The 51,764-nt window shown below is 70.4% G+C and carries 48 protein-coding genes and 3 pseudogenes; 23 read left to right on the forward strand and 28 right to left on the reverse strand.

The features are described 5' to 3' along the window. Positions 1-103: 103 nt before the first annotated feature. The 3 genes from BLR99_RS19135 to BLR99_RS19145 form a co-directional block, all read right to left on the reverse strand. The gene (locus tag BLR99_RS19135) at positions 104-1,660 is read right to left on the reverse strand and encodes a PepSY-associated TM helix domain-containing protein (RefSeq protein WP_011797457.1); all 1,557 of its coding nucleotides are present in this window, start codon (positions 1,658-1,660) and stop codon (positions 104-106) included. Between the two features lie 2 nt (positions 1,661-1,662). Beyond that, entirely contained in the window at positions 1,663-3,699 is a 2,037-nt protein-coding gene (locus tag BLR99_RS19140; RefSeq protein ID WP_011797458.1) for a TonB-dependent receptor, read from the reverse strand. A 378-nt stretch (positions 3,700-4,077) separates the two neighbouring features. After that, positions 4,078-4,455 carry a DUF2946 family protein gene (locus BLR99_RS19145; protein ID WP_011797459.1) on the reverse strand — a complete coding sequence of 126 codons (378 nt, stop codon included), beginning with the start codon at positions 4,453-4,455 and terminating at the stop codon, positions 4,078-4,080. A gap of 182 nt (positions 4,456-4,637) precedes the next feature. Here BLR99_RS19145 and BLR99_RS19150 point away from each other — a divergent pair, with 182 nt between their 5' ends. From BLR99_RS19150 to BLR99_RS19160, 3 genes are all read left to right on the forward strand, one after another. Beyond that, positions 4,638-5,897: a putative Na+/H+ antiporter gene (locus tag BLR99_RS19150; protein WP_011797460.1), complete on the forward strand. Its 1,260-nt coding sequence runs from the start codon at positions 4,638-4,640 to the stop codon at positions 5,895-5,897. Between the two features lie 79 nt (positions 5,898-5,976). Next, positions 5,977-6,423 carry a tripartite tricarboxylate transporter TctB family protein gene (locus tag BLR99_RS19155; RefSeq protein ID WP_011797461.1) on the forward strand — a complete coding sequence of 149 codons (447 nt, stop codon included), beginning with the start codon at positions 5,977-5,979 and terminating at the stop codon, positions 6,421-6,423. A gap of 10 nt (positions 6,424-6,433) precedes the next feature. Further along, positions 6,434-7,957 (forward strand): tripartite tricarboxylate transporter permease, encoded by a 1,524-nt coding sequence (locus BLR99_RS19160; RefSeq protein ID WP_046059481.1) that lies wholly within the window; start codon positions 6,434-6,436, stop codon positions 7,955-7,957. A 19-nt stretch (positions 7,958-7,976) separates the two neighbouring features. Here BLR99_RS19160 and BLR99_RS19165 read toward each other — a convergent pair whose 3' ends face one another. Beyond that, positions 7,977-8,885, reverse strand: a complete 909-nt coding sequence (locus tag BLR99_RS19165; RefSeq protein WP_011797463.1) for a LysR family transcriptional regulator — start codon at positions 8,883-8,885, stop codon at positions 7,977-7,979. Between the two features lie 139 nt (positions 8,886-9,024). Between BLR99_RS19165 and BLR99_RS19170 the strand changes: the two genes are divergently transcribed. The 3 genes from BLR99_RS19170 (at position 9,025) to BLR99_RS19180 (ending at position 13,330) form a co-directional block, all read left to right on the forward strand. Then, on the forward strand, positions 9,025-10,077 hold the full coding sequence (locus tag BLR99_RS19170) for a zinc-binding alcohol dehydrogenase family protein (protein WP_011797464.1): 1,053 nt from the start codon (positions 9,025-9,027) through the stop codon (positions 10,075-10,077). 153 nt (positions 10,078-10,230) lie between these two features. Continuing rightward, the gene (locus BLR99_RS19175) at positions 10,231-10,998 is read left to right on the forward strand and encodes an alanyl-tRNA editing protein (RefSeq protein WP_011797465.1); all 768 of its coding nucleotides are present in this window, start codon (positions 10,231-10,233) and stop codon (positions 10,996-10,998) included. A 64-nt stretch (positions 10,999-11,062) separates the two neighbouring features. Next, positions 11,063-13,330, forward strand: coding sequence for a protein-disulfide reductase DsbD family protein (locus tag BLR99_RS19180; RefSeq protein WP_170838066.1), 2,268 nt, complete (start codon positions 11,063-11,065; stop codon positions 13,328-13,330). A gap of 57 nt (positions 13,331-13,387) precedes the next feature. Here the strand turns inward: BLR99_RS19180 and BLR99_RS19185 are convergent, their stop codons facing one another. Further along, positions 13,388-14,017, reverse strand: coding sequence for a TetR/AcrR family transcriptional regulator (locus BLR99_RS19185; RefSeq protein ID WP_011797467.1), 630 nt, complete (start codon positions 14,015-14,017; stop codon positions 13,388-13,390). A 102-nt stretch (positions 14,018-14,119) separates the two neighbouring features. Between BLR99_RS19185 and BLR99_RS19190 the strand changes: the two genes are divergently transcribed. Continuing rightward, a complete protein-coding gene (locus BLR99_RS19190) occupies positions 14,120-15,328 on the forward strand; it encodes an MFS transporter (RefSeq protein ID WP_011797468.1) in 1,209 nt (402 codons plus the stop codon). On the opposite strand, the gene BLR99_RS19195 is transcribed toward BLR99_RS19190, so the two are convergent. The 5 genes from BLR99_RS19195 to BLR99_RS23705 form a co-directional block, all read right to left on the reverse strand. Then, positions 15,309-16,481 carry a formylglycine-generating enzyme family protein gene (locus tag BLR99_RS19195; RefSeq protein ID WP_011797469.1) on the reverse strand — a complete coding sequence of 391 codons (1,173 nt, stop codon included), beginning with the start codon at positions 16,479-16,481 and terminating at the stop codon, positions 15,309-15,311. The genes BLR99_RS19190 and BLR99_RS19195 overlap by 20 nt on opposite strands. Before the next feature lie 84 nt (positions 16,482-16,565). Continuing rightward, a complete protein-coding gene (locus tag BLR99_RS19200) occupies positions 16,566-17,144 on the reverse strand; it encodes a DUF2062 domain-containing protein (RefSeq protein ID WP_011797470.1) in 579 nt (192 codons plus the stop codon). Continuing rightward, entirely contained in the window at positions 17,141-17,305 is a 165-nt protein-coding gene (locus BLR99_RS23210; protein WP_158533562.1) for a hypothetical protein, read from the reverse strand. Before BLR99_RS23210 ends, BLR99_RS19200 begins: the two co-directional genes overlap by 4 nt. A gap of 32 nt (positions 17,306-17,337) precedes the next feature. Then, the gene (locus BLR99_RS19205; RefSeq protein WP_011797471.1) at positions 17,338-18,342 is read right to left on the reverse strand and encodes a TerC family protein; all 1,005 of its coding nucleotides are present in this window, start codon (positions 18,340-18,342) and stop codon (positions 17,338-17,340) included. Between the two features lie 4 nt (positions 18,343-18,346). Continuing rightward, a complete protein-coding gene (locus BLR99_RS23705) occupies positions 18,347-18,481 on the reverse strand; it encodes a hypothetical protein (RefSeq protein WP_258868849.1) in 135 nt (44 codons plus the stop codon). Between the two features lie 164 nt (positions 18,482-18,645). On the opposite strand from BLR99_RS23705, the gene BLR99_RS19210 reads away from it, so the two are divergent. Next, positions 18,646-19,536, forward strand: a complete 891-nt coding sequence (locus tag BLR99_RS19210) for a LysR family transcriptional regulator (protein ID WP_074687440.1) — start codon at positions 18,646-18,648, stop codon at positions 19,534-19,536. On the opposite strand, the gene BLR99_RS23795 is transcribed toward BLR99_RS19210, so the two are convergent. From BLR99_RS23795 to BLR99_RS19235, 6 genes and pseudogenes are all read right to left on the reverse strand, one after another. Further along, complete coding sequence (locus BLR99_RS23795; RefSeq protein WP_083369995.1) at positions 19,472-19,870, reverse strand: nucleotidyltransferase family protein; 399 nt, start codon at positions 19,868-19,870, stop codon at positions 19,472-19,474. The genes BLR99_RS19210 and BLR99_RS23795 overlap by 65 nt on opposite strands. A 6-nt stretch (positions 19,871-19,876) precedes the next feature. Further along, positions 19,877-20,027, reverse strand: a pseudogene (locus tag BLR99_RS23550) (twin-arginine translocation pathway signal protein); the annotation flags it as partial. An 8-nt stretch (positions 20,028-20,035) separates the two neighbouring features. Continuing rightward, positions 20,036-20,425: a type II toxin-antitoxin system RelE/ParE family toxin gene (locus BLR99_RS19220; protein WP_011797473.1), complete on the reverse strand. Its 390-nt coding sequence runs from the start codon at positions 20,423-20,425 to the stop codon at positions 20,036-20,038. Then, positions 20,418-20,741: a type II toxin-antitoxin system Phd/YefM family antitoxin gene (locus BLR99_RS19225; RefSeq protein WP_011797474.1), complete on the reverse strand. Its 324-nt coding sequence runs from the start codon at positions 20,739-20,741 to the stop codon at positions 20,418-20,420. Before BLR99_RS19225 ends, BLR99_RS19220 begins: the two co-directional genes overlap by 8 nt. Before the next feature lie 68 nt (positions 20,742-20,809). Beyond that, complete coding sequence (locus BLR99_RS19230) at positions 20,810-22,171, reverse strand: sulfatase family protein (protein ID WP_011797475.1); 1,362 nt, start codon at positions 22,169-22,171, stop codon at positions 20,810-20,812. An 11-nt stretch (positions 22,172-22,182) separates the two neighbouring features. Next, a complete protein-coding gene (locus BLR99_RS19235) occupies positions 22,183-23,169 on the reverse strand; it encodes a Bug family tripartite tricarboxylate transporter substrate binding protein (RefSeq protein ID WP_011797476.1) in 987 nt (328 codons plus the stop codon). A gap of 88 nt (positions 23,170-23,257) precedes the next feature. Here BLR99_RS19235 and BLR99_RS19240 point away from each other — a divergent pair, with 88 nt between their 5' ends. The 4 genes from BLR99_RS19240 to priA all read left to right on the forward strand — a co-directional run bounded on the left by BLR99_RS19240 (position 23,258) and on the right by priA (position 27,930). Further along, the gene (locus BLR99_RS19240) at positions 23,258-23,878 is read left to right on the forward strand and encodes a MarR family winged helix-turn-helix transcriptional regulator (protein WP_011797477.1); all 621 of its coding nucleotides are present in this window, start codon (positions 23,258-23,260) and stop codon (positions 23,876-23,878) included. A gap of 64 nt (positions 23,879-23,942) precedes the next feature. Then, positions 23,943-25,073: a uroporphyrinogen decarboxylase gene (gene hemE, locus BLR99_RS19245; RefSeq protein WP_041827623.1), complete on the forward strand. Its 1,131-nt coding sequence runs from the start codon at positions 23,943-23,945 to the stop codon at positions 25,071-25,073. A 65-nt stretch (positions 25,074-25,138) separates the two neighbouring features. Next, complete coding sequence (locus BLR99_RS22795; protein WP_011797479.1) at positions 25,139-25,396, forward strand: hypothetical protein; 258 nt, start codon at positions 25,139-25,141, stop codon at positions 25,394-25,396. Positions 25,397-25,638: 242 nt separating this feature from the next. After that, positions 25,639-27,930, forward strand: coding sequence for a replication restart helicase PriA (priA, locus tag BLR99_RS19250; protein ID WP_011797480.1), 2,292 nt, complete (start codon positions 25,639-25,641; stop codon positions 27,928-27,930). Positions 27,931-27,956: 26 nt separating this feature from the next. On the opposite strand, the gene xopF2 is transcribed toward priA, so the two are convergent. The 3 genes from xopF2 to BLR99_RS19265 form a co-directional block, all read right to left on the reverse strand. After that, positions 27,957-30,218 carry a type III secretion system effector XopF2 gene (gene xopF2 / locus BLR99_RS19255; protein WP_011797481.1) on the reverse strand — a complete coding sequence of 754 codons (2,262 nt, stop codon included), beginning with the start codon at positions 30,216-30,218 and terminating at the stop codon, positions 27,957-27,959. Beyond that, entirely contained in the window at positions 30,215-30,733 is a 519-nt protein-coding gene (locus BLR99_RS19260) for a hypothetical protein (protein WP_011797482.1), read from the reverse strand. Before BLR99_RS19260 ends, xopF2 begins: the two co-directional genes overlap by 4 nt. Positions 30,734-30,852: 119 nt before the next feature. Beyond that, positions 30,853-31,818: an AEC family transporter gene (locus BLR99_RS19265; protein ID WP_011797483.1), complete on the reverse strand. Its 966-nt coding sequence runs from the start codon at positions 31,816-31,818 to the stop codon at positions 30,853-30,855. Between the two features lie 222 nt (positions 31,819-32,040). On the opposite strand from BLR99_RS19265, the gene BLR99_RS19270 reads away from it, so the two are divergent. The 3 genes from BLR99_RS19270 to BLR99_RS19280 all read left to right on the forward strand — a co-directional run bounded on the left by BLR99_RS19270 (position 32,041) and on the right by BLR99_RS19280 (position 36,130). After that, positions 32,041-34,110: an ATP-dependent helicase gene (locus tag BLR99_RS19270; protein WP_011797484.1), complete on the forward strand. Its 2,070-nt coding sequence runs from the start codon at positions 32,041-32,043 to the stop codon at positions 34,108-34,110. A gap of 140 nt (positions 34,111-34,250) precedes the next feature. Next, positions 34,251-35,483, forward strand: coding sequence for a phospholipase A (locus BLR99_RS19275; protein WP_011797485.1), 1,233 nt, complete (start codon positions 34,251-34,253; stop codon positions 35,481-35,483). Between the two features lie 248 nt (positions 35,484-35,731). Further along, entirely contained in the window at positions 35,732-36,130 is a 399-nt protein-coding gene (locus BLR99_RS19280; protein WP_011797486.1) for a hypothetical protein, read from the forward strand. 261 nt (positions 36,131-36,391) lie between these two features. On the opposite strand, the gene BLR99_RS19285 is transcribed toward BLR99_RS19280, so the two are convergent. Continuing rightward, positions 36,392-36,886, reverse strand: coding sequence for a universal stress protein (locus tag BLR99_RS19285; RefSeq protein ID WP_011797487.1), 495 nt, complete (start codon positions 36,884-36,886; stop codon positions 36,392-36,394). Positions 36,887-36,999: 113 nt separating this feature from the next. Between BLR99_RS19285 and tgt the strand changes: the two genes are divergently transcribed. The 3 genes from tgt (at position 37,000) to BLR99_RS19300 (ending at position 39,469) form a co-directional block, all read left to right on the forward strand. After that, complete coding sequence (gene tgt / locus BLR99_RS19290; RefSeq protein WP_011797488.1) at positions 37,000-38,172, forward strand: tRNA guanosine(34) transglycosylase Tgt; 1,173 nt, start codon at positions 37,000-37,002, stop codon at positions 38,170-38,172. A gap of 83 nt (positions 38,173-38,255) precedes the next feature. After that, complete coding sequence (locus tag BLR99_RS19295) at positions 38,256-38,945, forward strand: glutathione S-transferase family protein (RefSeq protein WP_011797489.1); 690 nt, start codon at positions 38,256-38,258, stop codon at positions 38,943-38,945. Positions 38,946-39,106: 161 nt separating this feature from the next. Beyond that, positions 39,107-39,469: a Bug family tripartite tricarboxylate transporter substrate binding protein gene (locus BLR99_RS19300; RefSeq protein ID WP_017438947.1), complete on the forward strand. Its 363-nt coding sequence runs from the start codon at positions 39,107-39,109 to the stop codon at positions 39,467-39,469. 78 nt (positions 39,470-39,547) lie between these two features. Here the strand turns inward: BLR99_RS19300 and BLR99_RS23555 are convergent. After that, positions 39,548-39,902: pseudogene (locus BLR99_RS23555) on the reverse strand (transposase); the annotation flags it as partial. A gap of 65 nt (positions 39,903-39,967) precedes the next feature. Between BLR99_RS23555 and BLR99_RS22805 the strand changes: the two are divergent. Together BLR99_RS22805 and BLR99_RS23800 are read left to right on the forward strand one after the other, a co-directional pair. Then, positions 39,968-40,651, forward strand: a complete 684-nt coding sequence (locus tag BLR99_RS22805) for a hypothetical protein (RefSeq protein ID WP_138919920.1) — start codon at positions 39,968-39,970, stop codon at positions 40,649-40,651. A 53-nt stretch (positions 40,652-40,704) separates the two neighbouring features. Continuing rightward, complete coding sequence (locus BLR99_RS23800) at positions 40,705-41,031, forward strand: chymotrypsin family serine protease (protein WP_353611313.1); 327 nt, start codon at positions 40,705-40,707, stop codon at positions 41,029-41,031. Between the two features lie 221 nt (positions 41,032-41,252). Here the strand turns inward: BLR99_RS23800 and BLR99_RS23910 are convergent, their stop codons facing one another. The 7 genes from BLR99_RS23910 to BLR99_RS19345 form a co-directional block, all read right to left on the reverse strand. Continuing rightward, positions 41,253-41,567: a helix-turn-helix domain-containing protein gene (locus tag BLR99_RS23910; RefSeq protein WP_377793144.1), complete on the reverse strand. Its 315-nt coding sequence runs from the start codon at positions 41,565-41,567 to the stop codon at positions 41,253-41,255. Positions 41,568-41,734: 167 nt separating this feature from the next. Next, complete coding sequence (locus BLR99_RS19315; RefSeq protein WP_017439475.1) at positions 41,735-42,613, reverse strand: SDR family oxidoreductase; 879 nt, start codon at positions 42,611-42,613, stop codon at positions 41,735-41,737. Between the two features lie 117 nt (positions 42,614-42,730). Further along, entirely contained in the window at positions 42,731-43,837 is a 1,107-nt protein-coding gene (locus BLR99_RS19320; protein ID WP_041828289.1) for a zinc ribbon domain-containing protein, read from the reverse strand. 54 nt (positions 43,838-43,891) lie between these two features. Beyond that, positions 43,892-44,734 carry a DUF2145 domain-containing protein gene (locus BLR99_RS19325; RefSeq protein ID WP_046059485.1) on the reverse strand — a complete coding sequence of 281 codons (843 nt, stop codon included), beginning with the start codon at positions 44,732-44,734 and terminating at the stop codon, positions 43,892-43,894. An 11-nt stretch (positions 44,735-44,745) separates the two neighbouring features. Then, complete coding sequence (locus BLR99_RS19330; RefSeq protein WP_046059477.1) at positions 44,746-45,177, reverse strand: hypothetical protein; 432 nt, start codon at positions 45,175-45,177, stop codon at positions 44,746-44,748. A gap of 92 nt (positions 45,178-45,269) precedes the next feature. Continuing rightward, positions 45,270-45,824 carry a YiaA/YiaB family inner membrane protein gene (locus BLR99_RS19335; protein ID WP_046059484.1) on the reverse strand — a complete coding sequence of 185 codons (555 nt, stop codon included), beginning with the start codon at positions 45,822-45,824 and terminating at the stop codon, positions 45,270-45,272. A gap of 2,131 nt (positions 45,825-47,955) precedes the next feature. Beyond that, on the reverse strand, positions 47,956-48,492 hold the full coding sequence (locus BLR99_RS19345; RefSeq protein ID WP_017438529.1) for an Lrp/AsnC family transcriptional regulator: 537 nt from the start codon (positions 48,490-48,492) through the stop codon (positions 47,956-47,958). 199 nt (positions 48,493-48,691) lie between these two features. Here BLR99_RS19345 and BLR99_RS19350 point away from each other — a divergent pair, with 199 nt between their 5' ends. The 3 genes and pseudogenes from BLR99_RS19350 to BLR99_RS19360 all read left to right on the forward strand — a co-directional run. Beyond that, a complete protein-coding gene (locus tag BLR99_RS19350; RefSeq protein WP_017438527.1) occupies positions 48,692-49,708 on the forward strand; it encodes a 1-aminocyclopropane-1-carboxylate deaminase in 1,017 nt (338 codons plus the stop codon). Positions 49,709-49,763: 55 nt separating this feature from the next. Then, positions 49,764-50,756: pseudogene (locus BLR99_RS19355) on the forward strand (Bug family tripartite tricarboxylate transporter substrate binding protein). Between the two features lie 184 nt (positions 50,757-50,940). Then, a partial coding sequence (locus BLR99_RS19360; RefSeq protein ID WP_170838067.1) for an MCP four helix bundle domain-containing protein occupies positions 50,941-51,764 on the forward strand: 824 nt, incomplete at its 3' end.

Genomic DNA, 51,764 nt, shown 5'->3' on the forward strand with positions numbered 1-51,764 from the left:
CACCCGCCCGGCACTCGCTCCTGCCCAGCAGCCGGCCGCTCCCGCCCCCGCCAGGGCCGCCGGGTCCGGCAACGACGACTGGGAAACCTTCTGACCCCGGGAGTCACTCCCGCCGGGTCGCGGTCCGCTGCCGCATCTGCCATGCGGCATCCACCGCCAGCATGCACAGCAGCGAGAGACCCAGCAGGGGCAGCAGCACGCCGGCCACGGCCAGCATCCCGCCCACTACCCAGAGCGCGCGCGGCTGCGCCGGCAGCGGCGGCACGCCCAGCCCCCCTGCCGGGCGACGCTTCCACCACGTGACCGCGCCCGCGGCGCACAGCAGCACGATGCCGGCACAGGCCACGGCCAGCACGATCTGGTTGGCCACGCCGTACTGCTGGCCCAGGTGGACGTTGATGCCCCACTCCAGTCCCCGCGCCACCGGCCCGTAGTCGGCATAGCCCATGTCGAGCAGCGGACGGCCACTGTACTGGTCCAGGTGCACCACGCGCTGCCCGCCGAGGTCGGCCGGATACGCCGACGCGGTATAGACGCCGCCCGCGCCCTGCGGCGCGGCAACGCTGAAGCCCGGCGCCAGGCCCAGGCGCGTGAACACTGCCATCGCGGCGTCCAGGCCGATCGGCGGCACGGCCGGCACGGACCGCGCCCCGGCGGCGGACGCTGCGACCGCCCCGCCGTGGCCTTCGTGTTCCCCGCCCCCGCCATGGCCCTCGTGCCCCCCATGGCCTGTGTGCCCGTCGTGCCCGGCATGGTCACCGCGCCCGGCGGCCATCGCCGCGCCCGGCACGGCCGAGGCCACGGGCACGCGCGCCTGCTGCAGGCTCCACGGCACGGCCAGCGTGTCCGCCACCGGCACGGCAGACATCGGCACCTGCACGCGCACGCCGGCCGGATAGCCCCAGTGGCTGCCGTTCGCCCAGGTGTTCACCTGCGCCCCCCAGAACACCGACCAGGGCATCCCCGTCAGCGCCAGGAACGCGAGGATGCCGCCCACGCCCAGGCCCAGCACCGCGTGCAGGTCGCGCCAGAACACGCGCTCTGCCGGGCAGCCGCGCACCGTCACCACGCCGCCGCGGCGGCCGCGCGGCCACCACAGGTAGAGCCCCGTCGCCACCAGCACCACCGCCCAGCCCGCCGCCATCTCGATCACGCCGCGCGCCAGCGGGCCGATCACCTTCAGGCTGTGCAGCCGCCGGATCTGCCACGACAGCGTGCCGCGCTCCGGCAATTGCCCCAGCACCCGCGCAGAGCCCGGATCCACGTACACCGCCACGCGCCGCCCGTCCGCGGTGGCGATGCCCACGTTCGCGCTGTCGCCCGGCCCCGCGGCCGGCGTGTAGCGGAACCACTGCCCCGGCTGCGCCGCCAGCGCAGCGGCCACCAGCGCGCCGGGCGGCCGCGCCGCGCCGGGCGGTACCGGCTGCACCACGCGCAACAGGTCGCGGTGGACCCAGCCGTCGATCTCGCGCTGGAACAGGTAGGCCCCGCCGGTCACCGCCAGCCAGGCGAGGAACGGCAGCACCAGCAGCCCGGCGTAGAAATGCCAGCGCCACACCGCGCGGTAGAAGCTCGCGGCGCGCAGGGGCGGGGAAGCGCCGCCGCCGGTGTCCGCCGCGGGGGTTGCCGCCGTGGTGGCGGTGGTCGTCGTCGATGCCATGTTCAGAACCTCCAGCCCAGGCTGACGGCGACGCTGCGGCCGTCGCCCGGCGAATAGCCCGAGGAGCCGCTGTCATACCACGCATAGACGTAACGGCGATTCGTCGCGTTGCGCACCTGCACGCTCACATCCGCCACGGGCGAGAGCTGCCAGGTCGCGCCCAGATCCAGCAGCGCGTAGCGCCCCGCGCGGCCCTGGGTGTTGGTGCGGTCCAGGTAATAGTCGCCCTGCGCCGTCACCGTGGCCGACAGGCGCAGCACCTCCGTGGCGCGCACCTGCACGCCCGCGCTCGCCAGGTAGCGCGGCACGTTCTCCACCTCCCGCCCGGCGGTGTCCGGCGCCGACGGATCGGGCACGGTGATGCGCGCCACCTGGTGCGAATAGGCGACCCAGCCCGTCCAGCGCGCGCCCAGGCGGGCGTTGAGCTGCGCGTCCCAGCCCTTGCGCCGCGTGCGTCCCACGTTGCCCAGCCCGCCGGGATCGGGCAGCCCGTCCACGCCCAGCACGCGCGCGACCTCGCCCGACGCGCGCTGCTGCCATGTGGCCACGCGCGCCTCCCAGCCCGGCGCGGGCTGCCAGCGCACGCCCGTCTCCCATCCGTCGTTGATCGACGGGCCCAGGTCGCGCGCCTGCGTGCGGTAGGCGTCGATGCCCGTGCCCACCTGGAAGGTGCGGCCCGCATTCGCATACAGCGTCACGCCCTCGCGGGCCGTCCAGGCCACGCCCAGCTTGGGCTGGCGGATGGTGCCGTAATCGTGCATGCCGTAGCGCTGCCCCGTCAGCCGGTCCGAGAAATCTCCGCCCAGCCGGTCCACGCGCAGCGCCGGCACGATGCGCAGCGACGCCACCGGCTGCACCACCGCCTGCACGTACGCCCCCTGCGTATGCACGTCGAAATCCCAGTCCCGGAACTGCGAAGTGTGCACGTGCCCGGCCGTGCGCCAGCGCTGCGCGGCGTTGTCCTGCCACTGCGCGTCCACCCCGCCTTCCAGCGTGAACGCGTGCGCCCAGGCCACCGCGGGCCGCCACGTCAGCACGCCCGACAGCCCGCGCTGGTCCTCGTCGTTGTCGCGCTCCTGCTGCACGCCCGCCTGCGAGAACCGCACCCAGCGCTGGTTCTCGTAATGGTTGGCGTACGCGCGCGCCGTCCAAGACAGCCGCTCGGCCAGCTCGGCCTCCCAGTGCAGCCCCAGTTGCCCGGTCTCGCGCGTGCTGCGGTCCGAGGCCGACCACGGCGGCGACCAGCGCGGCTGCGCCGCCGCCTGCTCGCGCGTCAGGTAGCCGGACTCATCCGCCGCATTGCGGAAATAGCGCGCTGTGAGGCCTGCGCGCCAGCCGCCGCCCGGATCGGTGTAAAACCACTTGCCCGACAGCGCACGCTGCGTGCCTTCCGCATGGTCGCGCCAGCCGTCGCCCGTGCGCCAGAACACGCCGTAGTTCTGGCTCCACGGCCCCGACTCGATGCCTTTGACCACCTGCAGGTCGCGCGTGCCGAAGCTGCCCGCCGTCAGCGTCGCGCGGCCCTCGTTGCCGCCCGTGCGCGTGATCACGTTCACGTTGCCCGCGATGTTGTGGAGCCCGTAGCGCGGGTCGTTCGTGCCGCGCACCACCTCCAACGCCTCGATATCGAGCGGGAACACCGCATCCAGGAACGGCATACCGCCCGCGTTGTCGTTCGACGGGATCCCGTCGATCAGCAGCTTGACGGCATTCACCCGGCCCTCGCCATTGAAGCCGCGGAAGGAGAACCGCCCCGCGTCCGTCCCCTGTCGGAACGGCGTGACCTGCACCCCGGGCGCGCGGCCCAGCAGTTCCCAGGAATGGTCCACGCGGGCATCCTGCAGCACCTCGCCGCCCACGATGTCCACCGATGTGGACACGCTGCGCGCCGGCAGCGCGCCGCCGGGGCCCTCGCGCACCTCCACCGTTCCCAGCGTGAGCGCGGGGCCGGCCTGCACGGGAGCGTGGAGCGCCGCAGCGCCATCGCCGCGGGCGGCACCGGGCACGTCCTGCGCCCAGGCCGCCAGCGCAGGAAGCATCGCCAGCGCCGGCGGCACCGTGCGGCGCGCGGCCCGGCCGAACGCAGCGGCCGATGGCGGAAAGAAGGAAAAAGAACAGACAAGAAGATGACGACGACGAAGCCGGTCCATATCCACCTCGTGCAAGAAGAAGCTGGCCGGGCCGCGCGCGGCCTCGGGCGGTGTGTGTTCAGCACCGACACCGACCCCGGCGAAGGCAACCGCGCCGGCGCCGGGCGCAGGCGTCCGGCGCGGCACCACACGGCGCGGCGAACCAGCCAACCTCTTGCGAAAAAAATCGACGGAAAAAAAGCGGGAAGAGAGAAAGAAAAGACCTCTGCCGCGATGCAGCCCGCCAGGGGAACGGAAAAAGCGGCAGCCCTGCCGGCGGCAGGCCGGTCAGGCGCGTGCCGGCGGCCCGCGCGCCGGCAGCGGCGCGCCCGCCAGCGCCGCGATGCGCGCGGCCTCCACCGGCCGCAGCGCATGCGCCAGCGGCTGCGCCATCGGCACCGCCAGCGCCACCACCGCGGGCGGCGGCGCCCCCGCTGCCAGGCACAGCGCGCAATCCAGACCGTGCTGGCCCAGCTCGCGCATCCCGCTGCCGTCGTCCTGCACGACCACCAGCTTGGCACTGCCCGCCGCATTGCAGACCACCTGCAGGCTCTGCGGGTGCAGCAGCGGCGAAGCGGCGGCCATGCCGAAGGCGAGCATCCACCACGCCAGGACCAGCGGGGCCAGGCGGCGAAGGCGGGGCAGGAAGGTGGTCACCTGAAGCAACGGGAGGGAAGAAGGGAAGCGCCGGCGGCCTGCGGATTATGCGGCGGCATGCCGGATACGCGGTATCGCGTACGCGGAAACCGGAGCACGCCGGTAGAATCCGTGCCAGGGTGCCGTCACATGGGGTGCGGCAGGTGTAGCGAAGGTCGGGCCGCCTCGCGGATCACTGCCGGCCACCCACCATGCACCTGTCCATGGAGTCCATCGCGGCTCTCCTTTTCGGCATCGCATTGCTGCACACGTTCACCGCGAAGCAGTTCGAGCGCCTGTCCCACCGCTTTCCCAGACACTCCGGCATCTTCCATTTCCTGGGCGAAGTCGAGGTCGTCTTCGGTTTCTGGGCGATCGTCCTCGTGGCCGTGATGGCCCTCGTGGCGGGCGGCTCCGAAGCCGTGGAATACGCGGAATCGCGCAACTACACCGAGCCGCTTTTCGTGTTCGTCGTCATGGTGATGGCGGCGTCCCGGCCCATCCTGCAGACGATCAACGACCTGCTGGGGCGCGTGGCCCGCGCGCTGCCGGTGGACACGCCGCTGGCGACCGCATGGCTCGGGCTGGCCGTGGTCCCGCTGCTGGGCTCCCTCGTCACCGAACCGGCGGCGATGACCATCGCTGCCCTCATGCTTTCGGGCCAGCTGTTCCGCAAGGACGTGCCGGAAGGCGCGAAGTACTTCGCCCTGGGCGTGCTGTTCGTGAACGTCTCGATCGGGGGCACGCTCACCTCCTACGCCGCCCCGCCGGTCCTGATGGTCGCGGCCACCTGGGGCTGGGACTCGTGGTTCATGCTGGCGCACTTCGGCTGGAAGTCCGCCCTGGCGGTGGCCGCCAATGCCACGCTCGCGGCCTTCGTGCTGCGCAGGCACCTCATCCGCTCCCCGGGAACGGAACACGGCGAGACGTCCGCAACGCCCGTTCCCTGGCCGCTCGTGGCGGTGCACGTGGCGCTGCTGGCCGCGGTGATCGCCGCCGCGCACCATCCGGTCATCTTCCTGGGCCTGTTCCTGCTGTTCCTCGGCATCGCGCAGGCATACCCGCGGCACCAGAACCGCCTGATCCTGAAGGAGGCGCTGCTCGTCGGCTTCTTCCTCGCGGGCCTCGTGGTGCTGGGCGGCATGCAGCAATGGTGGCTGCGACCCATCGTGGAAGGGCTCGAACCGGTGGTGCTGTTCTTCGGCGCGCTGGGCCTGACGGCCATCACCGACAACGCCGCCCTGACCTACCTCGGCTCCCTCATCGATGGCATCACGGACCCCGCCAAGTACATGCTGGTGGCCGGCGCCGTGGCCGGCGGGGGGCTCACCGTGATCGCCAACGCACCCAACCCCGCCGGGGTCTCCCTGCTCAAGGGCGGCTTCCGGGATGAAACCGTCAGCGTGGGGGCGCTGCTGCTCGGCGCCCTCGTCCCCACCGCGATCGCCGCTTCGGCTCTGCTCTTCCTCTAGCCCCATCCGCTTTTTTCAACCGCATGCCGGCAACGGCAGGGCGCAGCCTTGCCATTTTCAACATGAAAGGAGACAACGAGTGAAATTGAGAGACATCCACGACGTGATCGGCGGCGCCGCCATGTGCGTCATCGGCGCGGGCTTCGCGGTCTATGGCCATGTCCACTACGCCATGGGCACCTCGGCCCGCATGGGGCCGGGGTACTTTCCGATCGTCCTCGGATGGCTGCTGGCCGTGCTGGGCCTGCTGGTGGCCCTGCCGGCGCTCTGGCGCCAGGGCACGCCCATCGTCGTGCAATGGAAGAACCTCGCCTTTTCCATAGCCAGCCTGCTCGTCTTCGCGGCCCTGCTGCGCACGGGAGGCATCGTCCTGGCCGCGTTCACCGCCTCGCTGGTCGCCCTCGTGCCCGCGCGGATGCGCCTGCGCACGCGGTTCACCGTCTCGGCGGTGGTCGCGCTCATCACCGTGCTGATTTTCGTCGTCGGGCTGCAGATGGTCCTGCCGGCCTGGCCCTGGAGCATCTAGGAGGCACCCCATGGAATTGCTCGACAACCTCTGGCTGGGACTGCAGGTCGCCTCGCAGCCCAGCACCCTCGCGTACTGCTTCTTCGGGGTGTTCCTCGGCACCCTGGTGGGCGTGCTGCCCGGCATCGGGGCGCTCGCGGCCATCTCGCTGCTGCTGCCCATCACCTACCACATCCCTCCCACGGCGGCGATCATCATGCTGGCCGGCGTCTACTACGGCGCCCAGTACGGCGGCTCCACCGCGGCGATCCTGCTGAACCTGCCCGGCACGCCGTCCTCCGCGGTGACCTGCCTGGACGGCTACCCCATGGCCAGGAAGGGGCGCTCCGGCCTGGCGCTGTTCGTCACCACCATCGCCTCGCTGGTCGGCGCGATGTCCGGGCTCGCCCTGCTCGTGCTGTTCTCGCCGATGATCGCGGAGGTCGGCCTGAAATTCGGGCCGGCCGAGTTCTTCTCCATGATGGTCCTGGGCCTGGTGGCCGCCTCGTCGATGAGCGGAGGCTCCGCCGCCAAGGGCCTGGCCATGGTGGTGTTCGGCATCCTGCTGGGCATGGTGGGCACCGACGTCAACACGGGCGTGGCGCGCTACAGCTTCGACATCCCCGAGCTGATGGACGGCATCAACCTGGTCGCGCTGGCCATGGGCCTGTTCGGCGTGGCGGAAGTCGTGCGCTGCATCAACTCCACCGACACCGAGAAGCAGCCGGAGAACATCACCATGCGCTCCATGGTGCCCAGCCGGCAGGAGCTGAAGGAAACCGTCAAGCCCATGATGCGCGGCTCCGCCCTCGGCGGGGCACTGGGGGCGCTGCCCGGCGTGGGGCCGTCCATCGCGGCCTTCATGTCCTACGCCGTCGAGAAGCGGGTGGCCAGGGACCCCAGCCGCTTCGGCCAGGGCGCCATCGAGGGCATCTCGGCGCCGGAATCGGCGAACAACGCGGCGGCGCAGACCGCCTTCGTGCCCTCGCTCTCGCTGGGCATTCCGGGCGACGCGGTGATGGCCGTGATGCTGGGCGCGCTCATCATCCACGGCATCAACCCGGGGCCGATGCTGATGACGGAGCAGCCGGAGCTCTTCTGGGGCCTGATCGTCAGTTTCGCCATCGGCAACATCATGCTGGTGCTGCTCAACATCCCCACCATCGGGTTGTGGGTGGCCCTGCTGCGCATCCCGTTCTCGTGGATGTATCCGGCCATCCTGGTGTTCGTCGCGCTGGGCGTTTACAGCGTGAACAACAACACCTTCGACATCTACATGGTCGCCCTGCTGGGCATCCTCGGCTATGCGCTGATGGTGCTGCGCTTCGAGCCCGCGCCGCTGCTGCTCGGCTACATCCTGGGCCCCATGGTCGAGGAGCACCTGCGCCGCGCCATGCTGCTGTCCCGCGGCGACCCGTCCACCTTCTTCACCCGGCCGATCAGCGCCACCCTGCTGGCCCTGGCCGCGGCACTGCTGGCATGGGCCATCTGGGGCACCGTGAAGAAAACGCTGAAGGCGCGGGAAGCCCTCCGGCTCGCCGAAGCCCGGGCGTGACCCGGCGGGCGCGCCGGCATCATCCGGGGCGCCATTCCTCCGCCAGGAACTCCACCAGCGCCCGCACCCGCGCGGGCACGAACCGCTGGCTCGGCAGCACCGCGTACACCGTGTATGCCTGCCCCAGCCACCCGGGCAGCAGTTCCACCAGTTGCCCGCTGTCCAGATGCGCCTGCACGTCCAGCCGCGACTTGTAGACGATGCCCCCGCCGGCCAGGGCCCAGGCGTGGGCCAGGGCGCCGTCGTCCACACTGCGGTCGGCGCGCAGGGTGATGCCCACGGTCTCGGGCGGATGGCCCGGCGCGCGCTCGAAGGTCCAGCGCACCTCGCGGCGGCCCGCGATGGCCATGGCGATGCAGCGGTGCGTCGCCAGCTCCGAAGGGTGCCGCGGGGTGCCGTGGCGCGCGAGGTATTCCGGTGCCGCGCAGGCGATGCGGCGGGTGTGGTGCAGCGCGCGGGCCACGAGTTGCGAATCCGGCAGTTCCGCGCTGTAGCGCAGGGCGAGGTCCACCGCATCGCGGCGCACGTCGTGCAGGCGGTCGCTGGCCGACAGCGCCAGTTGCACGCCCGGGTGCCGCTCCATGAACCGGTCTAGGCGCGGCAGCAGCACGCGCGAGAGATCGGTGGGCGCGGCCAGGCGCACGGTGCCGCGCAGCGCGCCGGTCTCGCTCTGGGCCAGGCCCGCGCCCTCGTCCAGCAATTCCAGCGCGCGTTCGGCGTATTCCAGCAGCGTGCCGCCCTGGGCGGTGATGCGCAGTGCGCGCGTGGAGCGCTCGAACAGGCGCACGCCCACCTGCGCCTCCAGCCGCTTGAGCATGGCGCTGGCCGCGGCAGGCGTCACGTCCAGCGCCCGGGCCGCGGCGGTGAGCGAGCCCCCGCGCGCCGCCTCCACCAGCACGCGCAGGTCGGAGAGATTTTCAAATTTCATTTGCAGGTGATAGCGGTTTCTGGCGGCTTATCAACCGCATTTTGAATCACCAGAATCAGGGCAGCCCTTCCGTGGCGCCCGACCGATCCCGGGCGATCCGCGCCATGCCGTTGCCACTAACCCTCAGAAAGGACTCCCCATGAAAGCCGTCGGCTATTTCACCCCCCATGCCCTCGATGCCGCCACCGGCCAGGGCCTGCAGGACTTCTCCGATCTGCCCGCGCCCGTGCCGCGCCCGCACGACCTGCTGGTGCGCGTGCGCGCCGTCTCCGTGAACCCGGTGGACACCAAGGTGCGCGCGAGCGCCGCGCCCGCCGAGGCCGGCCAGCCCAAGGTGCTCGGCTGGGATGCGGTCGGCACCGTGGAGGCGCTGGGCGCCGAAGTGCGTGGTTTCGCCGTGGGCGACCGCGTGTTCTATGCCGGCGCCATCGACCGCCCCGGCACGAATGCCGAGCTGCATGCGGTGGATGCGCGCATCGCCGCCCATGCGCCGGCCACCTGGACCGATGCCGAAGCCGCCGCCGTGCCGCTCACCGCCATCACGGCCTGGGAGCTGCTGTTCGACCGCCTGGGCGTGCCCCGCCACCCGCAGACGGTGGATGGCCCCGTGCCGACAGCGGCCGACGCACCGGTGCTGCTGGTGGTGGGCGGCGCGGGCGGCGTGGGTTCGATGCTCATCCAGATCGCGCGCCAGCTCACCGGCCTGCGCGTGGTCGCCACCGCCTCGCGCCCGGAAACCCGCCAGTGGTGCCTGGACCTGGGCGCGCATGCGGTCATCGACCACCGCGAGCCCTTCGCGCCGCAGCTCGCGGCCCTGGGCATCGGGGCCGTCGATGCGGTGGCCAGCCTCACCCACACGCCGCAATACCTGGCGCAGTACGTCGAATGCCTGCGCCCGCAAGGCCGCATCGCGGTGATCGACGACATGCCCTCGCTCGACGTGATGCCGCTCAAGCGCAAGAGCATCTCGCTGCACTGGGAGATGATGTTCACGCGCCCGATGTTCGGCACGCCCGACATGGCCGCGCAGGGCCGACTGCTGGCCGAAGTGGCGGAACTCGCCCGCGCGGGCCGCCTGCGCAGCACGCTCACCGACACCCTGGGCCCGCTCTCGGCCGCCACGCTGCGCGAGGCGCACGCCCGCATCGAGAGCGGCCGGACCATCGGCAAGCTGGTGCTGGTAGCCCCCTGAGGCGCTTCGCGCCATCCCCCAGGGGACGCCGCCAGTGGCCCGGCAAAGCCGGTTCCACGGCGTCCGCTGGCATGGCCTGCTCCGCGGCCTTCGGACAGGGCTGGCCGCAGGACGTCCCAGCGGCGTGCAGGAGGACGGCGCTACCATCGCCGGATGACCCACGACGAAGCCCTCTCCGCTCCCACCCGCGACCTGTTCCGTGAAGACGCCTACCTGCGCGAATGCCGTGCCACCGTGGCCGCGGTGCTGCAAGGCGGCGGCATCGTGCTCGACCGCACGGTGTTCTATCCGCTGGGCGGCGGGCAGGCGGGCGATGCCGGGGTGCTGGTGCGGGCCGACGGGCGCGAGGTGCCGATCACCGATACGCGCAAGGGCAAGGATGCCGAAGGCAAGCCCACGGCCGCCATCGTGCACGTGCCGGCGCCCGGCGCCGAGCCGCCCGCCGTGGGCGAGGAAGTCACCGCGCGCATCGACTGGGAGCGCCGCCACCGGCTGATGCGCTTCCACACCACCACCCACCTGCTGTGCCATCTGGTGGCGCAGCCGGTGAACGGCTGCTCGGTCACGCCCGACGCCGCGCGGCTGGATTTCCACATGGACGGCCCGCTGGATGCCGCCGCGCTGAACGCCGGCATCGCCCGGCTCGTGGCCGAGGCGCACCCGGTGGCGATCGGCGCGATCACCGATGCCGAGCTGGACGCGCAGCCCGAACTCGTCAAGAGCATGAGCGTGCAGCCGCCGCGCGGCAGCGGCCAGGTGCGCACCGTGCGCGTGGGCACCGACGGCCAGACCCAGATCGACCTGCAGCCCTGCGGCGGCACGCACGTCGCCAACACCGCCGAGATCGGCGCGGTGGTCGTCACCAAGATCGAGAAAAAAGGCGCGATGGCCCGGCGCGTGGTGCTCGGCTTCGCGGCCTGAGCGCCACCGCTGCACGCCGCCCTTCCCGGAACCAAAGCCGCCCGCGCCGCTCCCACACCGCGCCATGTCCGTCCGCCTCCTGCAGCGCCTGCTGCCGTCCTTCGCCCTCCTGGCCGCCTGCGCCCTGGGAGCGCCGGCTTCCGCCCAGCTGCTGTCCGAGCCCGCTGCCGGCATCTCCGGCGGCACGCCGGCCGGCAGCAGCACCGTCACCACGCCGCACGTGCGCGCCGAGCTGGTGGCGCACGCCCCCGACGGCGTGGGTCCGGGCAAGCCGCTCTGGCTGGGCCTGTCGATCACGCACCAGCCCGAGTGGCACACCTACTGGAAGAACCCGGGCGACTCCGGCCTGCCCACGCAGATCGAATGGCGCCAGCTGCCGCCGGGCATCGACGCCGGAGAGATCGCCTGGCCCGTGCCGCGCAAGATCCCCATCGGCACCCTGGCCAACTACGGCTACGAAGGCACGGTGCTGCTGCCCGTGCCCATGACCGTCTCGGGCGCGTTCTCGCCCGGGCCGCTCGCGCGCAATGCCACCTTCACCCTCCATGCCTCCTGGCTGGTCTGCCGCAAGGAGTGCATCCCCGAAGAAGGCACCTTCACCCTGCAGGTGCCCATCGCCAGCACCACCGCCATGCAGGCGCAGGATTTCGAGGCGGCGCGCCAGGCCCATCCGCAGCCGCTGTCCCTTCCGGCCGCCGCGGCCGCCGGCGGCACCCGCAGCCATGCGCGGGTGGAACGCGGCATGCTGGTGCTCACCGTCGCCGGCCTGCCCGAGGCGGTGCGCGGCAAGCCGATGGACTTCTTCCCCGAAACGCCCGGCATCATCGAAACCGCCGACGACGGCACGCAGGACTGGCAGGGCGACGTCTGGACCGCGCGCATGCCCCTTTCCGCCCAGCGCAGCGAAGGCCCCATGTCCCTGCCCGTCGTGCTCGCGCAGGGCGGCCGGGGCTGGCGCGCCGAACTCCCCGTGGAAGGCGGCTGGCCCCGGCCGGCGTCCCTCGCCACCGTCTCGCCCGCGCTGGAAGCCGCGCTGCGCGCGAATGCGCAGCAGGCCGCGCAGGCGCTCCCAGCCGCGGCCACCCCGGCCCCGGCCGGCGCACTGGCGGCCGCGCTGTTGGGCGCCCTGCTCGGCGGGCTGGTACTCAACCTCATGCCCTGCGTGTTCCCGGTGCTCGCCATCAAGGTGGCCGGGTTCGCGCGCCACGGGCAGGACCGCCGCGCCCACCGGCTGGGCGGCATCGCCTACACGGCCGGCGTGGTGCTCTCCTTCCTGGCCCTGGGCGGCGCCATGCTGGCGCTGCGCGCGGCCGGCGAAGCGGTGGGCTGGGGCTTCCAGCTGCAGTCGCCCGCCGTGGTGGCGGTGCTGGCCGCGCTGTTCACGCTGATCGGCCTCAACCTCTCCGGCATGTTCGAGTTCGGCCGCATGCTGCCCTCCTCCCTCGCCGGCCTGCAGGCGCGCCACCCCGCGGCCGACGCCTTCCTGACCGGCGTGCTGGCCGTGGCCGTGGCATCCCCCTGCACCGCCCCCTTCATGGGCGCCTCGGTCGGCCTCACGGCCACGCTGCCGGCCGCGCAGGCGCTGGCGGTGTTCGCCGCGCTCGGCGTCGGCCTGGCCCTGCCCTACCTCGCCGCGAGCTGGGTGCCCGCCGTCGCCCGCGCCCTGCCCCGCCCCGGCGCCTGGATGGACACGCTGCGCCGCTTCCTCGCCTTCCCGATGTTCGCCACCGTCGTCTGGCTGGTCTGGGTGCTCGGCCAGCAAAGCGGCATCGACGGCGCGGCGGCTTTGCTCGCGCTGCTCGTCGCGCTCGGCATGGTCGTGTGGGCCTTCACGCTCGCCGGCCGGGCCCGCATGGCGATGGCGCCGCTCTCGCTGGTCGTGTTCGCCGCCCTGGCCATGGCGGCCGTGCCGAAGATCACCGAAATGGCCCCGCCTGCGATGGCCTTTGCAGCCCCCGGCACATCCGGCGCGGCAGGCACCGCTCCCAACGCCGCGGCCTGGCAGGCATGGCGCCCGGGCCTCGCGGAAGAACTGCTCGCCCAGGGCCGCCCCGTGTTCGTGGACTACACCGCCGCCTGGTGCGTCACCTGCCAGTTCAACAAGAAGACCACCCTCTCCAGCGATGCCGTGCTGCGCGAGTTCGCAGGCCGCAACGTGGCCCTGCTGCGCGCCGACTGGACGCGCCGCGACCCGGCCATCACCGCCGCGCTGGCGCAACTGGGGCGCAGCGGCGTGCCGGTTTATGTGCTGCAGGCGCCGGGCCGGCGGCCGGTGGTGTTCTCGGAAATCCTGGGCGAGCGCGAATTGCGCACGGCGCTGGCGGCGCTCTGACGCCGGCAGCGCCAGGGCCGGCTGCGCCGGGAGCGGCGCGGCGATCGCGCCGCCGCGCTACGGGGCTGCCGCCTCGACGGCATGCGCGCCGCACGGCGCCGCTTCCGCCCGGCCCCCCTGCGCCATGCACGCATCCACCCACTGCACCACCTGCTGCGCCGTGGGCGTGCCCGCCCCCATCAGCAGGCGGTAGATGATGGGCGCCACCAGCGTGTCCAGCACGCAGTCCACCGAAGGCGTCGCCTGCCCGCGCGAGCGCGCACGCCCGACCAGCATGGTGATCTGCCCCGCGGTGATCTGCAGGCACTGGCAGGGCGCCGAGCCGTCGCCATAGCCGCTGGCGGTGAGCACGTCCTTCAGCACCTGGCGGCCCAGTTCGGACGACATCTCCTCCAGGAACTGCTCGCCCCAGGCCAGCAGGTCGCCGCGCACGCTGCCGGTGTCCGGCGGGTCGGCCTCGTCGCGCAGGCGCTCGATCGACACGTCCGCCAGCAGTTCGACCAGATCACCCCAGCGGCGGTAGATGGTGGACGGCGTGACGCCCGCCCGCGCCGCGATCTGCGGGATGGTGAGCGCATCGCGGCCGTGCAGCGCCGTCAGGTCGCGCACGGCCTGGTGCACGGCGGCCTGCACGCGGGCGCTGCGCCCGCCGGGGCGCAATCGGGAGGTGGCTGCAGACGTCGTCATGGACACCCATTCTAGAAGAGCGGCGCGAGCAGCCCATGCCGTAAAGCAAAGACTTTGCTTTAGTGCGAGAATCCGCTAACGCAAATTTTTAGCGTTAAAGCCATGCCCACCACCATCGCCCCTGCCTCTTCTGCTCCGCCCCTGGCCTGGCCCATGCGCCGGCTCGGGCCCGACGCCGCGCTGTGGCTCGCGGTGTCCGTGCTGATGATGTTCCTCGCCGCCTCCAGCGCGCCGTCGCCGCTGTACGCGATCTACCGCGAGATGTGGGGTTTCTCGGCCTTCAGCCTCACGGTGATCTTCTCCAGCTACGCCTTCGCGCTGCTCGCCGCGCTGCTGTGCTTCGGCGCGCTGTCGGACCACGTGGGCCGGCGCAGTGTCATCATCGCGGCGCTGGCGCTGGAGTTCGTCTCGGTGCTGGCCTTCTGGCAGGCCGAATCGGTGGCCTGGCTGGTCGCGGCGCGCGTGCTGCAGGGCGTCGCCACGGGCATGGCCACCAGCGCGCTCAGCGCCCTGCTGGTGGACCTGCACCCCGTGCGCGGCCCGCTCATGAACAGCGTGGCGCCCATGGTCGGCATGGCGATCGGCGCGCTCGGCACCAGCGTGCTGGTGCAGTATCTGCCCTCGCCCACGCACCTGGTGTTCGAGCTGCTGCTGGGGGTGATCGCGCTGCAGTGCGCCGCCGCCTTCTGGCTGCCCGAGACCGTGGCGCGCCGCCCCGGCGCCTGGCGCTCGCTGGTGCCGAGCATGCACGTGCCGCAGGCCGCGCGGGCGCCGCTGCTGCGCATCCTGCCGCTCAGCACGGCCGGCTGGGCGCTCGGCGGTTTCTACCTCTCGCTCGGCCCGTCGCTGGGCAGGCTGGTCACGCACAGCGCCTCGCCGCTCGTGGGCGGCCTGCTGATCACCGCGCTCGTGCTGCCCGGCGCCCTGGCGATCGGGGCCGTGCGGCAACGCCCGCCGCGTGGCGTGCTGCAGGGCAGCGCGGCGGCGCTCGCACTGGGCCTTGCCATCACGCTCGCGGGTGTGGCCTGGCACAGCCCGGCGGCGTTTTTCGGGGGCACGCTGGTGGCGGGCCTGGGCTTCGGCGCGGGCTTCAACGCCGCCGTGCGCTGCCTCGTGCCCATGGCCTCCGCGCAGGACCGTGCCGGCCTGATGGCCAGCTTCTTCGTGTTGAGCTACCTCGCCTTCAGCCTGCCCGCCATCGCGGCCGGCCTGCTCGCGGGCCTGTACGGGCTGCACGCCACGGCGCTGGGATATGGCGCGCTGCTGATCGCCCTGGCGGGCATGGCGGCGGTCACCGCGCGGCGCGCCTGACCGCTCCGGAGCCGGGTTCGCCGGGCGGGGCATCCAGCTCCCGGACCAGACGCATGCCCACCAGCGTGTACCGCGTCTCCGGGCTGTTCCAGTTGCGGTACGTGCAGCGCGCGTACAGCGGCCACGTGTGCCACGAGCCGCCGCGGCGCACGCGCACCGTGCCCGTGGCGGGGCCCTGCGGATCGTCGCGCGCCGACCGGGCGTAGGCATCGTCGGCATGCCAGTCGGACACCCATTCCCATACGTTGCCAGACATGTCGTGCAGTCCGAAGGCATTGGCCGGGTAGCCCGCCACCGGCGCGGTGAACGCATGGCCGTCATGGCCCGGCACGGCCTGGGCCTGCCAGCGCGGCCAGTAGGGAGCGGCGGCCTGGTCGAAGGTGTTGGCGTGGCGCGGGAGCGCCGCGGGGTCGTTCCCGTGCCCGTAGCGCGCGGCCTTGCCGGCGCGGCAGGCGTATTCCCATTCGGCCTCGGTCGGCAGCCGGTAGCGGTGGCCTTCGGTGGCGCTCAGCCAGGCCGCCATGGCGTGCGCGTCGTGCCACGTGATGTTCACCACGGGATGGTCGTCGCCCTGCGCGAAGCCCGGGTATCGCCACGAATAGCGCGGGCTGCGCCCCTCGAAGGCATCGCCGCGTGCGCTTTTGTCGGGATCGTAGGCAGGGTTGTAGCCGTAGCCGCCCGTGCCGTCGGCATCGGACTCGGCGCGGTAGCCCGAGGCTTCGACGAACCGCCGGAACTGCCCCACCGTGACTTCCGTCTGCCCCAGGTAGAACGCGCGGGTGATGCGCACGGTGTGCACGGGCGCCTCGTCGGCCAGGGCCGATAGCCGGCCCGCCTCCATGCCCGGGTAGTCACGCGCGAGGTGCTTCACCGACTCGTCGCTGCCCATCCGGAAACTGCCCGCGGGCACGCGCACGAATGGCATGCCCAGGGAATTGGTCCACACGGCGGGAGCGGCCGAAGGGGCCGGCGCCGGGCCCGCAGCGAGGGCCGCGGGCGACAGTGCGGGCAGTGACAGCAGGGCAATGGCAGCGGTGGCGCGCCCGGATGATGGCCACCGCGACGGCCGCAACGGCATCGGCGACGGCGACGCCACAGGCAGCAAGGCAGGCAAAGGCAACGGCAGACGCAGACGGCGAATGGCTAGCGGCATGCGGGCTCTCCAGCAACGGGCGAATCGCGGCGGCGAATGGCGCCTCGCGAAGATCCGCCAGTGTAGGGATGTCTGGCCGCCCCCTCACCGCCTCCTCTGCGCCCGGTGCCACACCGGCACCAGCCAAAGCGCCTGCACCGCCGCATACCCCGCCACCGCAAAAGCCAGGGCCAGCAGGGGCAGGCCCACGGCCAGCGGCGCGCCCAATGCGTGCATCCACGTGGCCATGGCCTCCACGCCGCCCGTGGCGGACCAGCCCTCCCAGGCCGGCAGCCGCTGCTCGCCCGGCAGCACCCAGGCGCCCACCTGGAACGCGAGGGCGTAGAGCGGCAGCGTGGACAGCGGGTTCGTGTAGAGCGTGGCCGCGGCGCCCGCCACCGCGTTGCCGCGCAATGCGGCGCAGGTGGCGACCGCGGCCGGGATCTGCAGTGGCCCGGGGATCAGCCCGCAGAACAGCCCCGCCGCCGCGCCGCGCGCCAGGGCTTCGCGCCGCAGGCAGAGCAGCTGGCGCCGCTCCAGCCAGGGGCGCAGCCGTGCGAGCGAGGGCCGGTCCATCAGCGCGCGGGTGGCCGGCTCCTGCCGGCGCAGCCAGCGGCGCACGCCGGTCATCACGCGCGCCAGCGGCTGCGCCACCCGCCCGGCCAGCGCCCCGGCGGTGCTCACAGGGCCACCGCCACCGCGGTGGCGGCGCCCCAGGCGCCGGTCAGGGCGGCCAGCAGGCCCACGTCGCGGTGCTCGTTGCCGCCGCGCCAGCTCATCAAGGTGGTGAGCGCGAACGCGGCGAGCAGGGTGGCCATCACGGCCTCGATCATCGTCAGATCCATGGTGTCGGTCTTTCTTCCGGATCAGGCCGCGCTCAGGCGCCCTTGCCCGGCAGGGCGGGAGGCGGGGTGCCGTCGCCGCCACCGCCGTCCTTGCCGCGCGACGTCCAGAGCGAGGCCACGATCGAACCGGCGATCAGCGCGCCCGTCACCAGCAGCGCATAGCCGATCGGGATCTTGTAGAGGTCGATCAGCAGCATCTTCGCGCCGATGAACACCAGCACCATCGCCAGGCCGTAGGCCAGCAGGTGGAAGCGGTCCGCCAGGTCGGCCAGCAGGAAGTACAGCGCGCGCAGGCCCAGGATCGCGAAGATGTTCGCCGTGAGCACGATGAACGGATCGCTCGTGATCGCGAAGATCGCCGGGATGCTGTCCACCGCGAAGATCACGTCCGTCACGCCGATCATGATCAGCACCACGAACAGCGGGGTGAACAGCTTCACGCCACCCACCACCGTGGTCATCTTCTCGCCGTCGAACGTGTCCGACATGCGGATGCGGCGGCGCAGGAACTTCAACACCGGGTTGGTGGAGATGTCCGGCTCCTGCCCCGCGGCGATCCACATCTTCACGCCCGTAATGACCAGGAACGCGCCGAACACGTACAGCAGCCAGTGGAACGTGGCCAGCAGCCAGGCGCCCGCCAGGATCAGCACCGTGCGCAGCACGATCGCGCCGATGATGCCGATGATCAGCGCGCGCTTCTGGTATTCCGCCGGCACGGCGAAGTAGCTGAAGATCATCAGGAAGACGAAGATGTTGTCCACCGACAGGCTCTTCTCCACCAGATAGCCGGTGATGAACTGCATCGATACCGTGTTGGCCACCTCCCGGCCCTGCGAGCCGTCCAGGTACCACCAGAGGATGGCGACGAACACGAACGCGAGCGAGAACCACAGCAGGCTCCAGCTCAGCGCTTCCTTCATGGTCACCTTGTGCGCGCCCTGGCGTTCCATGACCAGCAGGTCGATGGCGATCGCCACGACCACGAACAGGCCGAAGCCGGCCCACATCCAGGGGGTTCCGATCGTTTCCACCATGGTGTCAGCCCTCCCGGCGCCCGCGGCGCGTTGCAGTGGTCAGCGACAGGAACGACAACGAAAAAGCGCCGCGCCCGGCTGGCTCGGCGCCCGGCGGTGCGGCATGCGGCACCAGGGACAGTGGGTAGGTGGTCATCATGGCGGTCAATCAGGTTGGAATCGAAATGGAATGAACGGTGATGGGACAGGACAAACGGAATACGAGTCCGGACTGTCAGGCCTGCAGGCGCGGAAAGGAAGATAGCCCGGCCGTAAGATCACTTCGGTTTTTTCGAACTGTTTCGCTTCGTTGTCCTACAAAACATGAGCCAGAGCTTCAACTATCGGCACCTCTACTACTTCTCGGTGGTCGCCAAGGAAGGCGGCGTGGCCCGCGCCGCCGAGCGGCTCGACATGGCCGTGCAGACCATCAGCGCCCAGGTGCGCTCGCTGGAGAAAGACCTCGGCACCGCCCTGCTGCGCGCCGAAGGCCGCAACCTCGTGCTCACCGACGCGGGCGTGGCCGCCATGCACGAGGCCGACCAGATCTTCGCCCTGGGCGAGCAACTGCAGCACCGCGTGGCCGAAGCCGCCACCGGCCGCGTGCTGCGGCTGAACCTGGGGATCTCGGACGGCATCGCCAAGGTGGCCGTGCACCGCCTGCTCACCCCCGTGCTGGACGCCCCCCACCTGCGCCTGCTGTGCCACGAGGGCGAATTCCAGCCCCTGCTGGGGGAACTCGCCCTGCACAAGCTCGACGCCGTGCTGGCCGACCGCCCCGCCCCGCCCAACCCGGCCCTGAAGACCACCAGCCAGCTCCTGGGCACCAGCCCCATCGCCTGGTATGCCCCGCAGCAGTGGGCCGACGCCGCTGCCCGCGACTTCCCCCACAGCCTCGCCGTCGTGCCCGTGCTGCTACCGACCGAACACGCCGCGGCCCGCGCCCGCATCGACCACTGGCTGGAGCGGGAACGCATCCGGCCGCGGATTGCGGGGGAGTTCGAGGACAGCGCCCTACTGGCTACCTTTGCGAGCACCGGCATGGGCGTGATGCCCGCGCCGGAGTCGATGGGGGAGCATCTGGGGCGCACGCACGGGCTGGTGGCGGTGGGGACGACGGCGGACGTGCAGGAGCAGTTTCACCTGATCTTCAGTGCGAGGAAGGTGATGCATCCGTTGGTGGTGCGGTTGGTGGAGGGAGGGACGCTGGATTGAGAGGGATGCAGAGGACGGAATAACAGAACCAGCGCGCCCGCGAGACAACGAAGGAAAGAAAGCGCCGGATTCCGTCTTCGGACGAGGTGAGCGGTGGGCAGGGCCGCCCGAAATGCTGGGGGTACCAGAGATGCACGCGCGCCTGGTTCGCGACTTCGACGGTGATGCCCAGGTCGGACAGCACGGAATCCGCATGGGCCTGCGCGGCTTTTTCACCCGACTCGCTCAGGTCCTGGTCGTCGAAGTAGAAGAGGTCGTAGTCCTTGATGTCGGTACTGCGGGGCGGTTGGCTTGAAGGTTCCGGATGGCCTGGGTGCGGCTGCGCACCACCCAGTTCCTACATCTTGGCGTTCCAGTCCATGGCTAGGCATGGCTGGTGCCGTCAAGGCGACCGCAGCGGGCCAGTAGGCGATCCAGGGAACACGGATGCCGCCTTCTGTCAGGTCCATCTTCCCGCCGACCAGGGGTCAGTTGTCGGAGAAGCGTTCGCCGAATCAGGTCACTTGTCGCCAAGCGGCCATAGCCGGGCGAAATCGAACGAAAGTTGACGGTGGTGCCGGATGGACAGCAGATACACCGCCTCTTCGGCATCCGTGGCCACATACAACATCAGGTAATCACCATGCAGGTATTCCCGCAGCGCACCGGCAGCGCCCATCGGCAGCGCGGCAAGCTGGGCCAGGGCCTCGGTCGATTGCGGCGGGTTGCCCAGGTAACGCCTGCCTATGCGGGGAAAGCGCGCAAGGTTGGGAATGACGGTGGAACGCAGTTCAACCAGCAAGTCGTCGAAGGCAAAGGCAGCGTCTGCCTCCGTCAAGAATGCTTCCAGGGCGTCCAGCCGCTCCAGAAAACTGGCGGTCAGCTCGACCCGGTAGCTCGCCTCAGCCACGCTTTTTGGAGGCCTTGCCGGCAGTCAAGGCGGCGCGGCGTTGCTGGATCTGGGCGATGGCGGTGTCCGCGCCGCAGGTGCGTCCTGCCTCGATGTCGGCCAAGCCGCGCCTGGCATCGTCGATCAGCAGCAGGTGGATGTGCTCGCGCTCCAGGCGATGGTAGTAGTCGAGCCGGTCGGCGTCGATCAGTGCGACGTAGCTCTCGCCGTTCTTGGTGATGATCTTCTCGGCGCCCGCCTTGGCCTGGTCGGCCAGCTCGGACAGGCGGGAGCGTGCCTGGGTGAACGGTACGACATCGCTTGCGGAAAAACCCATGGTGCACCTCGGCTAGGGAGTCAGCAGAATTCTGTACAGTCTAACCCCGGCGGCCCGGCAAAGTGGGCCTACCGCGCCGGCATGTCCTTGTCCGTGTAGCAGAGGCTCACGGTCGCATCCCCCGGAATCGCCGGCATGGTCGCCTCCCACGCTTCCCAGGCCTGCACCATCTCCGCCAGCCGCCCAGGCTGCAGCGGCGCCAGGTTGGCCCGCTCGCGCTCGTCCTGGGCGAGGTTGAACAGGTAATCCACGCCATCCACCCGCAGGTATTTCCAGTCGCCGTGCCGCATGGCGCGCTGGCCGCGGTGGTTCATGCGCCAGAACAGGGGGCGGTCGGCGGTCCAGGCCGCGGCGTGCAGCAGCGGGGCCAGGGTCTGGCCGTCCCACGGGTAGTCCGGATGCGGCTGCGCGCCGCCCAGCTCCAGCATGGTGGCGCTCCAGTCCATGGTCAGGCAGGGCTGGGCACTGGTGCCGCCGGGGGCGATGGCGGCGGGCCAGTGGGCGATCCAGGGCACGCGGATGCCGCCCTCGGTCAGGTCCATCTTGCCGCCCACCAGGGGCCAGTTGTCGGAGAAGCGCTCGCCGCCGTTGTCGCTGGTGAAGACGACGAGGGTGTCGCGCTCCAGGCCGTGGGCGCGCAGCGTGTCCATGATGCGGCCGATGCCCTCGTCCATGTGGTGGATCATGCGGCGGTAGGTTTCCACGTTGCCGCCGGCCAGGTGGTAGATGGGCTGCTTGCTGTCGCGCAACTCGTGGGCCAGGGCCTCGTCGTCGCGGGTTTCCCAGGGCCAGTGCGGGGCGGTGTAGTGCACGCTCAGGAAGAACGGCGTGCCCTGCTCTTTTGCGCCGCCGGCCATGCGCGCGATGTAGTCCACCGAGTGGTCGGTGATGAGGTCGGTCAGGTAGCCCTCCTGGGCCTTTTCCTCTTCGCCGAACCAGAGGTCGTGCGTGCCGTTGGCGCCGCAGTGGGTGAAGTAGTCCACCCCGCCGGACATGGGGCCGAAGAATTCTTCGTAGCCCGACGTCAAGGGGCTGAAATGCGGCGGGTAGCCCAGGTGCCATTTGCCCATGAGGGCGGTGCGGTAGCCGGCGTCCTTGAGCAGCGAGGGCAGCGTGGGGTGGGCGGGCGGCAGGCCCAGGCGGTCGTTGCCGCGGGTGGCGGTGCGGATCGGTTCCTCGGCCGCGCCGCGCAGGCGGTATTGGTAGCGCGCCGTCATGAGCGCGAAGCGCGTGGGCGAGCAGACGGGCGAGTTGGAGTAGCCCTGGGTGAGCTTCAATCCGCCGGCGGCCAGACGGTCCAGCACGGGCGAGACGGGGCCGAAGGCGGCATCGCGCCCGCCGTAGCACCCCAGGTCGGCGTAGCCCAGATCGTCGGCGACGATGAAGACGATATTGGGCCGCGGTGCGGCGCGGCCCGTGGGAGTATTCACCGGTGCGGCGCTCACGGGCGGTATCCCGAGTTGCGGATCACGGGCTCCCACTGCTTGCGGTAGGCGGCGATGCTCTGGCGCGTCTGCGCGGGGGTGCTGGCGACGGGGTCCAGGTGGTTGTCCTTGAACTGCTTTACGACCTCCTTGTCCTGCATCACCTTGTGGATGGCCGCGGCGTAGCGGTCCACCTGCGCGGCGGGCATGGAGCGCGGCGCGAACAGGGTGTTCCAGCCGGAGGCGGCCAGGTCCACGCCGGACTGCCGCAGCGTGGGCACCTGGGGCAGTTCGGGCAGGCGCTGCTCGCTGGAGACGGCCAGCAGGCGCAATTTGCCGGCCTCGTGCTGGGGCTGCAGGGCGTCCAGCGTGTCCACGGCCACGGGGATCTGGCCGCCGATCAGGTCGGTGATGAGCGGGGCCGATCCGCGGTAACCCACGGCCTCGGCGGCGATACCGGCCTTCTCCCCCAGCATCAGCGCGAAGAAGTGCGGCAGGCTGCCGGTGGCGGGCACGCCGATGTTGGCCGAGCGCGGGTTGGCGCGCATCCAGGCCAGCAGGTGCTGCATCTCGCGCACGGGCACCGCGGCACCCACGGCCACGCCGAAGACGTAGTTGTTCACTTCGCTCACGGGCACGAAATCCTGGTCGGGCTGGTAGCCCGCGTCGCTCACCACCAGGGGGGAGACGACCATCACCGCGGGGTTGGCCAGCAGCAGCATGGGCTGGTTGGGCGGCGCGTTCTTCACGTACTGGGCGGAGATGCGGCCACCCGCGCCGACCTTGTTCTCGACGATGACGGGGGTGCCGAGCACGCGCTGCAGCTTGTCGCCGACGATGCGGGCGACGCGGTCGCTCGATCCGCCCGGGGCGTAGCCCACGACGATGCGCAGGGGGGTGTCCTGCGGCTGGGCCAGCGCGGCGCCCGCGCCCAGGGAGGCGGCTGCGCCCAGCAGGGCCGGGCGGGCCAGGGTGTTCAAGAGGAATTCGCGGCGCAGGGTCATGGCGGAGCACTCCATCGGCAGGGATGGCAGGCACTGTACGCAGCGGCCTCACAATTGTTCAAATCAACCCCGATGAGGACATTCCCGCATGGCGACGCGCACCTCCCGTCCTGCCGCCCGTTCCGCTCCCTCCTCCCCGTCCGCCCCGTCGGGCCCTCCCGCAGGCAATCCGCTGGCGGCGCCGGCCCAGCCCGGCGACCTGCTGCTGTACCGGCTGGTGAAGCTGGCGGCGGCATCGGGCCGCCTCGTCACGCGGCTGTGCGAGCGCAGCCACGGCATCACGCGCCGCGAATGGGGCGTGGTGATGTGGCTGGCGCAGGAGCCGGGGCTGCAGCCCTCGGTACTGGCGGTGCGGCTGGAGCTGGACCGCGCCCGGGTGTCGCGGGCGATCGGCTCGCTGGAGGACAAGGGCCTGGTGCAGCGCAAGGCCCTGGCGGCCGGCCGGCCGGCAGCGCTGCACCTGACGGAGGCCGGGGCACGGCTGCATGCCGCCCTGTGGCCGGAGGTGCGGGCCATCAACCGGGACCTGGCCCTGAGCCTGGACGCGGAGCACCTGGAGGCCCTGGACCGCAGCCTGGCGCGGCTGCAGGAGCGGGTCGCGCAGCTGGAGCGGCAGCCGGCGGGCGCGGCGCCGTTTCCGCCGCGCAGCGGGGGCGCGCGGACCGGCGGGCGGCGGGGTGCGGCACCGGGCGGCGGGCCCGCGGCTTGATCTGGGGCAAGACCGGCCGGGCCGCGGGCGCAGGGCGGCGGCGGGCCCTGCGACAATGCCCGCCATGAGTTTCGCCCCGCTCCAGAACGACACCTTCCTGCGCGCCTGCCGGCGCCAGGCCACCGACTACACGCCCCTGTGGCTGATGCGCCAGGCCGGCCGCTACCTGCCCGAATACAAGGCCACGCGCGCGCGCGCGGGCAGTTTCATGGGGCTGGCCACCAACGTGGATTACGCGACCGAGGTCACGCTGCAGCCTTTGGAGCGGTTTCCGCTGGATGCGGCGATCCTGTTCTCCGACATCCTGACGGTGCCGGACGCGATGGGCCTGGGCCTGTCGTTCGCCGAGGGCGAGGGTCCGCGCTTCGCGCGTGTGGTGCGCGACGAGGCCGCCGTGGCCGAACTCGCCGTGCCGGACATGGAGAAGCTGCGCTACGTGTTCGACGCCGTGACCTCCATCCGCCGGGCGCTGGACGGCCGGGTGCCGCTGATCGGTTTTTCCGGCAGCCCCTGGACGCTGGCCTGCTACATGGTGGAAGGCTCTGGGTCAGACGACTACCGGCTGGTGAAGACGCTGATGTATTCCCGGCCGGACCTGATGCACCGCATCCTGGCCATCAATGCCGACGCCGTGGCGGCCTACCTGAACGCGCAGATCGACGCGGGCGCGCAGGCGGTGATGGTGTTCGACAGCTGGGGCGGCGTGCTGGCCGACGGCGCCTTCCAGGAGTTCAGCCTGGCCTACACCACGCGCGTGCTGGCGCAGCTGAAGCGCACCGGCGTGGACGGCACCGACGTGCCGCGCATCGTGTTCACCAAGGGCGGTGCGCTGTGGCTGGAAGACATGAAGGGCCTGGACTGCGAGGTCCTGGGCCTGGACTGGACAGCCAACCTGGCCCGCGCCCGCGCGCTCGTGGGCGGCGCGGTGGGCGGCCCCGGCAAGGCGCTGCAGGGCAACATCGACCCGAACGTGCTGTTCGCGCCGCCGGAGGCGATCGCCGCCCAGGCGCGCGCGGTGCTGGACCGTTTCGGCGCCCCGCATACGGACCGCGGCACCACCGGCCCCACGCACATCTTCAACCTGGGCCACGGCATCAGCCAGCACACGCCGCCGGAGCACGTCGCCGCCCTGGTGGAGGCGGTGCATGGCCACTCGCGGGCGATGCGCGCGGCGGCGGGCACGGGCCGCGCCTGAAGCGGGCAGCCGCGCGCCGGCCCGGCCGTACGGTGCACGGCCGGGCATCCACCGCACCCTGACTTATGCACACCGCCGGCACCAGGGCGGTGCAGCCGTGCTGCCTGCGACTGCGCGGCGTGGCGGCGCTGGTGATTTCTTCAAACGGCGCCAAGTCGTTGATTCATATGGGAAGCAGGGCCGCTGCCGAATTTCCGGGCAGCGTGACGGAAGCCCGTGTTTTCAAGGGCCTGCGCGCGGTACGCAGTGGATATCAACAAAGTTATCCACAGAAACTCTGGATTTCTCCAAAACCCTCGTCAAATCAAGCACTTGCCGGGTGAACCGAAGGCAGAACCGCACCAGGAAGCCCCCTCCTACCACAATCCAGAGGGCTGCGGAACTCTTGACAAGGCCACTTATGCACACTCCGGCGCATGCGGCGGCGCAGCAATCCACAGGCTGGAGCCGAAGACGGAACTTGAAACAGTTCGCCCAACAGCATTGATTTAAAAGGCTTTTTTCTTCACCCTGGGAACAGCGGAACACCATCGCGCGCGGCAGCTGTGCACCGCCTGCCCCCTGGATGTACCGGGATGCCCACAAAGTTATCCACACCCCGGCCCGAAAACCTTCCGTGCACCCGGCGGCCGCTTGCGGCAGACTCGGGCGCCGCCCTGCACTTGCCTCCGTCCCTTCCGTGTCCCAACCCCTGTCCCGCGTCCCGTCCGATGCATCGCCACCCGCCGCAACCGACGGCGGCGCGATCGTCTCGGTCGCCGTCCAGACGCCCGCGCACAGCGCGGTGGGCGGCCCGCTGAGCTACGCGAGCGCGCATCCGCTGGAGCCGGGCACGCTGGTGCGGGTGCCCCTGGGCACGCGCGAAGTGCTGGGCGTGGTGTGGGATGCGCCGGCCGATGCGCCGGAGCTGCCGCGCGGCGCCGCGGTGCGGCCGGTGGCGGGCGTGCTGGAGGGGCTGGCGCCGCTGGACGCCGCCTGGCGGCGGCTGGTGGCCTTCGCGGCGCGCTACTACCAGCGGGCGTTGGGCGAGGTGGCGCTCGCCGCCCTGCCGCCGCAGTTGCGCGACCTCACGCCCGCGCAGCTCGCGCGGCGCCTGCGCCGCGCGCCGGCCGCCACCGCCGGGGAAGCCGCGCCGCCCTATGCACCCGAGCCCCACGCCCTGAGCGCCGAACAGCAGGCGGCCACGGACGCCATCGCCGCCCGGCCCGGACCCTTCCTGCTCTACGGCAGCACGGGCAGCGGCAAGACCGAGGTGTACCTGCGCTGCGTGCAGCAGGCCCTGGCCGCGGATCCCTCCGCCCAGGTGCTGGTGATGGTGCCGGAGATCAACCTCACGCCGCAGCTGGAGGCGCGGTTCCTCGCCCGCTTCGCGCCACTCTACGGGGCGGACAGCGTGGTGTCGCTGCACAGCGGCATGACCCACCCGCAGCGGCTGAAAAGCTGGCTGGCCGCGCATGCCGGCCAGGCGCGCATCGTGCTGGGCACGCGCATGGCGGTGTTCGCGAGCCTGCCGGGCCTGGCGCTCATCGTGGTGGACGAGGAGCACGACGCGAGCTACAAGCAGCAGGAAGGCGCGCGCTACTCGGCGCGCGACCTGGCCATCTGGCGCGGGCGCGAGCAGGACGCGAAGGTGATCCTCGGCTCGGCCACCCCGTCACTGGAGAGCTGGCACGCGAGCCGCCCGCCCACGGACGGTGACCCCGGCGGGCGCTACCTGCGGCTGCACATGCCCAGCCGGATCGGCGCGGGCGCGCTACCGCGCGTGCGGCTGGTGGACATGGCGCAGCAGCCGCGCGGCGCCGTGTTCTCGCCGCCGCTCGTGGCCGCCATCACCGAGCGCGTGGAGCGCGGCGAACAGTGCCTGGTGCTGCTCAACCGCCGCGGCTTCGCCCCGGTGCTGCACTGCACGGAGTGCGGCTGGAAGAGCGACTGCCCGCACTGCAGCGCCCACCAGGTGTTCCACAAGATCGACCGCTCGCTGCGCTGCCACCACTGCGGCTTCGCGCAGCGCGTGCCCTACGCCTGCCCCGGCTGCGGCAACCCGGACATCGCGCCGATCGGGCGCGGCACCGAGCAACTGGAAGAGCAGTTGGCCGCGCTGCTGCGCAACGTGATCACGCCGGAGCGCCGCGCCGCGCGCGTGGCCCGCATCGACGCCGACACCACGAAAGCCAAGGGCGCGCTGGAAGAACAGCTCGCCCAGGTGCATGCGGGCGAGGTGGACGTGCTGGTGGGCACGCAGATGGTCGCCAAGGGACACGATTTCCGGCGCATCACGCTGGTGGCGGCGGTACAGCCGGACGGCGCGCTGTTCTCCAGCGATTTCCGGGCGCCCGAGCGGCTGTTCGCGCTGCTCATGCAGGCGGCGGGCCGTGCGGGCCGGGACGCGGGCTACGTGGCCGCCCAGGGTGGCGCCTGCGAGATGTGGGTGCAGACCTACCACCCCGACCATGCGGTGTACGCGGCGCTGCGCCGGCACGACTATCCGGCCTTCGCCGCGCGGCAGCTCGCCGAGCGCGCCGAGGCCGCCATGCCGCCCTTCGCATTCCAGGCGCTGGTGCGTGCCGACGCGCGCACGCAGGAGGTGGCGCAGACCTTCCTGGCCGCCTGCGCCGAGGCGGCCCGGCAGGCGGGCCTTCCGGGGCTGGAGCAGGTGACGGTGTTCCCGCCCGTTCCCCTGGCGATCCAGCGCGTGGCCAACGTGGAGCGCGCGCAGATGCTGCTGGAGAGCCCGAGCCGCGCGGCGCTGCAGCGCTTCCTGGCGGCCTGGCAGCCGCTGCTGCATGCCTGCCGCGCGGACCCGGCGCACCGGGGGCTGGTGCGGTGGCTGGTGGACGTGGATCCGCTGGCGATCTGAGCGGGCCGCGGCCGGCCGGCCGAGGATCAGTCGGCGTGCGGCCGGGGCCCTTCCCGCCAGGCGATGAGCGCCTCGCGCTGCTCCAGGTGGCGCACCACGCGCTCCAGGCGGGCCTGCGCGTCCAGCAGCCGGGCGCGGTCCACGCCGTGCAGGAACAGGACGTCCTCGCCGTGCGCGCTGGTCAGCTGGCGCAGGCTGTCTGCGGCCGATGCCACGGCGCCGTGCTCGATGATGCCCTGCGGGCTCGCCCGCATCAGATCCGCCAGGCGCGCGAGCGCCTGCGCCACATGGTCACGCACGGCCGGCTCGCCCCCGGTGGGGGGCACCGGGGCGCGGCCTTCCTCGGCACGGCGCAGCGCGGTCCACGAGGACTCCGCGGTCTCCGCGCCCTGTGCGGCCCCCGTGGCGGGCCGGCGGGCGGGGGGAGCGAAGGAGCGCATCGACGCGCTCAACAGGGATTCCAGCACCGGGTCCAGCGCGCGCATTTCGCCGCGGGCCTCGCGCCAGAGGCGTTCCTGCGTCTGGTCGCGCCGGCGGTCCAGGCGCGACGTCAGCTCGCCGCTGATGTCGCCCATCAGCGCCTTCCAGCCGCTCCAGCCCAGTTCGCTGAAAAAGCTCTGCCCGGCCTGCTGCATCACCCCGCCCGGGGAGTTGGGCGGCTCATCGCCGTCGGGCACGCCGTACTGGCCGCGGACGATCGAGGCGAACTGCAGACCGGCCGCGGAGGCCACCGCGCCAATCACCACGTTGCCGCCCACGCTGCGCACGAAGAAGTCACGCGCGGCATGGAACGCGCCGGCGCTCGTGCGAAGCGCCTCGCCCAGCAGCGGCACGGATTCCTGCGCCACGTTCCAGGCGAAGCCGGGTAGCCGCCGGGCATCCCGCCACTGCAGAGGCGCCTGGGTGTCGTCGGGCAGCGCCAGACGGAACAGGTTGACGCGCTGCGTGCCGCCCACGAGGTCGGACACTGCCACCTGACCGGTGCGCGGCAGGGCCTTCGTCGTTTCCAGCACCACCTTGTTCACCGCCGACGCGGTGCCCGAAGCCACCGCGCCGAAGCCCAGGGCGCTCAGGGGCGATGCCAGCGTCTGCTCGTTGCTCAGGCTGCGGCGTATGGCGTTGGCGCCGGCCGTGAGCACCGGCTTGAGCAGCGCGGCCTCGGCCTTGCCGTCCATGAGCTTCTGGCGTGTCTCCACGAGTTTGCGGCGGTCGAACGCGCCGCCGCGCAGGGCATTGCGGGTGGGCCGGTCCACGCTTTCCGTGGTGGAGGCCCGGCCCACTTCCGAATCCCGCGCGGGGCGCCAGAAGCGCTTGGCGCCCTCGGCGGTCACTTCCAGCTGCACGGGCGCCGGGTCGGGGACCAGCACCTTCGGATCCACCGCCTTGAAGCCCGGCATGTTCGCCACGCGCGAACGGCGGTCCATGGCCGGCACCAGAATGGATTCCGTGACGTAGTTCACCATGCCGGCCACCAGCCCGCCGTACACGGCCGGCCAGATCTTGGAGGCGGTGTCCCCGTCCTTGTTGTCGCGCAGCGTCGAGATGGCGCCACCCGAGGGCGTGCGCGAGGCAGAGGTCATGAAGCCCTTGAGGCTTTCGTAGGCGATGGCCACGGAGGCACGCTGCCATCCCACGGGCTGCATGTCTTCGCGGAAGTGGTAGCCCCCGGTGGCGCCATAGGCCTTGTGGCGCTCCAGGAGGCGGTCCGCGGCCCACTGGACGTATTCCGCCTCCATCTGGGCCTGCACCTCCGCGCGGTCCCGCACGTCCTCGGCCAGCGGCATGGCCCCGAGGTGGGCCATGACCTGCATCCGCAGATGGACGACGGACAGGTGCGTACCGTCGCCTTCGCCGCCGCTGGCCTCCTGGGCGGCGGCCTCGCGGTCCACGCCGCGCCGCTCCACCGCGTCCAGGTCCAGGGATGACCCCGAATTGCTGAGGGAAAAATCCTCGACGTTCGGCCGCTCGCGCTGCGAACTGCGCAGGTTCGACAGGCCCGGTTCACCGGAGAAATCCAGCGACTCCAGGCGCGCGGAAAAATAGCGTGAACTGCCACCGGTCTCCGACGGCAGGGACGCCCGCCGGAGGGACGCCGAGCCGTCGAGGCCGGCCGCGCGGGCCTGCCTCTCGGCGGAGAGCGCCGCCAGCGCCTGGGGCGGCACCAGGCTGCGGGACGGCGGTCCGCCTTCCCGCCCCGGCGCGCGCGCCGAAGACTCGCCGGCGTCCTGGAGCCGGTCGGAACGGCTTTGCGTGCCGCGCAGAAGCGCCTGTTCGGAGCCTCGGATCACGGCGCCGCTCCCGCGGCCGGCGCGGCGGCGGGAACGGCTGCGGGAGCGGCGGTGGGAGCAGCGCCGGAGGCCCGGGAGTCATCGGGCGGCACCAGCGCGTCCAGGGCGGCACGTGCCAGCAGGTGGCCGCGGTCCATGTCGGCTGCCACGCGGGCGGCGTCGTGGCGGGCCTGCAGCGGCCTCAGGCCCAGCAGCCCGCCGTCTTCCATCAGGCCCAGCAGCCAGCCTTCGCCGCCGAGCAGGTGCTCCTGCACGCCCAGCAGCCGCGGAACGTCCAGCCCGCCCAGCTCGGCGGCGGCCAGCGGCAGCAGGACTTCGGGGTAGGCGGCCCAGCGGTCTCCGTCCCGGCGGACGTGGATGCGGCACAGCAGGCCCGAGGGCCCCACGAAGGGCTCCCCGGACCGCAGCGACTCCAGGATGCCGGGCGGCATGCCCAGGTGGGACCCTATCTGAGAAAGATACGTCCGTGCGGCCACGGAGTCGGGCTGCGCCAGGGCAGCGGAAGGGGCGGTCATGGTGGAACTCCTGATTCACGAAGGCGCCGCAGGGGGGCGCCTTGCAACGCCGCCAATATCGTGAAATCACGTAACGCACCGATGACGGGGCCGAAGCCGGCCACGGGAATGCGAAGCGCTCAGGCCCAGAGGGCCACCGCCGCAGAAAAGCTCAGGAAAGCCAGCACGGTGGACACCAGGATCACCCGGGCGATGCGCCCCGTGTGCGCGCCGAAGCGCTCTGCCAGCAGCGAGACGTTGCTGGCGCTCGGCAGCGCCGCCGCGAGGATCAGCGCGGTGTGCGCCGGCGCGGACAGCGGCGCGCCCGCGGCGATCGCCGCATGGCCCACGCCCCAGACGAGCACCGGATGCGCCACCAGCTTGGCCAGCGCCGCGCCCAGGCCGTCCCGGGGGCGCAGGGCCTCTTCGGGATGCGCGGCCATGGCCGCTCGCGCCAGCACCGCGCCGATGGTGAACAGCGCCACGGGCGCCGCCGCATCCGCCAGCAGCCCCACGGTGCGTTCCACGGGCCCCGGCAGGGCCACCTGCAGCCCGGAAGCCAGCGCGCCCAGCGCGATCGACCAGGGCATGGGATTGGCAGCGATGCCGCGCAGGGCCCGCCCCAGTGCCGCCCGCGCGCCTTCGGCGCCCGGCTCGCCCCCTCCGCCCAGGCGCGACAGGCCGACGCAGACCGCCGTGGTCACCACCATGTCCAGCAGCATCGTGAGGATGACCGGCCCCGCGGCGGCCGGCCCGAGCAGCGCCACGAGCAGCGGCACGCCCATGAAGCCGGTGTTCGGGAACGCCGTCGCCAGCGCGCCGAACGCCGCATCGTTCCAGCCCAGCCGGCGGTGCGTGAGCGCGATGGCCGCGGCCACCAGCGCCAGGCCGCAGGCCAGATACACACCCGCCGCCGCGGGATCCAGCAGCTCGGCAATGGGCGTGCGCGCGCCGAAGCGCAACAGCATGCACGGCAGCGCGAAGAACAGCACGAAGGCGTTCAGCCCCGGGATGGCCGCCAGCGGCAGCCGGCCGGCGCGCGTGGCCAGGTACCCGCACAGCACGAGCGCGAAGAAGGGAAAGGTGACGGCCAGCACGGAGAGCACGGGGCATTCTCGCAGCCCGGCATCGATCTCCGGGCCCGGGGGCCGCTGTCCTGGTCCCGGCCCGACTGTAGGACGCCGCCGCAACGCCGCCCGCGTTTGCGAACCGCCCGTTATCATCGGCACCCGCCTTCCCCGGTCCGGGCCGCTTTCCGCCGTCCGCTGGTGGAACGCGTCCCCCTGCCCGCCCTTTCGCGCTCGCCTTTTTTCCGCTCCGCTCGCTGCATGTCCGCCGGTCTCAATCTCGCCCAGCTCCAGGCCGTCCACTACACGGAGGGGCCGTGCCTCGTGCTGGCCGGCGCCGGCTCGGGCAAGACGCGCGTGATCACGATGAAGATCGGCCGGCTGATCGAGACCGGCCTGGAGCCGCGCCGCATCGCGGCCATCACCTTCACGAACAAGGCCGCCGCCGAAATGCGCGAGCGCGCGCAGCACCTGATCGGCCGCGCGGCCAAAGATGTTCTGGTCTGCACCTTCCATGCCCTGGGCGTGCGCATGGTGCGGGAAGACGGGCACGTGCTGGGCCTCAAGCCCCAGTTCAGCATCCTCGACGCCGACGACGTGACCGGCATCATCAAGGACGCGGCCGGCGGCACCACCGACATCGCCACCGCGCGCCAGTGGCAATGGACCATCAGCGCCTGGAAGAACGCCGGCCTGGACAGCGCCCAGGCCCTCGCGCAGGCGAAGGACGACAACGAGCGCAGCATCGCCGTCATCATGCAGCGCTACGAGGAGCGCCTGACGGCCTACCAGAGCGTGGACTTCGACGACCTGATCGGCATGCCGCTGCGCCTGCTGCGCGACTTCCCCGAGGTGCGCGCGAAGTGGCAGCAGTCGCTGGGCCACGTGCTGGTCGATGAATACCAGGACACCAACGCCACGCAGTACGAACTGCTCAAGCTGCTGGTGGGAGAGCGCGGCCGTTTCACCGCCGTGGGCGACGACGACCAGTCGATCTACGGCTGGCGCGGCGCCACGCTGGACAACCTCAAGAAGCTGCCGGTGGACTACCCGCAGCTCAAGGTCATCAAGCTGGAGCAGAACTACCGCTCCACCAGCGCCATCCTGCGCGCGGCCAACAACGTCATCCAGCCCAACCCCAAGCTCTTTCCGAAAACGCTGTTCTCCGAGCTGGGCGAGGGCGAGCCGGTGCGCGTGGTGGACGCCGACAACGAGGAGCACGAGGCCGAGCGCGCCGTCGCCCGCATCCAGAGCCTGCGCGCCACGCTGAACCCGCAGCCGGCGTGGAAGAGCTTCGCCATCCTCTACCGCGCCAACCACCAGGCCAAGCCGTTCGAGAAGGCGCTGCGCAAGGCCAACGTGCCCTACAAGGTCTCGGGCGGCACCAGTTTCTTCGACCGCGCGGAAATCAAGGACCTGTGCGCCTGGTTCCGCCTGTGGATCAACAACGACGACGACCCGGCCTTCCTGCGCGCCATCACCACGCCCAAGCGCGGCATCGGCCACACCACGCTGGCCAAGCTCGGCGAGTTCTCGACGCAGCACAAGGTGAGCATGTTCGGCGCGCTCTTCAACCACATGCTCGAGGCCGTGCTGCCGCGCAAGGCGCACGAGAGCGTGATGGAGTTCGGCCGCTACATCAACTACCTGGAATACAAGGCGCGGCACACCCATGGCGCCGAGGACGCGCGCACCTTCATGACCGACTGGCTGAAGGAGATCGGCTACGAGCAGTACCTCTACGACAGCGAGGACAGCGAAACGGTGGCCGGCGCACGCTGGACCAACGTGCTCGAATTCTGCGACTGGATGAGCCAGCGCGCTGGCGGGCAGATCGACGACACCGCCGGCGCCGTGGTCGCGAAGGAAACCAAGAGCCTGCTGGAAGTGGCGCAGACCATCGCGCTGCTGTCCACCATCAGCGAGCGCGAGAAGGACGAAGACCTCGTCACCCTCTCGACCCTGCACGCCTCCAAGGGCCTGGAATGGCCGCACGTGATGCTGGTGGGCGTGACCGAGGGCATGCTGCCCTTCAAGCTCGACGACGACGAAGGCCGCCAGCAGAAGGTGAGCGAAGACACCCTGCAGCGCCTGCAGGAAGAGCGCCGCCTGATGTACGTGGGCATCACCCGCGCGCAGCGCAGCCTGGCCGTGAGCTGGACCAAGCGCCGCAAGAAAGGCCGCGAGATGGTCGCCGCCCAGCCCAGCCGCTTCATCGCCGAGATGGGCCTGGACAAGAACACCGCCCGCGAAGACCCGCGCGAGAAGCTGCGCGCGCTGCGTGCCGAGTTCGCGGCACGCAAGGCCCAGCCTGCCCCGACGGCACCATGAACCCGCCGGACACGCCATCCACCCCGGGCCGGCTCCGCGCCCGGGCTCGCGGCGAGCGGCACGCAGAAACCCATCATCATCCACGCCACCCGGATGGGCCGGTTGGCGGACGGCAGTTGCGGCAAGGAGATCCGCGGAACATGGACCAACGCACACGACAACCCCAGCCTTCCCTTCGCGCCGCGGGCAACCCGGCACGCCTGGGCGCCCTGGCGCTCGCGCTCTGCGCTCCCGCGGGGGCCGCGCTGGCGCAACAGCTGCCAGCGCCTTCCAGGACCGCGGGCGACGCATGGCGCAGTTGCACGGCCATGGGCAGCAGCGAGGCGCGCCTGGCCTGCTTCGACCAGTGGGCCGGGCAGCAGGCATGGCGGCAGGCGCCGGCCGTGGCCACGGGCGACGGCGCGGGCGCCGGCAAACCCGCCGCAGCCCCGGCGGCGGAGAATGCGCCGCCCCCGCCGGTGGACACTACGCTGCCGGCCACGCGCGTCATCGACGTGGCCCAGGTGGATGGCTGCCGCGACGGGCAGTACAGCACGCTCTCGCGCTTCTGGGAACTGGAGTCGGGCAGCGACTGCGGCACCTTCCGCTTCCGCGGCTACCGGCCGATCTCGTTCTCGGTCGTGGCCTCCGACACCGTGAACCGCCAGCCCTCCTCGCCCGCGGTGGACCACACCGCGGCCTCGGCCGTCGATTACCGCACCACCGAAACCCGCATCCAGCTCTCGGTGCGCACCAAGATCGCGCAAGGCCTGCTCACGCAGGGCCACCCGACGCTCAAGGATTCGCTCTGGGTCGGCTACACGCAGCAGTCGTACTGGCAGCTCTTCAGCCCGGACATCTCCCGGCCGTTCCGCGCCACCGACCACGAGCCGGAGGTGATGTACGTCTATCCCACCGACGCCAGGCTGCCCTTCGGCTGGCGCTGGCGCTACAGCGGCGTCGGGCTGGTGCACCAGTCCAACGGGCAGAACCTGCCGCTGTCGCGCAGCTGGAACCGCGTGTACCTGATGACCGGCCTGGAACTGGACAACCGCTGGACCGTGAACGCGCGCGTCTGGAAACGCCTGAAGGAAAGCGCGGGCGACGACGACAACCCGGACATCATCGACTACATGGGCCGGGGCGAGATGCAGCTCGGCTGGAACTACGACCGCGACAACACGCTGTCGCTGACGGCGCGCAGCGCGTTCGGCTCCACGGGCAGGGGCTCCGTGCGGCTGGAATGGCTGCGCGCGGTGGGCAATGACCTGGGCGGCATCCAGAGCAACCTGCGGTTCCACACGTCGCTCTTCAGCGGCTACGGCGACACCATCACCGACTACAACCGCCGGCGCACGGTGTTCAGCGTGGGCCTGAGCCTCGTGGATTTCTGAGGCTCTCACAACCCGTTACCGTTTGCCACGTTTCGGGTTGAAGCGCCCGGGGAGGGCCGACACAATGGCACGCGCGGCGCACGGCATTCCTGGCCTTTCGTGTCCCCTCTCCGCCGCAGCCCGAGCCCCCGCGCCGAAGGCCGTTTCCGGCCCTCTTCCGCGGTGCGGATAAGAACGGTATTCCGGCCCTTTTCCGCGCGATTGCCTGTCCGGGGCCGCTCGACAATGCCCGCTCGGAGGTCGTCACCATGGACATGCAATACCAACTCAAGGCCGGCGCGTACTACCTGTACGACATGCGCGAGGCACCCAGCGCCGTCACCGGCGAGCGCCGCTTCAAGCTCAGGACCGATACCGTGGCCATCGCGTTCGACCAGCACACCGGTCAGGTGCACCAGCACGGCACCCCCTCGCGCATCACTTCCTGGGCCAACAACACCCGCCGCCGCCTGCGCGCCGCGGGTGCGCTGCAGGCCGCCAACGACATCGTCGTCGTCTCGGGCCCGCTGCCCGTGGACGAACTCAACAAGTGCCTCTGGATCTCCGGCTACTGCCGCCGCATGTTCTCGCGCCTGGCGAGCCTGCCGCACGGCAAGCTGCAGCGCGGCGGCAGCGCGCATTCGGATTCGTTCCGCAAGGCGGCATAAAAAGGGGGCATCCCCCTGAGCGGCTCCGCCGCTTCCCCCTTCTCTCGCCGTGCTGCGCCCGGCGGGAAGTGGGACGACGCCAGCGGTCTGGCGAAGCCAGTCCCGCGGCGCCTGCTGGCATGGCCGGCTCCGCGGCCTTCTGACGGGTGAAGCCGCAGGCAGCACGAAGGGTGCTGATGGCAAGGCCCCACCTTGCGGGTCCAGCCGGGTTCAGCGGCTTTCGCTTCCTACGGCCAGCCCGTCACTTTCTGCTTTTCTCCCTCACACCGGGCCGGGCTCGCCACCGTCGCCGGGCAGGTCCGCCGGCTGCGTGACGACGGTCGTGTCGGGATGCTTGACGATGGTCACGGGCACGGGGCTGGCATGCACCAGGGCCTGGGAGACGGAGCCCAGCAGCGCGCTGGCGATGGCGCCCTGGCCGCGGGCGCCGATCACGACCAGGCCGCACTGCGTGCGCTCGGCGATGTCCGCCAGCGTGGGAGCGACGTCGCCCACGCCCACTTCGGATTCGCAGGGCACGCCGGCCGCATCGACCAGGGCGCGCGCCGGGGCCATCAGGTGCAGGCCGGCTTCCAGGCTCGCGGCGGCGATGAGGTCGGGATCGCGGGACACCACCATCTCGTAGAGGGTGGCGGGCTCCTGCACGTGCGCGAGCACGACGGAGGCCGCGAGGCCCTGGCGCGTGAGCGCGAGCGTATGGCGCACGGCATCGAGCGAGAGTTCGGAGCCATCGACGGCGACGAGGATCTTGAGCATGTTCGGGAATGTCCTTTCTTCTGGAGGCCGGCCGGAGGGCCGCGGAGCGCGGCGCCGCTGCGGACCAGTGTAGTGCCGGCGCGCGGGCGGCCGTCTGGGACAATCGCCCGATCATGCTTCAATTCGAACTTCTCGCGACCGATCCCGCCAGCCACGCGCGGCGCGGCACGCTCACGCTCAACCACGGGGTGGTGCAGACCCCCATCTTCATGCCGGTGGGCACCTACGGCACCGTCAAGGGCGTGATGCCGCGCAGCCTGCACGAGATGGGCGCGCAGATCATCCTGAGCAACACCTTCCACCTGTGGATGCGACCGGGCCTGGACGTGATGCAGAGCTTCGGCGGCCTGCACGGCTTCGAGCAGTGGAACAAGCCCATCCTCACCGACTCGGGCGGCTTCCAGGTCTGGTCGCTGGGCGCCATGCGCAAGATCACCGAGGAGGGGGTGCACTTCGCGAGCCCGGTGAACGGCGACAAGCTCTTCATGTCGCCCGAGGTGAGCATGCAGATCCAGACGGTGCTCAACTCCGACATCGTCATGCAGCTCGACGAATGCACGCCCTACGAGACCAAGGGCCACAAGACCACGGAGGCCGAGGCGCGCAAGTCGATGGAGATGAGCCTGCGCTGGGCGCGCCGCAGCCAGGACGAGTTCCACCGCCTGGGCAACCCCAACGCGCTCTTCGGCATCGTGCAGGGCGGCATGTACAAGAACCTGCGCCAGGAATCGCTGGAGCGGCTGGTGGAGATGGATTTCCCGGGCTACGCCGTGGGCGGCGTGAGCGTGGGCGAGCCCAAGGACGAGATGCTGGACATCATGGCCCACACGCCGCACCGGCTGCCGGCCCACAAGCCGCGCTACCTGATGGGCGTGGGCACGCCGGAAGACCTCGTGCAGGGCGTGGCCGACGGCGTGGACATGTTCGACTGCGTGATGCCCACGCGCAATGCGCGCAACGGCACCATCTTCACCCGCTTCGGCGACCTGAAGATCCGCAACGCACGCCACAAGGCCGACCACCAGCCGCTGGACCCGACCTGCACCTGCCACGCCTGCGCGGGCACCGAGGGCGTGGCCTGGGCCGACGGCGGCCGCGGGGGGTTCAGCCGCGCGTACCTGCACCACCTCGACCGCTGCGGCGAGATGCTGGGCCCCATGCTCACCACGGTGCACAACCTGCACTACTACCTGAACCTCATGCGGGAGATCCGCGAGTCGCTCGACGCGGGCCGCTTCGGCGAGTTCCGCGCCCGCTTCGCTGCCGACCGCGCGCAGGGCGTGTAGGGACGCGCGCGGGCCGGGAAGTCGGCCGGGGGGATCGGCCACGGCCTACGCCCTGGGACACCTGGGCGGCCTACCATGCGCCCATGCTGACCGTCCACCACCTCGAAACCTCCCGCTCCCAGCGCGTGCTCTGGCTCCTGGAGGAGCTGGGCGTGCCCTACGACATCCGCCGGTATGCGCGAGACCCGCGCACCCGTCTCGCACCGCCGGAGCTCCAGCGCATCCACCCGCTGGGCAAATCCCCCGTGATCGACGACGGCGGCGAGATCATCGCCGAGTCCGGCGCGATCATCGAGCACATCGCCGAGCGCTACGGCACGCAGGCCACGGGCGAGCTGGCCCATCTCGTGCCCCGGCCGGGCACGCCGGAACACCGGCAGTGCCGCTTCTGGATGCACTATGCCGAAGGCTCGCTCATGAACTGGCTCGTGATGAAGCTCGTCTTCAAGACCCTGCCCATGCAGCCCATGCCGTTCTTCGCGCGGCCGGTGGCCTACTCCATCTGCGGCAAGGCGCAGAAGAAGCTGGTGGATCCGAACCTGCTCACGGCCCTCGCCTTCATGGAGGACCATCTCTCGCACCATGCGTGGTTCGCGGGCGATGCGCTCACCATCGCGGACTTCCAGATGAGCTTCGCGGTGGAGGCCGCGATCGCGCGCGCCAGCGGTGCGGTCGAGTTCACCGCCCTGCATGCGTACCGCGACCGCATCAACGCCCGGCCGGCGTACCAGCGTGCGATCGCGCAGGGCGGTCCGGTGGTGATGGGGGCCTGATCCCGCAGGCGCCGCCCGGCCGGCGCCGCATCCTCCATGCGGGGTCGGCTCAGGTCTGGCGGCGGACACGGCAGAACTGATCCGCCTCGTGCGCAGCCAGCCGGGCCGGATCAACTTCGGCACGGACGGCGTCGGTACCAGCCCTGCACATCGCCGCCGAGATGATCAGGCAGCAGGCAGGGCTCGACATCGTCCATATTCCCTACAAATCGGGCCCGCAGGTGCTGACCGAACTGGCCGGGGGCCAGATCGACCTGGCAGTACTGCCCGTGGCGCTGGCCCGGAGCTTCATCCGCGAGGGCAAGGTGCAGGCCTATGGCGTGACGTCCCGGCGGCGCGTCGCCACGCTGCCCCAGGTGCCCAGCCTGTCCGAAACACCGGAATTCCGTTCGCTGGACATCGAGGCCTGGCAGGGCCTGCTGCTGCCCATGGAGATGACGCCGGCCCGGTTCGCGGACTATCTGGCCAACGAACGGAAGGAACTGGCCACCGTGATCCGCGCCGCGGGGATCCGGGTGGATTGAAGCGCGGCGGATCTCGTCCGCTGTCTTGGTCTAGATGAATGGCTTTGGCGCGGCGTTGTTCATAGCGACGTACGCCCTCTTGTGGGTGCTGGCGTTATCAAGCACAAGGTGCAGGTCCAACTGAGCGTGAGCCGTTCGCTCCACCGTCTGCAGGAAGTGGCGGAACTCCACGCTGCGATGGCGCCTGTGCACTTCTGCGATGCCCGTACCAGCCTCTGACGTCGAGCGCCGCGAAGAGATCGGTGATGCCGTGGCGGATGTAGTCGTGCGTGTGGCGCTCAGGCTGGCCTGGCGCATGGGTATAGCCGGTGCGGTGTCGCTGTGCGCGGCGATGGGAGGCTTCTCGTCCACGCACCCGTTCGGGCGGATGCAGATAGAGCCCTACGATGTCGCGCACCTTGTCCACGAAGTGAGGGTCGGTGGAGAACTTGAAGCCACGGAAAATAAGCGTTTAGCAAGCTAACATCGATATGCTGAAATTGTTAAAGAGAGGAATATATGCTGCGCTTGAGCAATATTTTTTGGATCATTGGTACGTTGTCAATAAGTTCAAATGCTATTGCTGCGGGCATTGATGGCGTTGTGCCCGGCGCTATTTACAAATCTAAAGCTGAGGCCTTGATCGCCTCGGACCTTGATCTCTATGCAACGCCTGAAAATCAAAAGATTATAGAATCAACTTCCAAGAAACTGGAAAAACTGAAAGCCAATCTAGGAAATAGCTTTGGAGGGAGCTGGATAGAATATGATGGAAATAAACGTGCACGACTTGTAGTTGGCGTTACTTCCAGCCAAATAGGGGCAAAAGCGATCGAGAATTTGTCCTCGGACCCCGACATAGAAATTGTCGGGGTGAAAAATAGCTACGCAGCGTTAGAAGCGATGCGGAAGAAGATTTTTTCCCACTTCGAAAACCTAGCGAGAGGCTCTCAATCTGTCATTTTCAGCATAGCGTTGGACGACGAAGGGAACAGATTGCTAGTTAGGGGTAGTTCGAATAATCTTCCATTTATTAAGAAAGAATTGCTGTCGGCGGGTTTTGATCTGGACGCAATCAAACTGGAAGAACAGAATGGCCCCATGAGTTTTATGGGAGTCGTACTCGGTGGAACAAGGATCGGTTCTTCATCAAGCGCAGATCCTACGGCCCCATGTACCGCTGTACTACAGGCTTTAATGTAATCATTGACAATATCTATCCTGGATCAGTGGCTAGCGTTCAGCCGCTAGCCATCATGAAACCTAACACCGCAGTTTGCCACTCAGGAGGAACAAGTGGATGGAGGTGCGGCGTCCAGAAATCAACGAACTCACAGCAGTCAATTAATGGGAGAACTTTCACACTCTCAGAAGCTAATTTTTGCGGCGCTCCAGGGGATTCCGGCGGCCCAGTAGTAAATGCGGAAAATAATGCACTAGGTATTTATACAGCGGCTCTTGGAAAAGACCTGACTGGCACCTGTGGTGCAATTTTCGGAGGAGGAGCGAGGCCTAATTCGGTTTATCAACCTCTCGGCCCTTACCTCGCGAGATATAGCAACGTTAAGCTAAGAATCGACTAAGAGACGGGATCAGTTTATTCTCGACTAAAGCGTGTCATGAACTTCCCGCCGCAGCGAGCACCCGTGCGGCGGCGGGCAACATGAGCACCGCAAACAAGGTCCCGAGGGAGCCTGCGAAACCTAATGGTGTGAGTCAGAAGTACGCAAGCAGAATTCTGCGACAGATTGCAGGATCTCGTCCGCTGTCTTGGTCCAGATGAATGGCTTTGGCGCGGCGTTGTTCATTGCGACGTACGCCCGGATCGCATTCTCCAGCGCACGTGTGGAGCGAAAGCGCCCGCGCTTGATCTGCCGGGCAGTGAGGATCGAGAACCAGCACTCGACCTCGTAGTGATCACCGCCACGACCTGCTCATCCGAGATGGTGCGAGGCGCCCCGCAACGGAAAGCATCTTGAAGCCCTGCCAGACCCATCTCTGCGAAGCGCCTGCGCCACTTGGCCACCGTCAGCGGGCTGACTCCCAGGGCAGCGGCCACCGCCCTGTTCGTCGTCGAGGGCTCGGCGCAGGCTAGCACGATGCGCGCTCGCAGCGCCAGCGCCTAGGAGGTCTTGCGCCGACGCGTCCAGCTTTGCAACGCTGTGCGATCCACATCGTTCAACTCGATAGCCATTGCGTGAGGCCGGGCCATGGTGTGCTCCTGGGCTGCGTCGAGCGGACTGCATGGCACAGCACTTGGGTGGTGCCAACTTTTGACTCACACCACTAGATGATCGGTACGCCGCCCGTCACCGCCACCGTCGCACCCGAGATGAAGCTCGCCTGGTCGGACGCCAGCATCACATAGGCCGGTGCCACCTCGGCAGGCTGGCCGGGGCGCTGCAGCGGTACCTGCTTGCCGAACTCGCGCGCGCGCTCGATCGGCATCGTGGACGGAATCAGCGGCGTCCAGATCGGGCCGGGCGCCACGCAGTTCACGCGGATGCCCTTGTCGGCCAGCAGTTGGGCCAGCCCGCCCGTGAAGTTCTGCAGCGCGCCCTTGGTGGAGGCATAGGCCAGCAGCGTCTTGTTGGGCTTGTCCGCGTTCACCGAGACGGTGTTGATGATGGCGCTGCCCGGCGGCATGTGCCTGGCCGCCGCCTTGCTCAGGTAGAACGTGGCATAGACGTTGGTGCGGAAGGTGCGGTCGAACTCCTCGGCCGAGATCTCGTCGATGCTCTCGTGCGACATCTGGTAGGCGGCGTTGTTGACGAGGATGTCGATGCCGCCGAACTCCTTCACCGCGCGCTCGATGATGGCGTTGCAGTGGGCCTCTTCGCGGATGTCGCCCGGCACGCCCACGGCGCGGCGGCCCTCGGCGGTGACGATGTCGAGGGTCTTGCGCGCATCGGCCTCTTCCTCGGGCAGATAGGCGATGAGCACGTCCGCGCCCTCGCGCGCGAAGGCCAGCGCCACTGCGCGGCCGATGCCGCTGTCGCCGCCCGTGATGACGGCGCGGCGCCCCTGGAGCTTGCCCGAGCCCTTGTACGACGTGGCGCCGTAGTCGGGCTGCGGGTGCATGTCGGTTTCGGAGCCGGGCGGTGTGAGGGGTTTCTGGTCTTCGAAAGGCGGACGGGGGCCGGCGGTGCGGGGATCGAGGGGCATGGCTTCTCCTGCAAGCGAGGTCGTAAACGGCCTCCCAGTGTGGAAAACCCGCGCCCGTCGAGCCCGTAGGAAAAGGTTCTGCCTGCCTGTCGGACCCTGCTCGCCCCCCCCCCGCGGCTATGCCGGGCCGGAGACCTGCCCCTGCGTGGGTGCCGCGCCCCGTTCCGGCAACGGCCCCGCCGGCGGCGCCTTGCCTGCCGGTGTTCCGCACGCGTGGCAGAACCGCGCGAAGGCACTCTTGCGGGTGCGGCAGTGGCCACAGCGGTCGAACAGGCCGATGCCGCAATGCGGACAGAAATCGATGGATTCGTTCTTCAGATCGACCGGGCGCTCGCAGCCGGGGCACACGCCCTTGGCCAGGCGCGTCAGGGCGACGTCGTAGCTCAGTTCCTCGCGCCGTTGCGCGTCGGGCAGCGCCTCCGCCTGCCGCTGGCGCTCGAGGTAGCGGTTCAGCGCCAGGATGGCGTAGCGCCCCACCAGCACGGTCACCACGATGCCCACGGCATAGCGGACGTAGCCGCCGTAGCTGGGCAGGTAGGGCACGAGTTCGACGAAGAACGCGAACAGCGCGAAAAAGATGAAGCCCCAGACGAACGGCCACCACGTGCTCTGCCGCTTCTTCGCGAACAGCCAGCCCGCGACCAGCAGCAGCGGCAGCGTGAGCGCGAGCCGGTAGAGGAACACCCGCAGCTCCACCTTGCGATGGGCCACACGCATCTGCTCATAGCCGGCCGCCTCCATCTGTTCCAGGCGCTGGCGCGCAGCCGCCGCGGCCTGGCGTGCATCGAGCGCGGCCTGCTGCTGGGCCTCCACCGCCCGCTGCGTCTGCTGCTCGCGGACCTTCAAGGCATCCAGCGCCTGCGTGCGCGCCACCACCTCGGGGTTGTGCTCAGACTGCTGCGTGGCGCTGCGCGTGGCGATCCAGTTGTTGAAGCTCTCGTGCGCCGCCTGGCTCTCGCTGCGCGCCTTGCTGCGCTGCAGCTGGGCCTGCTCCAGCGCGGCCCGTGCCTGCCGCTCGGCCCCGTCGGACGCGCGCACCTCGTTGCGCAGCGCCTCCGCGGCGGGCCGGTCCAGGAAATCATCGAGCTGCAGCGGCGCTTCCACGCGCGGCAGGTCGCCCACCAGCGTGCCGCCCAGCCCGATGAGGAAGCTGGCGAACACCAGCGACACCAGCCACAGGCCGCGGCGGAACCACTTTTCGGACAGGCGCAGGGATTTACCCATGTCGGACTCCTTGTGTTGATCCATTCTTTCGAGCAGGCACCGATCATGCGGTGCTCAGGGAGAGCGGTCCAGCGAGAGCGTGGACACCTCCGATCCCAGCCCGGCGCGGGGCATCCAGGCCAGCACGGAATCGACGGTGACGGTCGCGATGCGGTCCGCGAATCGGTCGCGGGGCGGATGGTCGTCGAACGCCACGTTGGCTGCGGCGACGCGCCCGCCCAGCCGGGTGAGCGGCCCGATGCGCAGCACGGCGGGCTCGTACCCCCGGGCGCGCAGCCAGGCCTGCGCCTGGGCGCGCGTGCGGACGGCCTCGGGCTCCATGGCCAGCGCCAGCGTCTCCAGCGCCCACTGGTTCGATTGCTGGTAGCGCGTGCCCCAGGCGTAACTCACCATGCTGTAGGCCGGCCGGTGCATCGCGAGCGTGCGGGGGCGCCCGGCCAGCACCGCGGCCAGCCGCGCCTGCACGTCGGGCGCGGGCACCAGCCACACGGCCTCGTGCCGCCACAGGTCGTCCAGGAAGAATTCGCCCAGGCCCTGGCGGTAGAGGGAACCCGCGGCGGTACCGCAATCGTTGAGCTTGTGCGCCACGCGCCATGGGCCCCCGGGCGTGCGATAGGCCCAGCCCATGTGCGAGTAATGCACGCCGTATTTCGACAGGTCCTGCCCGGCGCGGGCCAGCAGCACGACGCGCGCGCCGGAGCGCTGGTGCTCCGCATCGAGCGCCCGCGCGGTGCGCTCGGCCAGTTGCATGCCGCGTTCGAGGGCCTGCGGCGTCGGCTTGCGCGCCTCGCAGGAGCGGCCGGCGTGCGCGGTGGCCCCCATCGCCAGCGCAGCGGCCAGCAGCAGCCGGGCGGCGCCCACGGCGGCAGGGCGCAGCGAGGTGCGGGAATGGGTCATGGCCGGCACGCTCACAACCGCTCGTTGTGCAGCAGCGCCCGGCCCAGCGCATTGGGCACGAACGCCAGGACCTCGCCCGCCGCCGACAGCACCACGCCCGTGCCGATGACGCTGCAGGTGACGACGGTGCCCACGCCCGCCACGATGCCCGAAGCGGCGCGGCCCGCCACCTCCACGCTCACGCGGGCACCGTCGGAAGCGCGCTCCAGCACATAGACCGTGCCGGCGGCAGATGCCTCCACGGCGCGCACCGTGAGCACCGCACCGGCCACGGAGAGCGCCACGGGCACGGTGGCCACCGCGCCGACTGCCGCGGATCCGACAGACGCGGTTCCCACGACGGACGCCACGGGCAGCATCGACAGCGCTGCGGAAGCCTCGCTCTGCGCCCGCGCTGGCGGCGCCAATGCGATGGCGGCGCTGGCGAGGGCCAGCCCCGCCAGCCAGCGCCCGGCCCTCCACCATGTGGGGAAGTTGTGAACTGACGTAGCAAGGGCCGGTATGAAAAACGTGACATGGCAGTGGTCTCCCGGGTTCAGTTCATGGCGCGGTCAGGGCGCACTTCGGTAGCGGGAGCTTCCTGCAGGGGAGAAGCCGCGGCCGGCGCCTGCATCGCTTCGCGGCGGCCCAGCAGTCGCGCCTCGGCCAGGTCGGCCTCGTGGCGGTCGCGCAGCATCTTGGCCAGCGTGAACGCCGTCGTCAGCAGGTAGAGCCAGCTCACGCCCAGGAAGGCCTTGTAGGTGGGAGAGATGTCCATGCCCCACAGGCCCCATCCGGTCAGTCCCACCGCCACGGCGAAGCCGCCCCAGACCACCAGCTTGAAGAGCGGCGTATCGCCCGCTCCGCGCGGCGTGGCGGCCTGGTTGTCGCGCACGAACTTGGCGAGCATGAACACCGCGGAGAGGCAGAAGACATAGCCCATCACCATGAAGATCTGCTCCAGCCGCTCGCCCGGCAGCCAGGCCAGGCCCACGGCGCAGCAGAACGCGGCGATGCCGAACGACACCCAGACCTGCAGCTGCCAGGCGGCCGTGTCGCGCTGGACCAGCGAAGTGGAAGACGAGGGAGAAGAAGCGGAAGGACGCGGCATGGAAGCGGGGGCTTGCGGCCCGTGGTGGAACATGGGCGGCATCATGGCCACCGCGCCGGCAGGCGGGCTTCACGAAGCGGTGCAGTGGCGGTGCCTCGGACGGCTGGTATCGCCAGGCGATACCGGGTAATGGCCACGCCCACCCTGCGCTACAAACAGAGCCCAGGTGTGCTGGCTCGGCGCGGTCTTTGTCATGTTCGCATAGCAGTCAACGGGAGATACGTACACGAGTGTGCTGAACCCCATCGCGGCCAATGCCGGACAGCTGCCCGCACTCACGGCCACCGCGGGATGGGTGGGACCGAGGTTCCTGGATTCCACAGGAATGCCGGTCATCGGCGATGCCTTCACAAAGCTCGTCAATCCGTTGGTCGCACCTGGCATGGCCTGCGGGTGACCAGCCGGTGCAACGGATGCGTGGGCCGCGCCATGGTCAAGCCCGATCCCATCGGTTAGGCTGCAGCCTTCCCATAGGACAAGACCCAAGGAGGAGTCCATGCCCGCATCGAACTTCGCCCGCACCGCGGGCGTTTTATTGCTCTGCGGCTGCGGGTTCGCCGCGCCCACCCTGGCCGGCGTGGTGGCCGGCACCGGCAGCGCACCGTCGCGCACCCAGCTGGGCGCGACGGATGCGGTCGCCCTGCAGCCCGCCACCAACCAGTTCGGGCACGTGCTGCTGGTACCCTACTTCACCGTGCAGCAGGGCCAGATGACCGTGCTGCACCTGACGAACACGGATCTCTCCAACGGCAAGGCCGTCAAGCTGCGCGTGCGCGGCGCCGCCAACGGCGACAGCCTGCTCACCATGACGCTGCTGCTCTCTCCCGGCGACATGTGGACCGGGGCCATCACGGCCGGGGCCGACGGCCGCGCGCAGGTCACCACCTCGGACGGCTCCTGCACGTCGCCGCAGCTCGCGGCCGGGGTTGCCCAGCCGTTCGCCACCGACCGGCTCGACCCTGCCCTGGGCGCATCCGACCGCGCCAGCCACACGCGCGAAGGCTCCATCGAAGCCATCGTCGCCGCCGACATCCCCTCGGCGGCGGTGTACGGCGCGAGCGGCCAGGAGCGCTCGGCGCTCTTCACGGCGATCCGCCAGGTGTCGGAAGTGGCGCCATGCACGGGCCCGGCCATCGATGCCGCCCTGCAGCAGGACGCCGGCGACGAGGCCTCCGCCGCCGCCCGCGGCTTCGCCACGCCTTCGGGCGGCGTGGGGGGTACCTGGTACATCATCGACGTGCCCGGCGCGACCACGTTCTCTTCCCCGATGACCACGCTGCAGGCCGTGAACGCGGCCGGACAGCCCGGTCGCGGCAACTACGTGCTCTTCCCGCCCACCGACCAGGCGATCGCCCAGCCCGAGCGCTTCACGGCAGACCCGCTGCTGGTGTCGGCCGGCTTTGCGTCGCGGCAGAAGGATATCGACGGCACGACCACCGTGCCGACCCTGAGCGCGGTGATCCAGGCACGCGCCTACGACCTGCCCGACCTGTCCACGCCCTACCACCTGCCCGCCTCGGAGGCCAATGCCAGCCGGACGGCCGCCGAGGTCTCGGAGCTGCTCAACGCGCGCGAAGTGCGCAACCAGTACGCGCTCGAACCGTCCATCACCGCGCAGACCGACTGGGTGTTCGCCATGCCCACCAAGCGCTACAGCGTGGCCCTGGACTACGCGGCCGGCGCGCGCACGTTCTCGGTGGTGCCGCCGGCCGGCACGGGCGACCAGTTCTTCCACTCCGACAACACCACGGTGTCCGGCAACCAGGTGTGCAGCGCCAACGGCAACTGGTCGTTCCTGGTGTTCTCGCGCGAGGCCTCGGTGTCCACGAACGGTGCCGCGATCCCCTCCGCGCTGCCCCTGGTGCCGCGCCTGTGCGGCGCGGTGTCGGTGGCGGCGTTCAACGGCGTCTCGCCGCTGTCCAGCAGCGTCGCGCGCGCCCCGCTGCGCAACGGCTTCCAGTCCGGCTGGGCCGCGCTGCAGATCCCCGATCCCGCCGGCCTGCCGGTGACCGGCGCCGCGTTCATCAAGCTCACCAATCCCGGCGTCGCGGCGGGCCTGGCGGGCCGCTACGGCCTGATCTACCCGCACATGGTCCGCCAGCCCTGGCGCGGCGGCGGCCCGCCGCTGCCGTCAGATGGCCAGCGGCAGTTCCGTGGTGGACACCACGTTGCGCAGCGCCATGAACGAACGCACCTGCCGCACGCCCGGCAGGTAGAGCAGCTGCTCCGCGTGCAGGCGGTTGAAGCTGTCGCTGTCGCGCGTGCGCACCAGCATGAAGTAGTCGAACTCGCCCGTCACGAGGTGGCACTCCATGCAGCCCGAGATCTGCGCGGCGGCCTTCTCGAACGCCGCGAAGGACTCGGGCGTGGAGCGGTCCAGCACCACGCCGATCATCACCAGCATGCCCGCGCCCACCGCGCGCGGATGCAGCAGCGCGACCGTGCGGTCGATCAGGCCCAGGCGTTTCAGGCGCTCCACGCGGCGCAGGCAGGCGGGCGGGCTGAGATGCACCTTGGCGGCCAGCGCCACGTTCGACACGGACGCGTCGCGCTGCAGCGCCCGCAGGATGGCGCGGTCCGTGCGGTCGATGTCCGCTGGCGGCGGGGCCGGGGGAGCGGCAGGCAGCCCGGCGGCGGCACTCGGCCTTCGTAATTTTGTTGCGCACATGATCATTTCCACAAAATGAAAAACCGCAATCCGAAGCCATCCATGCATTCCACGGATGCTTCGGCACTCGTATTTGCAACCCTGTTTCCCGCGCATTTTCCTACGATGCAGTCAACGGTGCACGGCCTCGCAGGCCACGCGCCGGACCTGGGCCCCGGCCCTCTCCCGCCTTTTTTCCGCCCTCCCCGGCACCGCATCCATGAACCTGCAGAAATTCCCCCGCCACGCCCTCACCTTTGGCCCCACGCCCATCCATCCCCTCAAGCGCCTGTCCGCGCACCTGGGCGGCAAGGTGGAGCTGTATGCCAAGCGCGAGGACTGCAATTCCGGCCTCGCCTTCGGCGGCAACAAGACCCGCAAGCTGGAATACCTGATCCCCGAGGCGATCGAGGGCGGCTACGACACGCTGGTGTCCATCGGCGGCATCCAGTCCAACCAGACGCGGCAGGTGGCCGCGGTGGCCGCGCACCTGGGCATGAAGTGCGTGCTGGTGCAGGAGAACTGGGTGAACTACTCCGATGCGGTGTACGACCGCGTGGGCAACATCGAGATGTCGCGCATCATGGGCGCCGACGTGCGCCTGGACGCCGCGGGCTTCGACATCGGCATCCGCCCGAGCTGGGAGCAGGCCATGGAAGACGTGCGCCGCGCCGGCGGCAAGCCCTTCCCCATCCCCGCGGGCTGCTCCGAGCATCCGCGCGGCGGCCTGGGCTTCGTGGCCTTCGCCGAGGAGGTGCGCCAGCAGGAGAAGGAACTGGGCTTCCAGTTCGACTACATCGTCGTGTGCTCGGTCACCGGCAGCACGCAGGCCGGCATGGTGGTGGGCTTCGCGGCCGACGGCCGGGCTGACCGCGTGATCGGCATCGACGCCTCCGCCAAGCCGGAGCAGACGCGCGAGCAGATCCTGCGCATCGCGCGCAACACGGCGGAACTCGTGGAGCTGGGCCGCGAGATCACCGATGCGGATGTCGTGCTCGACACGCGCTACGGCGGCCCCGAATACGGACTGCCCAACGAGGGCACGCTGGAAGCCATCCGCCTGTGCGCGCGGCAGGAAGGCATGCTCACCGATCCGGTGTACGAGGGCAAATCCATGCACGGGATGATCGACATGGTGCGCAACGGCGAATTCCCGGCAGGCTCTCGCGTGCTCTACGCCCACCTGGGCGGCGTGCCGGCGCTCAACGCCTACAGCTTCCTGTTCCGCAACGGCTGAACGCCTGCCGCAGCCCGCGCCGTCCCACCGTTCCCCCACCGGAAGGAGCCCCGAAATGACGAAGTACCTGCCGGCGCTGCGGCGCACCGGAGCCGCACTCCTCATGGCCATCGCGGTATCGGGCCCATGGTCCGCGGCGCACGCCGAGGGCTACCCGGCCAGGCCCGTGCAGCTCGTCGTCCCCTTCCCTCCCGGCGGGGCCGTGGACATCGTCGGCCGGCTGATCGGCAAGCCGCTGGGCGACGGCCTGGGCCAGCCGGTGGTGGTCGAGAACAAGGCCGGCGCCGGCACCATCGTGGGGGCGGCCTTCGTGGCCAATGCGCCGGCCGACGGCTACACGCTGCTGATCAGTTCGGGATCGACATTCACCGGCAATCCTGCGCTCAACGCCAAACTGCCGTACGACCCCGTGCGGAGCTACGAACCCATCGGCATGGTGGCGCGGGTGCCGCTGGTGCTGCTGGCCCACCGCGACGTACCGGCCCGCAACTTGGCGGAGGTGATCGCCGCGGTGCAGCGCGCACCAGACAAGTTTTCCTACGGATCGTTCGGCAACGGCACCACGGGCCACTTCGCGGGCGAGCTGCTGTGGGCGGCCACCGGCATCCGGCCGGTGCACGTGCCCTACCGCGGCAGCGCGCCGGCCATGGCGGACCTGATGGGCGGGCAGATTCCCTTCACCATCGACACGGTAGCCGCCGCACTGCCGCAGTTGAAGGCGGGCAAGATCAAGGCCATCGCCGTCATGGGCGCCACGCGCGCGACGCAACTGCCCGATGTGCCCACCGTGGCGGAAAGCGGTTTTCCGGGGTTCGCCGCGGATTCCTAGCTCGCCGTCGTGGCGCCGCGCGGCCTGCCGGCCGATGCCAGGGCCAGGCTGCAAAAGGCGTTGGGCGAGGCGATGGCGACGCCCGAGGTCCGCGGCAAGCTGGTCGCCAGCGGGCTGGAGCCGGCCTATGAACCCGCCGACGCGGTGCTGTCGCGCATCGAGGACGAGCTTCCGCGCATGCGCGCCATCGCGCAGCGCGCGAACATCCGCCCTGAATGAACCCTGGCCGGAGGACGGGCACTACACCTTCGCGGCAACGCTGTAAGCAAAATTCGCCTATCTCGCATTTTTCGTCTGGAAATAGCACCATTTTCAGCAATTTACTCACAATTGCATAACAATCCGTTACTACCGGCGCCGGATGCCCGGCTCCGCTGCCAACGACCCGCCAGGAAGTAACACCATGACCCTCTTTCGCAACATGAAGCTCGGCACCATGCTCGGTGCCGGCTTCTCCATCCTGATCCTCCTGGGCTTGGCCCTCGCGTCCTTCGGCAGATTGCAGCTGGGCGACGTGTCCGAAGACGTGGAACGGCTGACGTCCGACCGCGTCGGCAAGATGCTCCAGCTCCAGGAGCTCAAGAACAACGTCAACATCGTCGCCCGCAGCGTGCGCAATCTGGCCCTGCTGGAAGATGCGCAGCAGATGGCGGTAGAAAAGCAGCGGATCGACAAGGCCACGGCACGCAACTCGGAGATCATCGACCAACTGGGCCGCTCCATCCAGTCCCAGGAGGGCCGCGAACTGCTGCAGAAGCTCCTGCAGGCACGCCCCCCCTACACCGCGGCGGTCAACAAGGCCGCCGAACTGGGGCTGAAGAATGAGGCGACGGCTGCGCGGGATACGCTCCTGAACGAAGTCCGCCCCCTGCAGCGCACCTATTTCCAGGCCATGGAGGACCTGAGCGCCTACCAGCAGCAGCTCATGACCGACAGCGGTACGGAAACCCGGGACCAGGCCGCCAGCGCCGGCCGGCTGATGCTGATCCTCGCCGCCATCTCGACTGCTCTCGGCGCACTGCTCGCCTGGTCGATCACGCGCCGCGTGAAGGGCCAGCTCGGCGGCGAACCCGCCTACGCCGCTCAGATCGCCCAGGAGGTCGCGCGCGGCAACCTCGCCGTCCACGTCGATCTGCGCCCCGGCGACTCCTCCTCCGTCCTCGCCGCCATGGGCGCCATGCGCGCCAACCTCGCCCAGGTCGTCTCCGAAGTCCGCCACAGCAGCGA

This window comes from Paracidovorax citrulli, from assembly GCF_900100305.1.
Taxonomy (GTDB): Bacteria; Pseudomonadota; Gammaproteobacteria; order Burkholderiales; family Burkholderiaceae_C; genus Paracidovorax; species Paracidovorax citrulli.

Bases quoted from the DNA above. Each gene is read 5' to 3' on its own strand.
- BLR99_RS22805 (WP_138919920.1), top strand. From the start codon at position 39,968: ATGCTGCGCTTGAGCAATATTTTTTGGATCATTGGTACGTTGTCAATA.
- BLR99_RS19260 (WP_011797482.1), bottom strand. From the start codon at position 30,733: ATGACCGCCCCTTCCGCTGCCCTGGCGCAGCCCGACTCCGTGGCCGCA.
- BLR99_RS19150 (WP_011797460.1), top strand. From the start codon at position 4,638: ATGCACCTGTCCATGGAGTCCATCGCGGCTCTCCTTTTCGGCATCGCA.
- BLR99_RS19170 (WP_011797464.1), top strand. From the start codon at position 9,025: ATGAAAGCCGTCGGCTATTTCACCCCCCATGCCCTCGATGCCGCCACC.
- BLR99_RS19345 (WP_017438529.1), bottom strand. From the start codon at position 48,492: ATGTGCGCAACAAAATTACGAAGGCCGAGTGCCGCCGCCGGGCTGCCT.
- BLR99_RS19295 (WP_011797489.1), top strand. From the start codon at position 38,256: ATGCTGACCGTCCACCACCTCGAAACCTCCCGCTCCCAGCGCGTGCTC.
- BLR99_RS19190 (WP_011797468.1), top strand. From the start codon at position 14,120: ATGCCCACCACCATCGCCCCTGCCTCTTCTGCTCCGCCCCTGGCCTGG.
- hemE (WP_041827623.1), top strand. From the start codon at position 23,943: ATGAGTTTCGCCCCGCTCCAGAACGACACCTTCCTGCGCGCCTGCCGG.
- BLR99_RS23800 (WP_353611313.1), top strand. From the start codon at position 40,705: ATGAAACCTAACACCGCAGTTTGCCACTCAGGAGGAACAAGTGGATGG.
- BLR99_RS19205 (WP_011797471.1), bottom strand. From the start codon at position 18,342: ATGGTGGAAACGATCGGAACCCCCTGGATGTGGGCCGGCTTCGGCCTG.
- BLR99_RS19135 (WP_011797457.1), bottom strand. From the start codon at position 1,660: ATGGCATCGACGACGACCACCGCCACCACGGCGGCAACCCCCGCGGCG.
- BLR99_RS19240 (WP_011797477.1), top strand. From the start codon at position 23,258: ATGGCGACGCGCACCTCCCGTCCTGCCGCCCGTTCCGCTCCCTCCTCC.
- BLR99_RS19275 (WP_011797485.1), top strand. From the start codon at position 34,251: ATGGACCAACGCACACGACAACCCCAGCCTTCCCTTCGCGCCGCGGGC.
- BLR99_RS19315 (WP_017439475.1), bottom strand. From the start codon at position 42,613: ATGCCCCTCGATCCCCGCACCGCCGGCCCCCGTCCGCCTTTCGAAGAC.
- BLR99_RS22795 (WP_011797479.1), top strand. From the start codon at position 25,139: ATGCACACCGCCGGCACCAGGGCGGTGCAGCCGTGCTGCCTGCGACTG.
- BLR99_RS19160 (WP_046059481.1), top strand. From the start codon at position 6,434: ATGGAATTGCTCGACAACCTCTGGCTGGGACTGCAGGTCGCCTCGCAG.
- BLR99_RS19180 (WP_170838066.1), top strand. From the start codon at position 11,063: ATGTCCGTCCGCCTCCTGCAGCGCCTGCTGCCGTCCTTCGCCCTCCTG.
- BLR99_RS19325 (WP_046059485.1), bottom strand. From the start codon at position 44,734: ATGACCCATTCCCGCACCTCGCTGCGCCCTGCCGCCGTGGGCGCCGCC.
- BLR99_RS19350 (WP_017438527.1), top strand. From the start codon at position 48,692: ATGAACCTGCAGAAATTCCCCCGCCACGCCCTCACCTTTGGCCCCACG.
- BLR99_RS19140 (WP_011797458.1), bottom strand. From the start codon at position 3,699: ATGCTTCCTGCGCTGGCGGCCTGGGCGCAGGACGTGCCCGGTGCCGCC.
- BLR99_RS19320 (WP_041828289.1), bottom strand. From the start codon at position 43,837: ATGGGTAAATCCCTGCGCCTGTCCGAAAAGTGGTTCCGCCGCGGCCTG.
- BLR99_RS23705 (WP_258868849.1), bottom strand. From the start codon at position 18,481: ATGATGACCACCTACCCACTGTCCCTGGTGCCGCATGCCGCACCGCCG.
- BLR99_RS19225 (WP_011797474.1), bottom strand. From the start codon at position 20,741: ATGGGTTTTTCCGCAAGCGATGTCGTACCGTTCACCCAGGCACGCTCC.
- BLR99_RS19210 (WP_074687440.1), top strand. From the start codon at position 18,646: ATGAGCCAGAGCTTCAACTATCGGCACCTCTACTACTTCTCGGTGGTC.
- BLR99_RS19235 (WP_011797476.1), bottom strand. From the start codon at position 23,169: ATGACCCTGCGCCGCGAATTCCTCTTGAACACCCTGGCCCGCCCGGCC.
- BLR99_RS19280 (WP_011797486.1), top strand. From the start codon at position 35,732: ATGGACATGCAATACCAACTCAAGGCCGGCGCGTACTACCTGTACGAC.
- BLR99_RS19165 (WP_011797463.1), bottom strand. From the start codon at position 8,885: ATGAAATTTGAAAATCTCTCCGACCTGCGCGTGCTGGTGGAGGCGGCG.
- BLR99_RS19175 (WP_011797465.1), top strand. From the start codon at position 10,231: ATGACCCACGACGAAGCCCTCTCCGCTCCCACCCGCGACCTGTTCCGT.
- BLR99_RS19270 (WP_011797484.1), top strand. From the start codon at position 32,041: ATGTCCGCCGGTCTCAATCTCGCCCAGCTCCAGGCCGTCCACTACACG.
- BLR99_RS19285 (WP_011797487.1), bottom strand. From the start codon at position 36,886: ATGCTCAAGATCCTCGTCGCCGTCGATGGCTCCGAACTCTCGCTCGAT.
- BLR99_RS23210 (WP_158533562.1), bottom strand. From the start codon at position 17,305: ATGGATCTGACGATGATCGAGGCCGTGATGGCCACCCTGCTCGCCGCG.
- BLR99_RS19300 (WP_017438947.1), top strand. From the start codon at position 39,107: ATGATCAGGCAGCAGGCAGGGCTCGACATCGTCCATATTCCCTACAAA.
- priA (WP_011797480.1), top strand. From the start codon at position 25,639: ATGTACCGGGATGCCCACAAAGTTATCCACACCCCGGCCCGAAAACCT.
- BLR99_RS19185 (WP_011797467.1), bottom strand. From the start codon at position 14,017: ATGACGACGTCTGCAGCCACCTCCCGATTGCGCCCCGGCGGGCGCAGC.
- tgt (WP_011797488.1), top strand. From the start codon at position 37,000: ATGCTTCAATTCGAACTTCTCGCGACCGATCCCGCCAGCCACGCGCGG.
- BLR99_RS19195 (WP_011797469.1), bottom strand. From the start codon at position 16,481: ATGCCGCTAGCCATTCGCCGTCTGCGTCTGCCGTTGCCTTTGCCTGCC.
- BLR99_RS19335 (WP_046059484.1), bottom strand. From the start codon at position 45,824: ATGCCGCGTCCTTCCGCTTCTTCTCCCTCGTCTTCCACTTCGCTGGTC.